The organism is Frigoribacterium sp. RIT-PI-h, from assembly GCF_001297205.1.
In the GTDB taxonomy this organism is placed as follows: domain Bacteria; phylum Actinomycetota; class Actinomycetes; order Actinomycetales; family Microbacteriaceae; genus Frigoribacterium.
This window is the reverse complement of record NZ_LHOZ01000060.1, coordinates 1-49919: the sequence shown is the minus strand read 5'-3', so window position 1 is coordinate 49919 and position 49919 is coordinate 1. Positions and strand designations below refer to the sequence as shown.

Below are 49919 nucleotides of genomic sequence, written 5' to 3'. Positions count from 1 at the left end.
CGTCCCCCTCGCACCACGTCCCCCGCACCACCGTCCCTTGCACCACCGTCTGGAGAACCACCCCGATGACCGAAGCCGCCCTCGTCTCCGCTCAGCCCTGGTCCCACCTCGAGGCCCGCGCCGGCCTGCTCGACCGGGCCACCGCCGTGACGGCCACCGTCGGCGGGGCGCGCGTGCGCGTCGTGCCCGAGCCGCTGAAGACCACCGTCGACGGCGTCCCCACGCAGAGCCTGCGCCTCCTCGTCGACGACGACGCCACGCTGGCGGCACTCGACCGCGTCTCGATCACGGGGGCCGACGGGGTGGAGCTGGTCGTCGGTCGACCGGCGGCTCCCGACGACCTGTCGGCGCGCCTCCTGGTCCGAGAGGGCGACGCCCCGACCGAGGTGCAGGTGCACCTGCCCGGCCTCGGGGCGGACGTCATCGCGGTCACGCTCGAGCCCCCGCGCGACTGGCACGTCCACGTCGTCCACCACTCGCACTTCGACTTCGGCTACACCGACCCCCAGACGAACGTCATCTCGTCGCAGCGGTCGTACCTCGACTCGGTCGTCGAGCTCGCCGCGGCGACCGACGACTGGCCCGGCGCCGCCCGGGGCCGCGGGACCGGCGGGGCGCGGGGGGCCTGCGCCGGCGGGGGGCGCCCCCGCCCCGCCGCGGCCGTCGCGGAGTTCGTGCGCCTCGTCAAGGAGGGGCGGGGCGGCCTGAGCGCGCTGCCCTACAACCTGCACACCGACACCTGCTCGACCGAAGAACGGCACCAGCTGCTGCGCGAGGCGCGGCGCATCCGCGACGAGCACGGCATCGACTTCACGACCGCGATGCAGACCGACGTGCCCGGGCAGGTCGCGGGCCTGCCCGACGCCCTGCAGGGGGTCGGGGGCAAGTACCTCGCGGTGGCGCACAACGGGGCCGGCCGGTCGAGGCCGCACCCGAACGGGGCGCTCGACCTGCCGCGGATGTCCCGGTGGCGCACCCCCGCCGGCGGCTCGGTGATCGTCTGGATGACCGACAGCCCCCACGGCCTCGCCTACATGGAGGGCCCGATGGTGGGCCTCACCGAGGACTACGAGGTCGCCGAGACGTACCTGCCGGCCTACCTCACGGCGCTCGCCACCCGCGGCTACCCGTTCCCGCCCGGGGTCTTCGGTGCCCACGGCGGGGAGGCCGGGGGGCGGCCCGGCTACCCGTGGGACGTCCTGCCCCTGCGCGCCCAGGGGTTCATGGGCGACAACGGGCCGGCCCGCCTGCACCTGGCCGAGACCGTGCGCCGCTGGAACGAGACCTGGACGTCGCCGCAGCTGAGGGTCTCGACGAACGAGGACTTCTTCGCCGAGGCCGAGGCGCGACACGGCGACGAGCTCGTCACGGTCGAGGGCGACTGGGGCGACTGGTGGGTCGAGGGAGTCGGCTCCGGCGCGGTGCCGCTGGCCCTGACCCGGGAGGCGCAGGCGTCGGTCAGCGACGCGCAGTCCTTCTCGCAGGCGGCCGCCTGGCTCGGCGGCTCGGCCGTGCCGACCGAGCGGGCGGACGCCGACCACGTCTACGACGCCGTCTCGATGTTCAACGAGCACACCTGGGGGGCGAGCAACTCGTGGACCCACGGTGACGAGGGGTACGACTCCGGCGAGCGCCAGTGGCAGTGGAAGGTGGGCCAGGGCATCGCCGCGCACCAGCGCAGCCGCGACCTCGAGGAACACGCGCTCGTCTACCTCGCCGAGGCCGTGCGGGCGGCCGACGGCGCCCTCACGAGCATCGTCGTGGCGAACGCCTCGGGCGCGACGAGGACGGGGGCCGTGCGGTTCCTGCTCAAGGAGTCCACGGTGCCGTTCGATGCCTCGATCGGCCTGCGCGACGGTCGCAGCGGCGACGACCTGCCCCACGTCGAGGACGCCCAGTCCAACAGCCTGCACCGCGAGTCGGGTCGGTGGGTCACGGCGCAGGTGCGGGACGTCCCGGCCTGGGGCTTCGTCCGGCTCGACGTCGTGGCGACCGCGTCGGCGCCGGTCGAGCCCGTCGTGCACCCGGCTCTGACGACGTCGGCCGCCGAGCTCTTCACCCTCGAGAACGAGTACCTGCGGGTGCGGGTCGACCCCCGGACGTCGGCGATCAGCTCGCTGGTCGAGCTCGCCACCGGGCGCGAGCTCGTCGACGCGGGTGCCCCGACCGGCTTCAACGCGTACGTCTACGACGAGTACGGGTCGTCGGGTGCGGGGGTGAACCACCTCGCCAACAAGCTGTGGAGCTCGGACCGGCTCGAGCTGCTCGCGTCCCGGTCGACCGGTGGGCCGGCGGTGCTGGTCGAGCGGGTGACGGACGCCGTCGAGGAGCGGCTGGTCTTCTCGTTCTCCGCGCCCGGTGTGGACGAGGTCCGCGTGACGCTCCGTCTGCGCCACGGCGAGCCGCGCCTCCTGATCGCGAACCGGCTGACGAAGCCGGTGACCCGCACGAAGGAGAGCGCGTTCTTCGCGTTCCCGTTCGCGGCCGCCGAGCCGACGGTGCGCTACGAGGTGTCCGGCGGCGTGACGGGTTCGGGGCTCACGCACGTGCCCGGCGCCCCGCAGCACATGAGGGCGATCCGCAACTGGGTGACCGTCGAGGACGGACCGGAGGCGGTGGCGTGGGTCACGAAGGACGCACCGCTCGTCATGCCGGGCACGATCAGCCTGCCCTACGCGCCGTTCCCGGCGAGCACGAACCCGGTGGGCGCGGCGACGGTGTACTCGTGGGTGCACAACAACGTCTGGGACACGAACTTCCCGATCGAGCAGGGCTTCGACGCGACCTTCGAGTACGCGGTCGGCGTCCGTGCCCGACCGGGCCAGGCCGTCGAGGCCGTCGCGCTGGCGACCACCGCGGACCTCGTCCGGCCGCTGACGTCGGTGCCGGCCGGCACGTCGGGGGTCGAGGAGCGCGCCTCGGTCGAGCTGCTCACCCTCGACGACGACCGGGTGCGGCTCGTCGCGGTCGTGTCCGACGGCGAGGCCTCGTCGCTGGTGCAGCTGCAGTCGATCACCGACGAGGCCACGACGGTCACGCTCGGGTTCGGTGTCGACGTCGCGTCGGTCGAGCGCACGACCTTCCTCGGCGACACGATCGGGCCGCTCGAGCTGCAGGGCTCGACGGTCGCAGTGGAGCTGCGGCCGTACGAGTCGGTCGGCGTTCGCGTGCGACGCGAGTGAGCCGAGGAGGCGCGGTGCCCGTCGGACCGGCACCGCGCCTCCTGACCGGGCCGGCCGCTCGCGGCCCGTTCTGGGGCCTCGTGCCGCGACGTCGTGCGACGTAGCGTTCAGGGGTGTCAGCAGGTGTCGTGGATCAGACGTCTGCCCGCACACCTGCCGCGGTCGGTGACGCCACGGAGGCGCCCCGCCCGCCGCACGTCGGTCCGCCGCCCGTCGACCCGCCGCCCGTCGACCCGCCGCCCGTCGACCCGCCTGCCGAGGACGACTCCCTGCGCGTCGGGATGGAACGGAGCATGGCGGCGACGCTGGCCGTCGCCGCGTCCCCGCTGGTGCTGCTCGCCCTGCCGGACTTCACGGCGGACCACCTGCCGGGGATGACACCGCTCGTCGTCGTGTCGCTGTTCCTCGGTGGCTCGATGCTCGCCGCCCTGCCGCTCGCGCTGCTCCGTCGCCCGGGGCCCGTCCGGGCAGGCCTGTGGATCCCCGTCGCGGCCTACGTCGGCCTGCTCGTCCTCGAACCGTTCCAGACCCATCGCGAACCGGTGGACGAAGGGACGATCCCGTGGCTCGTGGGGTTGTCCCTCGTCGCGTTCGCCTGCACAGCGGTGGCCGAGGTCGACCCCGTGCGCGCCGGGATCATCTGCGGGGGCATCGACGCGGCTCTCGCCGCCGCTTACTGGGGACGGTTCCCGTTCATCGACAACCTCCTGGAGTTCATCGGCCTCGGTCTGCTCGCCGCCGCACTCGTCGTCGGCGTGAAGGCCCTGCGGGCCCGGGCCGACCAGGCCGACGCGGCCGAACACCGCGCCCAGCTGCTGTTCGAGGGCCAGCAACGGCAGGAGGCCACCGAGGTCGAACGGGTGCGGACCGACGCGCTGTTGCACGACACCGTCCTGGCCGCGCTCCTCACGGCGGGCGGCGACCACTCCCCCGAGCGGACCGCCGCCGTCGCCCGGTCGGCCCTCGACATCGTCTCCGACGTGGACCACCACGCCACCCTGCAGCCGACGACCGTCCCCTTCGGCGAGGTCGTCTCGGCGGCCGAGTCCGAACTCGCCCCGCTGCGCGCTGCCGCCCGGGTCGACCTGGCCGCGGTCCGCGACGTCCTGCTGCCGCCCGCGACGGCCGAGGCGCTCGTGTCGGCGACGCTGCAGGCCCTGACCAACAGCGTCCGTCATGCAGGAGCCTCGGCCGACCGGGCGGCGACGGCGACGCGCCTCGAGGGCGGCGGCCTGCGCATCACCGTCTCGGACGACGGAACGGGCTTCGACCCGGACCGGGTGTCCGCCGAGCGGCTCGGGGTGCGCGTGTCGATCCTCGAACGCGTCCACCTCGCGGGGGGTTCTGCGAGCATCCGGTCGGCACCGGGTCGCGGGACCGCCGTCGCCCTCGAGTGGCACCCGACCGGCGGCACCCCGACCGTCACCCGCCGCCCGGGCGAGGGCCTGCTGAACCTGATCCCCCGACGTCAACTCTCGCGCGTCCTCGGCGTCGTGATCGTCGTGGCGGTCCTCATCGCCACCGTGGACGCCGTGCTGGTCACCCACGCGTACGGCTCCGTCGTCGCCTCGCTCCTCGGCCTGCTGATCCTGCCCGCACTGGTCCGCGGTGCGAGACGGGGCTGGATGTCGAGCCGGACGGCCTGGGGCACGACGGCGGTCAGCTGCCTGCTCTGTGCCGTCGCCACGATCGGGCTCGACCCGGCGACCTTCGACTACGTGTCCATCGCCCGGTACACGTGCGGGGTGCTGGCCGGCGCCGTGATGGGGTGGATGGCCGGGCGCAAGGGACCGCCCGTCGTCGCCGTCGCGGTGCTCGTCGCGCAGATCACGCTGTGGGCGGGGCCCACCGGCGCCATCCGCCTGGGTCTCGCCGGCGAGATCGTCGTGGTCGTCGCCGCCCTGCTGATGCACCACGCGATCCGACAGGTCACCTCGGCGGCCCGGGTCGCCGCGGGCCAGCACCGCGAGCTCACCATCGCGCAGGCCGAGCTCGACGCCGTCCGCCACGAACGCCACCGGCGGCTGCAGCACGCGCATCGCACGGTCGCCCCGATGCTCCGTCACGTCGTCGAGGCCCGGGGCGACCTCGACGAGGCCACCCGGGCCGAGTGCCGGGTGCTCGAGCAGTCGCTCCGCGACGAGATCCGGGGGCGCGGGCTGCTGAACGACGCCGTCCGCACGAGCGTCGAGGCCCTGCGGCGTCGGGGGTCGCTCGTGCAGGTGCTCGACGACGGCGGGCTCGACGACGTCGATCCCGAGGCCCTGGACGCCCTGCTCGACGAGGTCGCGCGCCGCCTCGAGCCCGTCCGGTCGAGCCGCGTCGTCCTCCGCTCGGGTCACCCCGAGTCCGGCACGGCCGTCACCATCGTCGCGTCGACCCCGGACGAGACCGCCGCGGCCCTCGGTCTCGCCGCCGACGACGAGGTCGACCTCTGGGTCCCGCTCCCCCACCCCGCGGCCGACGTACCGTCCACGCCCGGACCCCAGGAAGTCGCCGAGACCCCCACTCGCGAGCAAGGGTCTGGGCGACTTCCTGGGGTCTGAGGCCCTGGTTCGCGAGGAGGCGCGGTGTCCGTCCGACCGGCACCGCGCCTCCTGCCGTGGGCGCGTCGTCAGCCGGGCAGGGTCGCGCGTCGGCTGCGGGCCCAGGCGGCCGGCGGCCGGGCGGGGCGCCCGGGGAGGCGCTCGCCCTCGTCGGTGCGGACGTCGATGCCGTCGAGCCCGCGGCGGGCGACGCGGCCGAACTGCTGCCGCAGCCCCTCGGCCTGCCAGGCGGGCACGCCGTTCGCCCGGAGCAGGGCGGCGAACGCCCGGCTCGGCAGGTGCACGTAGCGGACGGGGCGGTCGAGGCCGGCCGACAGGGAGCGGGCGACGCCGCGGCCGTCGAGCAGCTCGGGGCCGGGGACGAGGGGCTCGGCGCCGTCGTGGGTGGCGCCCGGCAGCACGGGGGCGGCGACGCGGGCGATGGCGGCGGTGTCGATCCAAGGGGTGACGCCGCGGCCCATGGGCTGCGGCAGCAACCCGCGGCGGGTGACGGGGGCCGACGATTCGAGGTTGGTCATGAAGCCCGAGGGGCGGACGAGCGTGTAGGCCAGGCCGCTCGCGCGGACCTGTTCGTCGATCTGCCAGATGGCGTGGGCCCAGGGCAAGGGCGAGTCCTCGGCGGCGTCGGCTCCGGAGAGGTGGACGAGGGCGCGAACGCCGGCGTCGCGGGCGGACTGGACGCCGATCAGGCCGTGTTCGGCCTGGCGCCGGGTGGCGGCGGTGACGAGGAAGAGCTGGTCGACGCCGTCGAGGGCGCGGGTCAGGGCGGCCCGGTCGCCGAGATCGGCGACGCGGGCATCGACACCGTCGGCGCGCAGGGCCTCGGCCTGGTGGGGTCGTCGGACGATGGCGCGGACGGGCGTCCCGGCCTCGCGGAGCAACTGCAGGGTCTTGCCTCCGACATCGCCGGTCACGCCGGTGAGTGCTGTGACGGTGGTCATGGTGCCTCCTGGTATCAACTAACTGATACTGAACCCTACGCCGCTACGATCGGTGCATGTCCGCGCCGTCGTCCCCGTCCCGTGCCGAGGTCGACGGGATCGCCGCCTGGACGGTCATCCGGGCCGCCCGCGAGCTGGCCCGCCGCCTCGCTGTCGAGCTCGAGCCGCTCGAGATCAGCCCGGTCGAGTTCGGGGTGCTGGCGCAGCTGGCCGCGGCGGAGGGGCTGGACGGGTCTGCGTCGGGCAGGGCGAGCGCAGCGGGCACAGCGAGCGCAACGGGCACGGCGAGCACGGCGAGCGCAGGCATCGCGCCGGGCACGACCGACGCGACGGGCCGGGCCGACGGACTGCGTCAGGCCGACCTGGCGCGGGCCGTCGGGGTGCGCCCGCAGAGCATGACCGCGCTCGTGGCCGGCCTGACCACCCGCGCCCTCCTCGTCCGGAGAGCCGACCCGGGCCGTGGCCGCCACTCCCGCCTCGCCCTGACCGACGCCGGCCGGGCACTGCTCGCCGACGCCTGGCCGCTCGTCACGGCGAGCGACGACTGGTTCGCGGGCGACGCCACGGACACGGAGGCGCTGGTCGCCACCCTGCACCCGTTGCTGGGCACGGCCCGCGGCGGTGTGGGCGAGGTGCCGTGAGGCAGGCAGACCCCGCCGAGACCCCAGGAAGTCGCCGAGACCCCCGCTCGCGAGCAAGGGTCTCGGCGACTTCCTGGGGTCTGAGCCCACGCCACCCCGAGGAGGCGCGGTGTGGTTCGATCTGGCACCGCGCCTCCTCGGGTCGTCGGCTCACTCCGCCGCGCGGGCGAGCCGTTCGAGGCCGGGGGCTCGTAGGGTCGGAGGATGACGACGACGACCTGGACGACCCTGCAGCTCATCCTCTCCGCCGGTGTGGTCGTGTGCGGCGCGCTGTTGACCCGGGGTGACGCCGACGTCCTCGGCGTGCTGATGATCCTCAGCGGGTCCGCCTCGATCGTGGTCGGGCTGCGGGCCATGGCCCTCTCCCGCCGTGTCGAGAGGCAGCACGCCGCCCTCGAGGCCGGCGACGCCCCGACGCACGAGCGCTGACGCCGGCACTGACGCCGACGACGACGACCATCACCTAGAACGAGGACGCCATGACCGACATCCCCTGGGCCACCGGCACCTGGACCACCGAGCCGGCCGCGGTCGACGTCGCCGACGACGGCCTGCGCGTCACCGCACTCGAGGGCAGCGACGCCTGGCGCATCACGTCGTACGGGTTCGTCCACGACACCGAGCACGCCCTGGTCGCGCCCTTCCCGCAGGGCACCGCGATGGAGGTGTCGTTCGTGCTCGACTTCTCGGCCCAGTTCGACCAGGCCGGGATCTTCGTCTCGGTCGACCCCGAGACCTGGGTCAAGGCCGGGGTCGAGCTCAGCGACGGCGAGCAGAGCCTCGGCGCCGTCGTGACGCGAGGCGAGTCCGACTGGTCGCTCTCCCCCGTCGACTGGACCGGCCGCACCGTGACGATCCGGGCCAGCCGGTCGGGAGACGCGCTCACCGTGCGGGCCCGGGTCGACGCCGAGCCCTGGCGCCTGGTCCGCGTCGCCCCGCTCGCCCCCGACGCCGCGGCGAGCGCCGGCCCCTTCTGCTGCGCCCCCTCGCGCGCCGACCTCACCGTGCACTTCACCTCGTGGCGCTCGACACCGGCCGACGCGAGCCTGCACCCCGACCACTGACCCGCGGCCCCGACGCCGCGGGCTGCGCCCGGCAGAGCCGAGGAGGCGCGGTGCCGGTCGGCGGACCGCGACCGGCACCGACGACGGCCTGTTCGTCGTCCCCGGCCCGGGCACCGCGCCTCCTGCGGGCTCGTCTTCTGGCAGGGTCGTCCCATGAGCGATGCACCTGCCACCCGCCCCGTCGCACCACCCGACCGGGATGCGGCCACCGCGATGTGGGCCGCTTATGCGGCGTCGCGCTGGGTCGCCGACGCGGTCGACGACGACTACACCGTGGAGCACTTCGGTGACACGGCGCGACTCGCGGACGAGCTGCTCGAGGTGGTGTTGTCGGGCCGGAAGCGGGCGACCGCCGAGCTGGTGTCGGAGTTCGCGCACCGGGGCGACCCGTTGCCCAGGGTCGGGTCGCACTGGATCGCCTGTGACAGCACGGGGGCTCCGCGGATCGTCATCCGCAGCCTGCAGTTGCGCATCGGTGCGTTCGGGTCGGCCGACGAGGGGTTCGCGTTCGCCGAGGGTGAGGACGACCGGACGTTGGCGAGCTGGCAGCGCGAGCACCGGCGCTACTGGGAGCGCACGTGTCGAGCGCGCGGCGCCGTGTGGTCGGAGGACGAAGAGATCGTCTTCGAGCACTTCGCGGTGGTGTGGCCGCCCGAGCACGCGGACTGAGGCCCCCCAGGCCGAGACCCCAGGAAGTCGCCGAGACCCGCACTCGCGAGCAGGGGTCTCGGCGACTTCCTGGGGTCTGATCACCGAGGAGGCGCGGTGTCAGGGGCGGCGCAGGACCAGGTTCGTCATGACCTGGGTCATCACGGTCACATCGTGCTGGTTGACGAGTTCGATCCGGGTGCGCACGATGCCCCGGTCGGGACGGGACGCCGAACGGCGGGAGTCGACGACGGCGAACCGGGCCCGGAGCACGTCATCGGGCCGGACGGGCACCGGCCAGCGCAACTCGTCGACGCCGGGTGATGCGACGCTGGCAGCCTGGTTGAGGTACGACTCCACCATCAGGCGCATCATCACGGCGGTGGTGTGCCAGCCGCTGGCCACGAGCCCGCCCAGGGGTGTCGACTCGGCCCGCCCCGCGTCGACGTGCATGTCGTGCGGATCGAACCGGCGGCCGAAGTCGACGATCTCCGCCGCCGTGACGCGGTACGAGCCGTGCTCCAGCGTGAGGCCGGGCACGTAGTCGTCGAGGAACCGCTCGGCGAGCCGATGAGCGAAGGGCGACGTGTCGTGGGCCGTGGCTGCGGTCCCGTCCGGTTCGTAGGGCACGCCTTCACCCTAGGTCGGCCGAGACCCCAGCAAGTCGCCGAGGCCCCCACTCGCGAGCAGGGGTCTCGACGACTTCCTGGGGCCTGGACGCCGAGGAGGCGCGGGCGACGGAAGCGCCACCGGTGGTCGTCCGCAGGTCGAGCCAGAACGGGGTGTTGCCCCAGCCCCCGGCAGACAGGTTGAACTGATCTTCCTTTTCAACCCCACTCGGGATGTTGCACCTGCTGCCCTTTCATCCCCTTGCCGTTGAGGAGGTGAGGATCGATGATGCTCAGGGCCGAGCCGGTCAGAGCGTCCCGGGGAACGCGTTGCGCCGCCCGTACACCGTCAGCGCCAACGCCACGACCCCGAACCCGATCATCAGCACCGGCAGCACGAGCCCGTCCGCCACGGTCAGCAGGGCCGCCCCGACGATCCCGGCGAAGAAGATCGCGACGTTGAACGCCACCGGCAAGAACGCGTTCGCGCCGTCGGCGTTGTCGCCTCCGGCGGTGGGGAGCGCCGCCTGCAGCTGGGCCGACGCCCCGCCGAACGTGACACCCCACAGCACCGCCGCGACGACCACGGCCGGCACCGACGCGTGGCCGACGAGCAGGACGACCCCGGCGACGACGAACACGGCGACGCTGCCGTGCAGCAGCGCCCGCGGGAACCGCTCGAGCAGCGCCCCGGTGACGACGATCCCGCCGATCGAGGCGATGCCGTAGATCAGCAGCGTGACGTCGACGCCGAGCCCCGACCCACCGGCCCGCAGGTACGGCGAGACGTACGTGTAGATCGTGTTGTGCGCCAGCACCCACGCGGCGATGACGGCCAGGATCACGGCGATCCCCGGGATGCGGAACACCCGTCCCAGCGACAGCCGCGCCCCCGCCGGCGCCGGTGCCGCGTCCGGGACGATGCTCGCCACGAGCGCGAAGACGACGACCCCGAGCAGGGTCAGCCCGCCGAACGACCACCGCCAGTCGAAGGCCGTCCCGAGCCACGAGCCCAGAGGCGTCCCGAAAGCGAACCCGACGGGCGCACCCGCCGAGACGATCGCGAGCGACAGCCCGGCACGGGCGGGCGGGCTGATCCGCCGACCGTAGGCCGCGAGCATGCCCCAGATGACGCCCGAGAACGCGCCGGCCACGAACCGCGACACCAGGGCGGGCGCGATGACGGGCGAGAGCGCCGTCACCGCGTTCGCCGCGACCAGGCCCGTGATCGCGATGAGGAGGAGCGGCTTGCGACGCATCCCCCGGGTCAGCGTGATGGCCGGCACGGTCGCGACCACGGTGCCGAGTGCGTACGCGCTGATGAGCAGCCCCACGGCACCCTCGCTCGTGTCGAGGCCGTCCGCGATGACGGGCAGCAGGCCCGCCGGCATCGTCTCCATCGCGACGAGGATGAACCCCATCGTCGCCAGGACGACCAGCGAGAACACCGGCAGCCGCTCGACGGGCCCTCCGCCGACGGAGGCGCGGGGCACGCGGGTGGGAACGGGCGCTGTCGACATGGTGAGGTCCTTTCGGGCGCGGAGCCGCGCCTCCTGGGGGTGGGCCCAGGGGTGCGGGAAGAAGCGGGGAGGTGCGGGTCAGGAGACGGGGTCGGCGGACCGGGCCCGCTCGACGACGTTCTCGGTCGCCGCCCACGAGGCGAGGAGGCGCAGCCCCTCGTCGGACGCGGAGCCCGGGGCGGCCGTGTAGACCGTGAGCGAGTGCCCGGGGGTGTCCTGGAGTTCCATCACCTGGAAGTCCAGCTCGAGCAGGCCGACGGCCGGGTGCCGGAACTCCTTCGCTCCGGTGTAGTGGCGGCGGACGCCGGGGGCGGCCCAGCGGGCGCGGACCCGGCTCGGTTGTCCATGTGTTCGACCCTACGAACGGTGGTTCGGCGCAACCAGGCCCTGTGGGGGCCAGGTTCGGTGAGGCCTGGGGGGTCGCGAAGTTGCCGTGGTCGTGACGCCCGCTCAGTACCTCGATAGGGTCGTGGCACGAGCACCACTCGACGACGGGGGACCGAGATGACTGACGGACACGACCAGAACGGCCAGCAGGGGCAGCCGAACCAGCCGTACGGCGGGCAGCAGTACGGGGGTCAGCAGTACGGCGGCGTGCCGCAGGCGCCCGGGGCGGGGCCCGACGGAGGGGCGGTCCAGCGGCCGTCGCGTGGGTTCGAGATCGCCGGCTTCGTGTTGTCGTTCTTCGGCTTCCTGGCGATCGCCGGCCTCATCATGAGCACGATCTCGTTCCGCCGTCTCGGCCGAGCCGGTCAGCCCCGCGGCCTCTCGCTCGCCGGCATCATCATCTCGATCGTGGTGCTGCTGCTCACCATCGCGTTCATCGTGGCGGGCATCGTCGGTGCCTCGGCCCTCCTCGAGACCTGCCAGGACCTCGGCCCGGGCACCCACGACGTCGACGGGGTCACCTACACCTGCAGCTGAGCTGCGACGGCGGCACGTGGCGACGGACCGTCATGCGGAGGATCACGTCGCCGGCGAGCTGCCCGAAGGACTCCAGGGCTGCACGGATCTCCGATGCTTCTCGATCATGCACTCCAGTCCGGACACGGTCGAGCAGCGGCCCGAGAAACGCGAGGTCGAAAGTGTCCGCGCCATCGTGGAGGCAGGCCGGGAGCCGGAGTCGCTGACGCTCGAATACGGCGCGAGCGGCCTCCTGCCCGAGGCGGACGGGGCCTTGTTCGAGCGCCGGGCCGCGCCCTTCGCGGGGCAGGAGGCGTCCCCGGAGCAGCCGGACTGATCAGCCGGTAGCGTCACCGTCATGGGGATCTGGTCTCGGCTCGTCGGCGCGGCGTCGAGCGACGTGCCCGCGGACCTCGTCGTCGTCGTCGACCGGGAGAGCGTGTCGATGGGCGACGACGCCCGGTCGCACCACCATGAGCTGCGGGTCCCGGCCGGGTCGCTCGTCGGTGACGTGGTCGAGCGCAGCAGCCCCGACGTGCGCGCGCAGGGCTGGTCCTGGGTGGCCGTTGTCGACGGCACCGTCGTCGCGGTGTGGTCGGTCGACCACGGCGTCGACCTGCTCGTCCCCGACAAACCCCTCATCGCGTCTGATCCCGCAGCAGGGGTCGTCCAGGTGCACTTCCTCTACCTCGGCCAGCTCGATCCGGCGTGGCTGCACGCGCGCCTCGCCCAGGGTGCGCCGCTCGACCGGGAAGCGCTCAGCGCCGAGCACGCTCCGATCGCCCGGACGGCGCTCGAACGCGAGCGCCGAGAGCGCGAGGCCGCGACGACCGCACGCCTGCTCGGCCCGACGTGCGTGCGGGCGCTGGAGCACCTCGGGGCGGTCGTCGACCTCCACTCCGACGTGCTCTGCCGGTTCGACATCGGCGGCGTCGCCTGGCAGGTCGAGCGCCGCGACAGCATGACGGTCGTCTTCGGCCGGGGGCGACGGTCGCCCCTGGCGTCGCTGCGCCCGGTCGGCCTTGCGGAACGCTGGGTGCTGGCGGCGCTCGCCCTGGACCGGCGTTCCGCCGACGGCCTCGACCCGCTGCCCGACGCGCCTGTGCGCGCCGGGGCCGAGCCGGTGCAGCTCATGGTCGCGGGCAGGGCCCGTGCTGTCCAAGGCTCGTCGGGCGCGGTCGTCGCGCAGTTGAGGGACGTACGCGACGTCGGGCCCCTCGACCTCGTCCTCGGCCGCGATCTCGACGAGGTGGTCGCCCTGTTCGGCCTCGCTGGCCCGAGCGCCTGAGGCACGCGTCGCGGCTCAACCAGTGGCACCGTCGGCCGGGCTTGCGCAAAAGGGTCTCACTGTCTCAGGTACGCAGGTCGTCGAGTGGGGGAACCTGGGCCGGCAAGTCGTCGTTGGTGAACCAAGTTCATCGAGGATGCCGGGCGAACAGCCATTCAGACGGCTTGCACTCCCGAGCTGCCCGGACGCCGCCGACGGTGCCCTGCAGCAGGAGCCGGACGGCGATGGGCGAGCTGAGCGCTGCGGCGAGGGCGTCGCTGTCGTCGAACTTCTCGTGGACGTCGTCGCCGAGCTCGGGGCTGATCGTGAGCAAGTGCTCCGCACAAGGGCCCTGGGCGTCTTCCATGGCTTGCCCCCGGCCGCACACGTGACGGCAAAAAGACAAGAGCCCCGGAATCCCTGCAAAGAAGGGGTTCTCGGGGCTCTTTTCTGGCGGGTTGTTTGCACAACCCCTGAATCGCCGCGGAGTCGGGCCTTGGACACCCGACTGAAGCTGAATTTCCCCCGAGCGTCGCTGCGATTTCCCCTGCGGGCTCCCTCAACCTCGTAAGCGCACTGGACTTGCCGTGGCCGCGCCTGCGATCGGGCAAGCCTCCCCACGGCGCCAGATGGTTGACGAGTTGACCTGGGCGGTGGCGGGCCGCCCCGCGGCCCAGTGGGGGATCCTCGAGCATGAGCACCCCATGCGCGGACGCAGGGGGCGCACCGAGGTCACCGCGCCGTGCGGCCTCTCGGACGCTTTCGCGTTCGAGAGTCGGGCCGTTCCCTTAACCTCGTCCCATGAGCAGCTCGACGATTCGGTCTCAACTCGAGCGGAAGCGCGCACAAAAGGCCGATGCCGAGAAGAAGGCGTCGGCAGCGCGAACGAAGGAGAACGCCAAGCGCGCCGATGCAACGAAGGCTCGGGCTGCGGCATCCAAGACGAGCAACGACTCGACGCGAAAGTCACGATCGCGGGACGCGGACAGGTACGAGCAGGACGCCAATGCCGCTGGCAAGGACGCCGCCGCTTGGCAGACCAAGGCGAGCAAGTACCTGGTTGAGGAAGTGGCTTTACAAAAGCAGCTGTCAACCGCCGAGAGGTCGGAACAGAAGGCGTCGGAGCGGAAGCGTGAGCAGACCGACACAGCCCTAGAACGGCAACGAGCTCAGCAAGTGACGGCAGCCAGAGCTGAGACGGGCCGTCTGCGCGACGAGACGGCGATGCGCTTCGACGTGCACGAGAGAGCGATAGCCGAACTTCGACAGCCGAAGAAAGAGCGCCTCCGCATCCTCGTCCTCACCTCGTCAGGCCGAGATGACCTCCGTGTCGGACGCGAGCAAAAGCAAATCCAGGATGCAGTTCGGTTCGCGTCTGGTCGCGATCAGGTTCGGCTAGACGTCCGGCCGGCTGCGACGGGTGAGGACCTCTTGAACGGTCTCACGCAGGGCACCCCTCACGTCGTCCACTTCTCCGGCCACGGCAACGAGGACGTCATCGTCTTCGAAGAGGATGTCGACGCCCACAATGACGGCCGCGCGATGTCCGGCCGGCTACTTGGCCGTGCTCTACAAGCTGTCGACGAAACTCCCCTTCTCGTCGTCCTGAATGCGTGCAAGACCGCGGAACAGGCTCGTCGCCTCACAGAAGGCATTGCGGCCTTTGCTATCGGTCATTCCGATTCGATCGGAGATTCTGATGCGATCAACTACGCGGCGCGCTTCTATGCGTCCATCGCGGACGGACAGTCCATCGGCGCTTCGCACGATCTCGCCAAAACAGCTCTCGAGATGATGGGGCTGCCTGATCATGATCTCCCGCAGCTGTATGCCGCTGTGGGCTACAACCCCTACGAAGCTCGCCTTGTGCTGTCCGAACTACCTTCGGATTCTTGAGTCCGACAAAGCCAGAAGGAATGGTGAGGTTCAACGCGGACGGGCGGCGCTAAGACGACGCATAGCTCGCTTCCGCTCTTCAGCCTGGTATTCCAGGATCCACGTGCTGGGCGAAACAACCTGGATCAGGCCTGGGAGTGAAGCGTTGAGGAAGCCGGTGTCACGAGTGATGCACACGCGGTCGACGTAGCCATCATCAGGATCGTCGGCATCCCGGGCGGTTGCGTACACCGTCCCATCTTCATGATCGAGCGGCGGGTCCCCGTAGGCGCTCACGATCTCACCCACCGTGTCACCCTCCGAGCGAATGACGACTTCCCAAACGAGGTCCTCGAGCAAGGTCTGGGCATCGGCGTCTAGCCATCCAAGACCTGGGTTCCCGACGCCCGATGTGGGATGGGCAGCCTTAGATGCGACCATGAGGTTGATGTGGTCGCTCGTCCAGACACTCAGGCTGCGCCCGTCTGCGTGCTGGCCGCCCGCGCAGGCGAGGATGGTCAACACGCTGTCAAGTCCCGGATCCCTACGGTGCGGAACTCCATCGGCTCGCGCCCGGACCCCTGCTGCTTCGAGCCGCTCCCAGGTGAACGGCGCGCCGACGACTCGGGCGGCGTCGAGGTAGACGTTCACGTCCAGGATGACTACAAGGCGTGAAGCCCTAGCTGGCGATCCCGTCCCTGCGTCAGTTGGCACGCCTAACGGGCCGCGAAAGGCGGAATCGTGACTTTGCTGCCTCGTAGGCGGGACCAGATGTCGTAGCAAATTGAGCAGTGCCGAGCGACGGATGCTCAATCGCGGCATGTTCGGAGGCCCGCAACCGCCCAGCCTTGCGAAGCTCCGCTACCCGCCGGTACGCGGCCCAGTCGCTTCCGATCTCCGGCTGAGGCAGTTCAATGTTCAGCGAACCCTCGCGGTAATGCTTGTCCCACACTCGGCCCGGCTCATGGGTCAGTGCCCAGAGCGCGCCCCCAGTCATATCTCCAAAAAGCGACCACACGTCTTCGACGTCATCGATGACTTCCTCACGCAACTCCTCAACGCTGATGGCTGAGGTGTCGATGTGAGCTATTGGCTGATCGTGGTACTCCTTGTACAAGCCGTAGAGAGGCTTGACCACGGGGCCGTTTTTCCAGGCCTGAACCGGCTCTCGGAACGTCGGCGCATGTCGCTCTGACAGCCCCTTGCTCTGAACAAGGAAGACGAGCTTTTGCAGTTGCAGGTTGGTGAGACTTCGACCATCGTGGTTCGCGGCGACGAGCAGACGTGACGCAATCGATGCAGCAGCAACGGTTCGCTCCACGGTCAACCCCCCATTCGTCATGATTCCCATCAACGAGATCAACTCACACTACGCGATGTTGATTCCCTCCAGCTGTAAGCCATGCGGCATCTTGAGTGCATGCGCCAGCCAAGAGACGAGGGAAAACGCAGCAGAACTCAGGCCGTTACAAGGAGCTTGCCGAGGGAATCGAGGGCCCCAGGGACGAGCGCGTAGTACGCCCAGATCCCGCGCTTGTCGCGAGTGAGGATGCCGGCGTCGACGAGCACCTTCAGGTGGTGCGACACAGTCGGCTGGCTGAGCCCGAGAGGTTCGGTGAGGTCACACACGCACGCCTCGGCCCCGTCGTGCGCGGCAACCATCGAGATGAGCCGGAGCCGGGCCGGGTCCGCGATGGCTTTGAGGCTGCGGGCCAGCTTCTCGGCGTTCTCCGCGTCCATCGCCTCGCGGGCCAGCGGTGCGCAGCACGCGGTCACGTCCGTGAGGGGCAGGAGTTCGGCAACGGGCATGTGAACACTCTTCCACACAGATTGACAGTCGTCGATGGGTTGGGGCAGGCTCAACACATCGACACTCATCGATCTACGGAGCTGCATGACGACCACCACCACCGCGCCTGCCCGGCTCGGGACCGCTGACCGCTTCCTCCCCGTGTGGATTCTCGCCGCCATGGGCGTGGGGCTGCTGCTGGCGGTGTTCGTGCCGGCTTTCGGTGAGCTGCTGCACTCGTTCCAGGTGGGGCAGGTGAGCGTCCCGATCGCGGTCGGGCTGCTGGTGATGATGTACCCGGTGCTGGCGAAGGTCCGCTACTCCGACACCCGCGCCATAGCCGGCGACCGACGCCTCCTGGTGTCGTCGTTGGTGATGAACTGGGTCGTCGGCCCTGCTCTGATGTTCGCCCTGGCATGGGTGTTCCTGCCGGATCTGCCGGAGTACCGCACGGGGCTGATCATCGTGGGCCTCGCCCGGTGCATCGCCATGGTGCTGATCTGGAACGACCTCGCCTGCGGCGACCGAGAAGCTGCCGCGTTCCTCGTCGCCCTGAACTCGGTGTTCCAGGTCGTCGCGTTCGCCGGCCTCGGCTGGTTCTACCTCCAGATCCCCCCCGCCTGGCTCGGGCTCCCGGTCACGAGCGCGTCGTTCAGCATCTGGTCGATCACCCTCAGCGTCCTGGTTTTCCTCGGCATCCCCCTCCTCGCCGGCTACCTGTCCCGCCGCATCGGGGAAGCGACCAAGGGACGCACCTGGTACGAGACACGCTTCCTGCCGAAGATCGGCCCCTTCGCCCTCTACGGGCTGCTGTTCACGATCGTGATGCTCTTCGCCCTCCAGGGACAGCAGGTCGTCGACCGACCCCTCGACGTCGTCCGCATCGCCGTCCCGCTGCTGGTGTACTTCGCCGTCACGTTCCTCGTCGCGTTCTTCACCGGACGGGCCATCGGCCTGGCCTACGAGCGGACGGCGACGCTGGCGTTCACAGCCGCGGGGAACAACTTCGAGCTGGCGATCGCGGTCGCGGTCGGCACGTTCGGGGCCACCTCCGGCCAAGCCCTCGCCGGCATCGTCGGCCCCCTGATCGAGGTCCCGGCGCTCGTGGCGCTGGTGTCCCTGTCCCTGTGGCTCCGGCCACGCCTGTTCCCCTCCCCCACCCCGGCAGCGCGCATCGCTGAACGGGTCTAACCCCTCACCCGAAGGAACCCGTCATGAGCACCAAGCCCTCCGTCCTGTTCGTCTGCGTCCACAACGCCGGCCGCTCCCAGATGGCCGCCGGCTACATGCAGGCCCTGGCCGGCGACCGCGTCGACGTCCTCTCCGCCGGCAGCGAGCCCAAGGACCAGATCAACCCGATCGCGATCCAGGCCATGGCCGAGGAAGGCATCGATATCGCCGGGAACCAGCCCAAGGTCCTCACCACCGAGGCCGTCCGGGACAGCGACGTCGTGATCACGATGGGCTGCGGCGACGCGTGCCCGATCTTCCCCGGCAAGCGCTACGAGGACTGGGAGCTGACCGACCCCGCTGGCCGCGGCATCGAGGACGTCCGCCCCATCCGCGACGACATCAAGGGCCGCATCCAGGCCCTCCTGGCCGAGATCGCACCCGCGACCGCCTAACCCCCTGAGCTGTGAGGAAACGACGATGACGGACCTGACCACGAGGCGCGGCCTGCCGGGCCTTGCCTTCCCCGAGGACGCACTCAAGCGTGCCGCGGGCGACCTCGCCACCCGGTTCGAGGGCATCTTCGGACCGGAGACGATCGAGCGGTACGTGCTCGAGTCCTACACGGCTCTCCTTCGCACAGCGCAAGTCCGGGCGCACCTGACCACCAATGCGACCCGGTTCGCGATCGACCGGCTGACTGCTCTCGGGCAGGCCACCGGGGCGATCGAGCGGACGGTGCCGGAGGTGCTGTTCGTCTGCGAGCAGAACGCCGGCCGGTCCCAGATGGCAGCCGTGTTCACCAACGTCCTCTCCGGCGGTGCCGTCCACGTCCGCTCCGCCGGGTCTATGCCCGCCCGAGACCTCCACCCCGTCGTCGCGGAAGCGATGCGAGAGCTGGGCCTCGACCTTGACGAGGCGTTCCCGAAGCCGCTGACAGACGACGTCGTGCAGGCAGCCGACGTCGTGATCACGATGGGCTGCGGCGACGCGTGCCCGATCTACCCCAGCAAGACCTACCGCGACTGGCACCTCACCGACCCCGCCGGGCTCCCCCTCGAGCAGGTGCGCCTCATCCGCGACGACGTTCGCAAGCTCGTCGAATCGCTCCTGGCCGAACTCGGCATCGAATCGAAGGGTCTCCCCGCATGAGCCTCACCCTCTCTGTCCCGCCCCGCACCGACGCACCGACCCTCGCCGGGCTCCCCGTCGCCGTCATCGGCGCCGGCCCTGTTGGCCTCGCTGCTGCCGCGCAGCTCCTCGAACGCGGCGTCGACGTCGTGATCTACGAAGCCGGCCCGAGTGCCGCGACGGCGGTCCGCGCGTGGGGTCACACGCGCCTGTTCACCCCGTGGGAGCACCTCGTCGACCCGGCCGCCGCACGCCTCCTCGACACCACCGACTGGGAGGCCCCGGCAGCGAAGAAGCTCCCCTACGGTGCCGACTTCGTCCGCGACTACCTCGAACCCCTCGCCGCGACCCCTGAGCTGTCCGGCCGCATCCGGTACGGGCACCGGGTCGCCGCAGTGTCCCGGCAGGGCATGGACCGCACCCGCTCCACCGGGCGGGCCGAGACGCCGTTTCTGCTGCGCCTCGACCACGACGGCGAGGTGCGCGACGAACTCGCCCGCGCCGTCATCGACACCTCAGGCACCTACACGACCCCCAACACCCTCACCTCCTCCGGGGTCGGCCTTTCCCACGGCGACGACGTCGCCGGCAGCATCAGCCACGCCCTGCCCGACGTCCTCGGCCGCGACCGGGAACGGTTCGCTGGCCGGCACACGGTCGTCGTCGGCGCTGGCCACTCGGCGGCGAACACCCTCCTCAAGCTCGCCACCCTCGCCAAGGACGCCCCCGGGACGACGATCACGTGGGCGATCCGCAGCAGCACCCCCGCCCGGGTCTACGGGTCAGCAGCCGACCAGCTCGAAGGCCGTGGTGACCTCGGCAGCGCCGTCCGCGACCTCGTCCGTGCCGGCGCGATCGCCCTGGTCGACCGGTTCGAGGTCGACGACGTCACCAAGACCGCTGACGGCGTGCAGCTCGTCGGGCGTCGCCGCGGTGAGCCCCTGACGGTCGCCGCGGACGTGGTGGTGAACGCGACCGGGTTCCGCCCTGACCTCGACATGCTCCGTGAGATCCGGGTATCCCTGGACGAGATCGTCGAAGCACCTCGGCAGCTCGCACCGCTGATCGACCCAAACCTGCATTCCTGCGGCACGGTCTACCCGCACGGGGTCGCAGAGCTCGGGCACCCGGAGCCGAACTTCTACATCGCCGGCATGAAGTCGTACGGCCGTGCCCCGACGTTCCTGCTGCTCACCGGCTACGAGCAGGTGCGTTCCATCGCGGACGAACTCGCTGGCAATCACGAAGCCGCCCGCCTCGTGCAGCTCGAACTCCCCGAGACGGGTGTCTGCTCGACGAACCTCCCGGACGCCTCCGGGTGCGCCGTCGACGGGCCGGCAGCAGGTGGGTGCTGCTCGTGAGCGTCACCGTCCGGGCCATGGCCCCGGACGACTGGCCCGCCATCGAGCAGATCTACCAGGAGGGTATCGACACCGGTAACGCCACCTTCGAGACCCGCACCCCGACCTGGGACGCGTTCGATGCAGGCAAGCTCGCCGCGCACCGGTTCGTCGCGGTCGACGACACCGCGGGCGCCGTGCTCGGCTGGGTGGCGGCGTCTGCGACGTCGGCCAGGCCAGCGTATGCAGGTGTCGTCGAGCACTCCGTCTACGTCACCGCCGCGGCGCGAGGACGTGGCATTGGATGGGAGTTGCTGAGTGCGTTCCTCGACTCGGTGGATGCTTCGGACATCTGGACCGTTCAGTCGTCGATCTTCCCCGAGAACGGGGCGAGCCTGGCCCTCCACGACAGGGCGGGGTTCCGCCGGATCGGGACGCGGGAACGGATCGCGCGCTCCGAAGCAGGCCCTTATGCCGGCGTGTGGCGCGACACCGTTCTGATCGAACGACGCTCACCCACCGACCCTTCCTAGGCGCTGGTGCGGAAGACGCACTCGGTCGAGCACCGCTCAGACCGGTCAGGGCATTCGGCCAGGTCGTGCTCGGCGCGCGAGAGACGCGATCGGAGCTGGTCGAGGCGGGCCTGCTTCTCCTCGATCTGACGCACCTGCTCGGCCAGGAGCGGCCGTAAGGCTTCGCGGACATCGGTGCAGGACGTCGACTCCATGGTGCTGAGGTGCACGCCGATCTGATCAAGAGGCAGCCCGAGTTCCTTGCTGGCCTCGATCAGGTCGAGCCGACTGAGAACGTCCGGGCTGTAATCCCGGTACCCGTTCAAGGTCCTGGCAGCAGTCAAGAGCCCGATGGACTCGTAGTAGCGGAGCGCCGTGGCGGGGACGCCGCTGCGCTTGCTGACCTCGGAGATTCGCACACCGCGACCATAGAGCCGCCGGTGCCACTTGACCTTCAAGCGGCTCGAACCTCTACGGTCACTGACGTGCCTTCCTCCTCCACACCAGTCCAGCCGTGAACGCGGTCGTCTCCTGGCTCGAACACCGGCAGATAGGCCTCTACCTGGCGGCGATCCTGGCTGCCGGCGTCGTCGGCCTCACCGTGCCGGGAGCAAACCACCTAGAGGCAGCGATCGAGCCCGTGCTCGCGCTCCTGCTGTTCGCGACGTTCCTCGGGGTCCCGTTCGCCGCGATCGGGAAGTCCCTCCGCGACGGACGGTTCCTCGCCGCGGTCGGGGTGCTGAACTTCGCCGTCGTCCCGGTCGTCGCGTACGGGCTGTCCCGGTTTGTTGCGGACGAGCCGGCGCTGCTGTTCGGGGTGCTGCTGGTGCTGCTGACCCCGTGCATCGACTACGTGATCGTGTTCGCCGGCCTTGCTGGCGGCGCGTCGGAACGGCTCCTCGCCGCTGCACCGCTGCTGATGCTGGCGCAGATCCTCCTCCTGCCGCTGTACCTGCTGGTGTTCATCGGCCCCGAGGGCGTCGCCGTGGTCGAGGTCGGCCCCTTCGCCCGGGCCTTCCTTCTCCTGATCGCTGTCCCGCTCACCGCGGCCGCGCTCGTGCAGGCACTCGCCCGGCGACACCGATCCGGTGTCGTGATCGAGCGGACGATGCTGGGCGTGATGGTGCCGCTGATGATGGCGACCCTGTTCACCGTCGTGGCCTCCCAAGCGGGAGCTGTTGGGGACTCCTTGGGGCAGTTGCTCGTGCTGGTGCCGATCTACGCCGGGTTCCTCGTCGTCATGGCGGCGATCGGAATCGGCATTGCTCGCACCTTCCGACTCGACGTGCCAGCAACCCGGGCCCTGGTGTTCAGCGGCGCGACCAGGAACTCGCTCGTGGTCTTGCCGCTCGCGCTGGCCCTGCCGGCGTCACTGTCGCTTGCCCCGGTCGTTGTCGTGACCCAGACGCTCGTCGAACTCATGGGCATGGTGATCTTCGTCCGACTCATCCCCCGCCTCGTGAGCAGTCAAACCACAAAGGCCCATCCCGTCACGAAAACTGGCAAGTAGTCCGAGATAGGCCACCGGCCCTCGCCAGCGTTTAGCGTCGAGAGATGCAAATCACCTTGCAGTACTTCGACGGGTGCCCGAACTGGGAAACCACAGCCGAGCGTCTGGCCGTCATTAAGGCAGATCGGAATGACTTCACCGTGATCGAGCAGCGCGTTGAAACGCAGGCCGACGCAGAAGCGTTGGACTTCCGAGGCTCGCCAACGCTGCTCATCGACGGCACCCCGCTCTTCCCGGCCCCGGACGCGCCTCCTGGTTTGGCCTGCCGCGTCTACCTCACTCCCGATGGTCTTGCAGGTTCTCCGTCGCTGGCTCAGCTTCAGGAAGCCATCTCGTCGTTTCAGAGCACGGACCATTAGCGCGTCCACCAGTTCGCAGGTGTCCGATAGACGATCCCCTATCGGGCGCTCCAAGCACGCGCTTCTACAGGGCTGAACGTCGGCGCATGCTCGTGGTTGCATCAGGTTCGCGACCGCTTCGTGCAGCCGCATCAGTCGGCGGCCGCCGACTCCCTTTTCCGTTTCGACGAACGAGTGAGCAGGAGAAAGCATCATGAGCAACACCGTCATCCATGACTTGGTTTCCGAGATGCTGAGTCAGCTTCCGTCCGGTGGAGGCATCGTGGCTGTGGATGGCGATGCTGGCGAGCATCTCTCGGACATGGGCAGTCAGTTAGCTCGGGAGATCAGCGCGAGAGGCCTCACGTCGTCGGTCCGATCATTCACGGGCGCAGACTTCGAGTCTTCACCCGCCGGCACGGACGTGCTGTTGGTCGTCGGCGAAGGCGCGTTGCAGCCTGGCGTCCGGACGCGGTGGAACTGGACTCTGTGGGTCGAAGCCTCCGGGGTGCGTGATCCGGCGAGCAACGACCGCAGTGCGGTGGCGTTCGAGAGCTACCGGTCGCGTGACGAGCCCAAGGGCGCCGCCTCGGCCATCGTCGACGTCAGTGACCCCGAGGCCTATCGCCGTGACTGGAACGACGCCTGTTCGATCTGAGCCACTCCCCCACGCACCCTCGTCGTCCGCGGTCAGGGCAGGGGACGGGGAGGCGCGAGGAGCGTTCCGCGTATGACGCTGCCGTGGAAGGTGCGCACGGCGACCGTGACCCAGGCCCCGACGAGCCCGATGTAGAACACGACCGCCAGTACCTGCAGCGCGACGAGTCCCGTGTGCAGGGCCAGACCGTTCAGGCCTGTCACGCAGGTGCCGACGGGGAAGGTGAACGACCACCAGGTGAGTGAGAACGGGAGCCCCTGGCGGATGGTGCGGCGGGTGATGGCCGATGCCAGTGCCGCCCACATCAGGGCGAATCCCAGAGTGGGCACACCGTAGACGAGCCCGAAGACGAACAGGGCGTGCGAGGTTCCCTGGTCGACGGCGAGGTGGGCGTTGCCACCGAGCAGGTTGGCCGCGGTGATCGACTGCCCCAGGGGGCCGAGGACGATCCAGAGGGTCGGGACCATGCCGGCCGGGCCGATCTTGTGCTGGGCCAGGCGTGACCAGATCAGCGTGATGATCACGATCGACGCCAGCAACGACAACCCGAACATCGCGTAGCACCCCCAGAGCATATTCTGCCTGGCCTGCCCCGCGGGCAGGAAGGGCAGCAGCAGCGCACCGGTCGAGGCAGACACCATCGGGGGAACCACGGGCATGAGCCAGCCGCCGAACGCACTGTCGGGGGCCGTGTCGTGCCGGGTGAACGTCAGGTACGGGACCGCGATCGCGCTGACGAGGCCGAGCACCGTACCGATGGTCCACAACACCCAGTCGATGCCGACCGCCAGGGGCGTACCGAGGACGTCTCTGCCCAAGAGCAGGGTGCCCGCGCCGACGGTCAGCAGCGCCATGGGCGGTGCCCCGTAGAAGTGCGCCATCACCGGATTGAGTCGATGCCCCCGCGCGGTGGCTCGGTAACGCACCCAGTGCATGACGGTCGCCGTGCTGAGAGCGACCAACAACACGCTGGCCAGTGCCCAGACGATGGTCGCGGCAGGGCGCAGCCCCGGGAACTGCAACGGCAGGGTCGCCGCGGCGTTGGCGACGATGCCGGTCCCCATGATCGACGCGAACCAGTTCGGGGTCAGGTTCGACACGATCTGCCCGCGGTGCTCGAGCTGGCGGAACAGACCGTGCGTGCGGGGAGGGGCGACAGTCGGTGTGATCGCGGCAGGCATGCCTCGATCTTCGTACGTGCGTCCGGCTGCCGATACGGGCGGATGCTTGTGGTGTCACAATCGATCCTTGTGACCGGACTCCCTGTTGATCTCGAGACGCTCCGACTGCTGGAGGCGATCTCGAGATCGGGCAGTCTGGGCCGGGCCGCGACATCGGTGGGCATCAGCCAGCAGGCGGCGTCGTCTCGCATCACGGGCGCCGAGCGGCGGCTGGGTCGTACGTTGCTCGTCCGCTCTCGGGCGGGCTCGGCGCTGACCGAGCACGGACTCCTGGTGTGCGAGTGGGGCCGACCCCTGCTCGAGGCGGCGACCACCTTCGAACGATCGCTGCACACCCTGATGACCGGCGCCTCCGACGCTCTCCTCGTCGCGGCGAGTCAGACGGTGTCAGAGGCGCTGATGCCACGCTGGATGACAGCGGCAGCGGATCGTGTCCGGGTACGCCTGGAATCGGGCAACAGCGACTGGGTCGTTGACGAGGTCCGTTCGGGGCGCGCGCACCTCGGGTTCACGGAGACCCCTGATGAGGCCGACGGGCTCGCCACGACCGTCCTGGGTGTCGACGAACTGCTCGTCGTCGTCTCGCCGAGGCACGCATGGGCATCGAAGTCCGAACCCGTGACGGCAGCGGATCTCGCATCCACACCGCTCGTGTCTCGGGAGTCGGGCTCGGGCACCCGCCGGACCCTCGAGCTCGCCCTGGGGATCGACCCTGCCCTGATGGCAGAACCCGCTGCGCAGTTGTCGTCGACGGGCGCCATCCGGGCGGCCATCGCCGGCGGTGTGGGTCCGGGAGTCATCAGCTCGTTGCTGGTCGAGGACGACCTCCGTGCCGGGCGCCTCGTCACCGTCCCGGCAGCCGTCGACCTGAGGCGCCCGTTCCGCGCCGTGTGGTCGGCCGGTCTGAGCGCCGGGGCGCAGGATCTCCTGGCCGTGATCGCCGCGTCGCAGCACAGCCCCGACTCCTCGCCGAGATGATCAGAGAAGCGAAGCGTGCCGTAGGGCCGTGACGGCCCGCAGGTGCTTCTCGCCGGCGCGGGTGGCGTTCGCCGGCGACAGATGGGGTGCCGCGAGCACGGGCACGACCCTCGCACGCGGTTCCAGGGTGAAGTACCTCATCACGCCCGTCAGGGCCGGAGTGCCGAAGGTCACGATCGCCCGCAGCTGCGGCAGAGAAACGAGCAGCTGAGCCAGGGCAGGGCGTGCCTCGTCGAGATCGGTGACGGTCGGCGCCCGACCAAGGGCCCACGGGACGATGTTCCATCGCAGGTAGACGTTCCTGCCCAGACCCGACTCGATCCGTGCTCGCCTGAACGCAGACGCCGTCGGCCCCGGGTTGTCCTCACTGCTGATCGCGTCCTCGCCCTGCTTGATCGTGGCAGGACCGGGTGATTCCATCAGCACGAGAACTGTCGCCGCTGCTCCTCCACCTGATGGGTCGAAGCCCGGCACGAAGCGCGCACGTCCTGGTCCGGAGCTCCGCCATTCCGATACGAGCTGATCGAGGCCCCTGGGCTGCTGCATCCCTAGACGCTACGACGTTAGGGACCGTTTCCGCCCACGCTCACCGACGACACGGAACGACCACGACGGCGTCCTCTCCGAGTGCGCTCGCCCCACAGCAAGTGATCCAGTGGGGGATCGTTAGCCGGACGATCGCCAGCCTCGACCACCCCCTTGGGGCTGCGCGGATCTAACCGTCTCAGATAGGTGGTCCGAGACAGGTTCCGGTGACGGGGCACTATGTGACACTGCCGACATGACATCGTCACCCCTCCCTAGGAGCGCCTGTTCGCCGATCGACGCTTCCTACCTCACAGCCCCGCGTGACGCCCAGGCGGATCTTGGAGGGTCGGCCCGGCTGATGCAGAAAAGCGCGGGCGGGGCCTTGAAGAAGCCGAACCACCCGGTCAGGTCCTGGGCGCCTATCGCCAGTCAAGCCGTTGACTGTCAGCCCGTTAGCATCGGGGCTACCTCCCTCGGATCTGATGCATGAGCGAGCGCCCCTCTCCCGAACACCGAGCCCGAGTACGCGCCACCGGCCTTGATCGAGAGCACCTAGTCGCGATGGGCGAGGTCGCGTACTGGTCTGCTCGACTGGAGCGCACGCTAGCGTTCGCCGTCATGGCCCTCGTCAGCGACGATGACCGCGAGACAAATGACATAGGAATTGTGGTGACCCGTGGCGTCTCCTTCAGCGGCCTGCTCGAATTGGGCGCGAAGCTCGTGAAGCTGCACCGCTTCCAGGGGCAGGTACGCGACATGTTCACGCGACTGTCCGCCGACTCGAAAGTTGCGATGGAGAGCCGGAATCACCTGCTGCACGGCGCGTGGACAACACCGGGAAAAGGACCAGCTTCGGCGAGCCGGGTCAAGGCCAAGGGGACCGTGGATCGCACATTCACCGTGGCACAGGTGGAAGACGTCGCTTACGACCTGGCAGTGCTCGCAGATCAGCTATTCATGCTGTTTCTCGTCATCGAAGGCGCGGTCGACTACGAGGAGTGACCACCTTGGGCCGATGCTCTTCGAAAGGTTCTGGGCTAACCGCGCCACCCCGAGTGGCAATCAACCGGGATGCCTCGGACCAATCGGCACGAGGTTCGAAGCGGCCCTCAATGAGCCTTCTGCGACAGCTCCAGCGGTGATTGCAAGCCCGATCTGCGCGTACGCGGCCATCAGCGTGCCGACACGGTGCCGAGCATCTCGCTCGAGGCGCTCCCCCTCCGCCGCAAAGCTCCGATCCGTGACGAAGCACTGCAACTGGTCGTACACGTGGTCCCACCGGACAGCGACCCGAGCGCGGCGCGATCCGTTGACCTCCTCGAAGTGGAGAGACCCGAAAGGCCTCCCATCCCTCATTCCCAGATCGACTCCGGCAAGTCGCCAATCTTGAGCCACGCGCGAGACATCCGCTCTCCAGACGACCACGCTCGGCGGGCTCGCGCCTAATCCGACAATCGTGTATTGCCCTGCAGTCTGCTCGCCCTCGGCCACTCCGCCACCTTCTAACTTCTTGTGATCCTGGACCCTCCGCATGGATGGTGGTAATAGTAATGACCATGGATGCAAGCAAACAAGCGAAGCCGACCTCGGGGCAGCGCAAGGCCTTCGGCATCATCACGATTCAAGGGCTTTTCCTGGACCTGAGCGACTCGCTCATAGCCCAACCAAGCAGCAGCGTCACATGGAGAGCTCACCCTGCCGGCCCACTCTCGGGCCTCACAGCAGCCATAGATGAGCACGAGGCGTCGATCAGCTGGGCGCCGACGTCAGATGTGCTCCGCGAGACGAGTACCGAAGATGCCCCCGACGAGCTCTTGGCCCATGTGCGACAGACCTATCTGACCTATCTCGAGCTATGCCTCAGGCTCGGTGAGTTCCAACTCGAGGCAACTCCGGTCACTGACGCCGCAGAGAACATCACCGGAACGTCACTTCGAGCCCGGCTGGTAGAGCGAGGAGCAGTCTGGCTCGACGAACTTCCCACTGCCAACCAGCAACGGTTCGCACCAATCCCCAGGGCCGACGAGGTGACCATGGTGGACATTCCCGACAGACCCTCGCCGCAGACAGACCCCGGGGGCGGGCAAAGGCCTGATGAATCGACATGACCAAGACCGTCACGTTGGAACGATCAGCTGTGGCGCGGCCAAAGGGAAACGCCGAGCCCCCGCTCGAGCTTCGCGATCGTTTCGAGGTCCGGCCACACCTGGCCCGCCAGGACGCTGAGCAGAGTCGTATGGGTGACACCTGAAGCTTCGGCTACCGACCGGATGCTGCGACTGCCGACGGCCTGACGAAGGTTCTGCGCGAATCTGCGAGCCACTTCCCCGATCGGGTCGTCCGAGCGAACGTCTGGCCACGGGGACGGGGCCAGCGCGGCTGGTTTCGCACGCGCTGTTCTACCCATGCCGCAAGGCTAGGCGCGCCAGCTCGCGCGCACGGCCGCCCCGTCGAACGTATCACAAATTGGTCATTGTAATGACCACTTTCGAGCTTGGAGATGAGCGCCGGTGAGCGATGAAGCTGACGAACGCCGCGAACGGCAGCTCGAGGTAATGAAGCGCATGGCCGAGAGGGAGCCCGAGGTGCTGGCTGCGGCTCATTACGACTACACGCCGAAGATGCCTGCTGATCAGTGGGCCGCCATCCGCCCTTACGTGCGGCGCGTCGTCCGCGACACGGCCCCCAGAACGCCGTACTCCGAGAAGGAGCTCTACCCGGCCGTTTCCCGTCTCGCCCTGTTCGCCTGGGCGGTAGCTAACGTTCCCCTCGAAGATGACAACGTCTTCGACCCGAGGTTCATCAACCGCTTCGTGCAGCATCACCTCGGGCAGTACAGCAGGGCAGGAAAGAACACCCTGCGCGCTCGGTTGAGACGCACGTCGGAGGCGCTCCTGGGCGACGAAGCTGCGGGTACATTCCGGGCCCTGGGCAAGGCTGAGGCGTCACGTCCGTACACCCCGAGCGAGGTGGCGTCGTTGTTGTCGTGGGCCAGTAGCCAGCACGACGAGGAACGGACGACCAGCGCCGGCGCGCTCCTCGCGCTCGGACTCGGGGCAGGACTGACGGGGCGGGAGATCATCGATCTAGAACTCGTGAACATCACGTCAGATAGTCGGGGCGTCGCGGTGCGCGTGTCGGGTGACGAGGCGAGAAACGTCCCGGTTCTTGCTCAGTGGGCCCCCTTCCTGCAGCGCCGAACGGCGTCCAAGGCAGCCTCCCGGTGGGCATTCCGGAGCGGGCAGCGAGGCGGGAACATCAATCTCGTCACGGACTTCGTCAGCCGGAATCCACGCCCTGCGGTCGAGCTGCAGTCCCGACGCATGCGAGCGACCTGGATCGTGGAACACCTCCGGCGGGGGACGCCCCTCGACCTGTTGTTGGAGGTCGCCGGCTTGCAGTCAGCCGAAGCGCTCGACCGGCTCTTGCCTTACGTCGCCAGAGCGGACGACGACCCCCGGCGGTACTCACTTCGCTGATGGTTACCACCCCGGCGCGAGCCGAGGCTGCGGCCATGACGCCCGTATAGGGACAAGACGATCACTTCCCGCGTCGGCCAGGTTCCCTCAGACGCCCAAATGGCGACGGGCATTTGCCACGTCTTCCAGACGCATCACGACCTCACCCCTAAGCAGACGCCCCAGCCGCTCAGGACTCTGCCCAGAGGCAGCCGCGTACGTCCCGACAGAGCGGAATTGTCTCGCTATCTCGACTCGGATGCTGCACGCCAGGCGATGCTGAATGCGAGCAGCGCCCCACTGGTCGAGCTGGCCTGACGAGAACGACACCGCCGAGACCCACTGAGCTTCGGGGTCGCGACCGAAGCGGCCTGGCTCACGCAGGTAGGACCGCGGCTCGAAACGTGGATCAGGCACCTCCGCAGTCTAGATGTGCGCTGAAAGCGCACCAGACCGCTTGATGGCCTTGTCTTGTCTCATGTCCATCTCTCGTGACCACCCCTGACGAGACACAGCCTCCGACTTCCCCCTCTTCCCAACTCGAGCGTGCCGTAGCACACTTTGGTCAATCTAATGACCACGCCACGCTGGAGCTACAGGAGGCGATCTTGCGCTATCAGCCGCGACGTATCGCCCCGACCAAGTGGCTGCCCGTTCGGGACTTCACGCTCGCGTGCGTCCTCGACGCCAAACCCCACGACATGCTCTACACGAGGATCCTCCTGACCTTCGCGAGCCGGTACGTCGTGTGGGCGTTCCACGAAGCCGGTGCGGAGCTGCGCCGCGATGACCTCTTCTACCCGTCCATGATCTACCGCTTCGCCCGCACCTACCCCAGCGCCAAGACGCAGCAGCTTGCCGAGACCAGACTCCTGAACCTCGCTGAAGCGCTTGGTTACGAGCCGTCTCCTCACCGCCTCAACAAGCAGAGCCGGGAGATACGACCCTTCTCGCATTCCGAGCTTCCCGCCTTCGAGAGCTGGGCCGCGTCGAGGTCCACCGACCGAGCCCGCCGGGATTCTTATGGGCTTCTCGCGCTTGCCGGTGGCGCAGGCCTCGGTGCGACCGAGATCGCCGCGGTCCGTGGCCGGGACTTGACGCGCACTCCGGCTGGCTGGGTCGTCCGTGTGACCGGAAAGGCGCCGCGAAGCATCCCCATCCGAATCGGGTGGAATTCGTACGCAGACATCGCTTTCGAGGGACTCGGCGACGATGACTACGCGGTCATCCCCCACCGCAAGGAGTCCTCGCGGGAGATCGCGCTGATGCACTACGGCGCCCGATACGACGGTCCTGCTATTCGGCGCCTCCGCATCACCTGGATCGTGGACCAGATCAACGTTCTGCCCCTGGCGAGCATCGTCTACGCGGCCGGCTTCAAGAACGTCTCGTCCCTCCTTCGCTACGCGCCCTTGGCCAAGGTCATGCCCGAGGTTGAGCTTCACGCGCTTCTCCGCTCAACGGGAGCGACTCAGTGACCGGCAAGCCCTCTTTCCATGACGAGGAGTTCTTCAACGGCATCTACACGGCCGACCGGATCGTCAGCGGATCGACCAAGACGACCAAGTTCCGCGGCGCCGACGCCCGTGAGTGGATGACTTTCCTCCGTTCATCGGGTGTCATCGAGCTCCTCGCGACATGGCGCGCGGAGGACCGCGAGAAGAAAGCCCCGGGCGGTGCCAAACCGAAGATCGATGACCTGGCCATCCTGACCGTGGTGATGATGCTCCTGTCGGAGCAGTCCATGATCTTCGTGCGCGAGATGGGCCGCGTCTTCGAACACCGTCTCGACGATGAAGCCCGTCGCGAGCTCGGCATCGCTCACCTGTACGACAACGACAAGCCCAACGACTGGTACTTCCTGGCATGGCGGGCCATGCACCGCATCATCGACCTCTGGGACGCCTGGCCGGCGCCCCGCCGCCTGCTCACCCGGGACGAGCGGAGCAGCCTGGACGCGCTCCGGGACAAGAACATCGAACGCCGCGCACACGAGCGCAGCATGACCTTCACGAACACGCTGCTGGAGGCCACCGCCCAGAACCTGCCTCGAGCCGTGCGACGTCAGCGTCTCGCGCTCTCCGTCGACCAGACAGTGCTGCGTGCACCGAGCCAGAAGAACCGTTGGCCGCGGGAGAACGGCGTCGAGCAGCCCATGTTCATCGCGGGCACGGACAAGGAACAGCCGAAGTACGCGATGGAACTCGAAGCTGACCTGTACCCGATCGACAAGGGAGAGAAGGAACGCGTCTTCAGCAAGCACACCAAGGAGAACGGCAAGGCGAGCGTCAAGCAGGCACGGAGCCGGTGGCTGCTCGCCTACACCGCGAACCTCATCATCGACGTCAACGAGGACCCTTCAGGGGACCCCACCGAAGCACCACAGCTGATCCGTGGGGCGAGCCTGACGACGCCCAACAAAGGCATCGGGTTCCACACCGTCGAGCTCGTGAAGAACATCCAGGAACGCGGGTACGACATCGCGCGCCTCTCGTCCGACCTCGGGTACTCCGCGGGTCTCACGATGGAGGACTTCCACCGTCCGATGAGAGAGCTCGGCGTCGGCCTCGTCTTCGACTACAACCGCGCGAACCAGACCGGTGTGCGGGGCCAGGTCGGCGGAGCCAAGCTCGTTGAAGGCGGTCAGTTCTGCCCCGGCACACCGAAGCGACTCCTCGATGCAACGGTGCGGCGCAACAACAAGGAGATCGACAACGTCGAGTGGTCCCAGCAGATCGACGAGCGTGACGCATACCGACTCCACAAGAAGGAGGGTCCCGACGCCAACGGCAACGTGAAGATGCGCTGCCCAGCCCTCGGCCCGAGTGCGACGGTCGAGTGCCCCCTCCGCAAGCTCGACAAGCGTGCATCGCCGGACAAGGAACGCCGGCAGGTGCTGCGCGCCAACGTCCCCAAGCAGACAGATAAGGTCTGCTGCCAGACCTCGATCACGGTGCGCCCGGAGGACGGCGAGAAGATGAACCAGATGCTGCCTTATGGCAGCAAGGAGTGGTCCAAGACCTACCGCCGCGACCGCAACAGCATCGAGAGCTTCAACGCCTTCATCAAGACCGGTCCCGAGCGCATCGCCGACTCCAGTGCACGGCGCCTGCGCGGTCTCGCCGCTCAGCAGTTCCTTCTCGCCATGCTCGCGACGGCCGCCAACATCCGCAAGATCGTCACCTTCCTCGCCGCCAAGCACCGAGCGCCGAAGGACCGCGACCGCCGCGTCGCGAAGGGCCTGACGCCGGTGCCTGCACGGCGCACCCGCCGTCGTGATGCCGAGGGCATGAGCAACTACCGCGCCGACTACGTCCGACCCGAACTGTCCCCGTTCCCGACGAGTGGACCCACCGTCGATCCGCCTCCGCGAACGTAGGCCCAGGCCCGTTCCAAGGCACCACACCCGAGCCTTCCGCTATCCCCCACCGCTCACGAGTCAATCCGGCGCGCCCAGAAGGGCGCGTCGCTTCGTCGTTTAAGCCGCCCGCACGCCTGGTGGCCGAGAGGGAGAGGCCAAGAGGTCCCGAACCCCTCGCCGGGAAGCGCTTCTTGGCCCAGAAACGGAAGAAAGCCCCCGAGCTACTCGGGGGCTTTCTTCTCGGGCTGAGTTCCGCAAACGAATTTCGGATGATGCGCAAACAACCCTTCTGGCGGTACCGGTGGGATTTGAACCCACGGTGGAGTTAACCCCCACACATGTTTTCGAGACATGATCCTTCGGCCGCTCGGACACGGTACCGAGGACGAGTTTAGTACATCCGGCGGCAGGGACGAAACCGGGGGATTGCTCGTCCACCGGACCGCGCCTCCTCGGGGTCGTGCACAGGGTGCACAGACGACCGGCACGGGCATCGGAGCCCGGCGTAGCCTCGGCCCATGCCCTCCCGCCACACCGTCACCGCCTTCCTCTCGGGCGTCGGCGTCACCCTCGCCACCACGGCCGCCGCCGGCGCCGGCGTCAGCCGCTTCATGCAGCGCCGCAACGCGGCCGCGTCCGAGCTGAACGCCCTGCTGCCCGTCCACTCCGCCTGGTGGCGCGACCGCTTCGACCGCAAGGGCAAGCTGCTCTACGTCGCGATGGGCGACTCCGCCGCCCAGGGCATCGGCGCCTCGAGCCCGGCCCGCAGCTACGTCGGCCGCCTCTCGGCATACATGCGCCGCCAGAGCCACACCTCGCTGCGCGTCGTCAACCTCAGCGTCAGCGGCTCGACCACCTGGCTCTGCCGCAAAGACCAGCTGCCCAAGTTCGAGAAGTACGAACCCGACGTCGTCACCGTGGCCATCGGCGCCAACGACATCATCCAGTTCAACCCCGAGTCGTTCGAGAAGAACCTCCGCGTCATCTACGGCGCCCTGCCCTCACACGCCATCGTCGGCGACCTGCCCGCCATGTGGATTCCCGACCGCGAGAAGAAGCTCGTCGAGGCCAACGCCATCGTCCACCGCATCGCCGGCGAGTTCGGCCTCACCGTCGCCCCGCTCTACGAGACCACCCGCCGCCAGGGCTTCTTCCGCACCTACCGCAACTCGGCCGGAGACCTCTTCCACCCCAACGACCGCGGCTACCGCGTCTGGGCCTCGGCCTTCGAACCCGCCATCACCGCCCGCCTCGCCCGCATCGCCGCCGACGAGGCCGCCACCACCCACGAAGCCCGCGAGGCCGAAGCCGTCGCGGCGCACACCGCCGCGGCAGCCGCGGATTCCGCACCAGCCGCCCGGCCCCAACCCAGTGCCGGGCCCGCCGAGCCAGGGGGTGTCGGCGTCACCAGCTAGCGTCAGAATGTGAGTGCATCGAGCCAGCCAGCAGCCCAAGACACCGGGCGGTCCACCGATGCAGCCATCCGCTGGCTCGAACGCGCTGAGTGGCGACTGGGCATCGCTTGGTCGACGAGGTTCGTCCTCCAGGGCACGCTCGTGCTCTCATCGCGGGGTCTGCACGATCTGGCCGTCGAAGAACTCGTGAAGGCGGGCTGGCAGGTCGTCAGCCATGAGACACGTCACCACGTGTCGCTCCTCGAGCCCGAGACGATGCATCCCCGCACGATCTCCACCATCGTCGTCACGCGCGTGGTCGAGCGGCACTTCACCTTGACGACCCTGCAGCCACTCCAGGACGACGTCACGTTCATGATGGGGACCCTGGGCATCGCCGTGGAGTCCTTCGAGCTGCACCGCGTCCAGCCCGAACGGGATCGACCGCCCCGATGGGGCCTCGTCCGACGCTCGGGAGCACGCCGCAGCAAAGACCTGCTCGAGTTGCAGGCAGAACACGTCACGGTCGGCGATCGACTGCGAGCGGAAGAAGCCTGGTCTGCTCTCGACGTGGACTCGGACGATGTGGAGGCCGACTTCGGCCCCAACGACCTGCACGCACGCCTCCTTGACGAGCGCGACGGCATCCCGCCGAGCCACCCGCCGGGTCGGCACGAGGCGCAGACCCTGGTCGCATTCATCGTCCTGATCGCGTCGGCCGTCCTGGCCCTCGTTCTGCCTCAACCACCGTTCCAGTCGTTCGACCTAGAGACCTCTTCCCTCATCGCGTTCGCCGTCGCTCTCATCGTCGTCGGGGCGGGCGGGGGGATCTACTGGTCCGCGGGTCGATTCCTCGACGGCCAGAAACGGCTAGCCCTCCGGTCGTGGACGACACTCGTGACGTTCGTGAGCGCCATGGCCCCCATCATCTTCGTGGCCATCACGACCATCCGGGTCTTCCTGGCCGCGCCTTCTCCACTCGTGGGGATCGGCATCGCTGTCTCGATCGCAGCATGCATCTTCGGGACCGTCGTGGTCCAGGCCGTCAGGCGGGCGCGCAGACTCCGCGTGCGACGCGTGCCCTGGCTCGTGCTGGTCACGAGTTTCGGCGTCGTCGGGCTGTTGATCATGCTGAACGTCCCCACGACGCTGTTCCTGTGGGGTGCCGGCGACCTCATCCTCGTCGGGTCGATTCCCGTGGGCGTCGTGATCGTCTCGGGACTGCCGCTGGTCGTGTGCCTCTTCGTACTCGCAGCCCTACCAGCGGCGGTGAAGTGGATCTATGCGCGGGCTTCCGTCTTGCTCGCCCTCCCCCTGCTCGTCGGCGCCCTGGCACTGGGCGCGGCTGTGACCTTCGGAACCGTGGCGTGGGAAGGCGGCCGGGCACTTGCACGCGGCGAAAGCGGCAACGGCCTGCTGCTGGCTGTCGAGGCGCCGGTCTGCGCGACGGTGGTCGACGAACCCGCTGCGCCGTACTGGCTCCTCGGCACACAGGGGGCTGCCGTCCACTTGCTGCCCCGCGCGACAGCTGACGATCCGACACCCCGGGGCGGCCTCGTCATGGCATCCGCCGACACCTGGTTCGTGAGTGTGGGAGCGGATGACGACTGCCAGTAGGTCTCGAGTCGCGAGCGCCTCCTTCGATGTCGGTGGCGCCTCCTAGGCTGACCGCATGGCTCGCCCCACCACTCCCCCGTTCCGCTGCACCGAGTGCGGGTGGACGTCGCTCAAGTGGGCCGGCCGCTGCGGTGAGTGCCAGAAATGGGGCACCGTCGTCGACGTCACCTCGGCCCTCGTCAGCGCCCGCGGCACCGCCTCGGTCCGCGTCGAAGGTGACCGCGTCGCCCGACCCATCACCCAGGTCGAGGCCAACAGCGTCGCCTACTGGCCCAGCGGCATCGCCGAGTTCGACCGTGTCCTCGGCGGCGGCATCGTCCCCGGCGCCGCCATCCTGCTCAGCGGCGAACCGGGCGTCGGCAAGTCCACCCTGCTGCTCGAAGTCGCCTCCCGTGCCGCCGCCACCGGCGCCCGCGTCCTCTACGTCACCGCCGAAGAGAGCGCCTCACAGGTCCGCCTCCGCGCCCAACGCACCGGCGCCATGCACGACAACCTCTTCCTCGCCGCCGAGGTCGACCTCTCGGTCATCCTCGGCCAGATCGACCAGGTGGACCCCCAACTCGTCATCGTCGACTCGGTGCAGACCGTCTCGTCCTCGACCATCGACGGCATCGCCGGCGGCACCTCCCAGGTGCGCGAAGTCGCCTCGACCCTCATCCGCGTCAGCAAAGACCGCAACCTGCCCGTCCTGCTCGTCGGCCACGTCACCAAAGACGGCACCATCGCCGGCCCCCGCCTCCTCGAACACCTCGTCGACGTCGTCTGCCAGTTCGAAGGCGACCGGCAGACAGCCCTCCGCTTCATCCGCGCCCACAAGAACCGCTTCGGCCCCACCGACGAGGTCGGCTGCTTCGAGATGACCGGCGACGGCATCGCCGAGGTCGCCGACCCCAGCGGCCTCTTCATGTCCCGCAACGGCACCCCCGTCAGCGGCACCTGCATCACCGTCGCCATGGAAGGCCGCCGCGCCCTGCCCGTCGAGGTCCAGGCGCTCATCGTCGCCAGCTCGACACCCCAACCCCGCCGCGTCGTCAACGGCGTCGACTCCTCCCGCGTCGCCATGCTGCTCGCCGTACTCGAACGCCGCGCCGGCATCCGCCTCGGCGACGCCGACGTCTACGTCAGCACAGTCGGCGGCATCAAGATCACCGAACCCGGCGCCGACCTCGCCATCGCCCTCGCCCTCGCCAGCGCCAGCCGCGAGAGACCCTTCCCCCAGACCATGGCCGCCGTCGGCGAGATCAGCCTCGCCGGCGAGATCCGCCCCGTCTCCTCCCCCAAACAACGCGCCTCCGAAGCTCGACGCCTCGGCTTCACCCAGCTCGTCGACGCCGAAGCGGGCAACCTGCGCGAAGCGCTCCGGCGGGCGTTCAGCGCCGCGGGCTCCGAACGCGACCGCGAGCTCGACCGGGCCTTCTAAACCGACCCGACCCGCGCCTCCTGAGCCGGGGTCGAGGCTGGGGCCGAGCGCACGGTTCCGCACGTCCGACACCGGGCGCGAGTGGGCAGAAGATGCGGCTCCCTCGCACGCGACGAGCACCTTCTGCCCACTCGACGGTCGCACCCGCACACCCGCCCCCACTCACGAGCACCAACGCCCACCCGTCGAGTGGTCCCGAACCGTCCTTCCGACCCACCCGGAGGACGATCTGCGACCACTCGACCCGCGCCTCCGGAACCAGACCCGCACACACCGGCCCGGCCCGCGCGAGACCAGGGCCCGAGGGGGCAGAAGATGCTCCTCCCCCGCGCGCGACGAGCATCTTCTGCCCACTCGGCCTCCACCTCGCGACCACCCGAGCCCCCCTCTCCGCGCGACATCACCCGCACCGGGGTACGTCCCGCCACCGCCGGCACCAGGCGCATGCACCCCGCTCCACGCGGATTCTCAGCCCACACGCCGCGCTGGTCCCCGCCAACCCCCTGACCGGCCCTTAACCTGTGCCCATGTCGACGTTCAAGAACCCGGTCGGGCCGCAACCGCCCTCGGTCTACTGGCGTCGTCGTGCGGTGCTCGCGCTCGGTCTGATCGCGGTCGTGGTCATCATCGTGTTGATCGTCGTCCGCCCCGGGTCCGGCTCGGCAGAACCCGGTGCCGCCGCGACGACCTCCGCACCCCCGGCCGATGCCGCCCCCACCGAGCCGGCCGCCACCGAGACCGCCCCCGCGGCCGACGCCACCGCCGACCCGGCCGACACCTCGACCGAGGGCGCCTCCGACGCCCCCGCCTGCTCGACCCGCGACATCGAGCTCAAACCCGTCACCGACAAGACGAGCTACGCCGCGACCGAACTGCCGCAGATCTCGATGTCGATCACCAACTCGGGTCGCGCCGACTGCTCGATCGACCTCGGCTCCGCGCAGCAGACGCTCGTCATCACGAGCGGCGAAGAGCAGTACTGGTCGTCGAAGGACTGCCAGGTCAACGGCACCAACCAGGTCGTCACGCTCACCGCCGGCCAGACCCTCAGCACTCCCCCCATCGCCTGGGACCGCACGCGCTCGTCCGCCGACACCTGCGAGTCGACCTCGCGCGAACCCGTCACCGCCGGCGGCGCGACCTACCGCCTCGCCGTCTCGGTCGGCGACATCACCTCCGCCGACACCGCCCAGATGATCCTGAACTGACAGTGACTCACCCTGTGAACGCCACCCCTGCTGCCCCCACGCCCTCCGAGCCCGTCGACCCGGCCGACCGCAACGGCACCTTCCGCTCCGAGTCGCTCGAGCTGGCCCTCGCTGCCCAGGACGCCGCCGCCGTCGCCTTCGCCCTGCGTCACGACGTGGTCGTGGTCCCGAAGCTCGTGCTGCCGAGCGACACCGCCGCCGCCGGCACCGCACCCTCCACCGGCGGCCCCGACGACGGAGCCCTCCCCGACGAAGGCGACCAGGTCCGCGTCTTCGGCCGCGAGAACACCGACAAGCGCATCCTGTTGCTCTTCTCGTCGGACGACACCTACGCCGCGATGGTCCCCGACGACCCGAACCGCCAGGTCATGCTCTACGACGCGCTCTCGCTGCGTGCCTTCCTCGAGGCCCACCTCGACGTCATCGAGCAGGTCTTCTTCGACATCGCCGGCCCGCACACCATGGCCGCCAACCCCGAGGACCTCCTCAAGGCCCTCGGCTAGCACCAGACCCCCAGACCCCAGGAGGCGCAGGTCGAGTGGTCCCGAATCGTCCTTCCCAGCGGGGCGAGGGACGATTCGCGACCACTCGAGCGACGCAGCGAACGTGAGTTCGTGCGCGAAGGACTACAGCGCGGGCAGCGCCTTGAGCATCCGCGAGTTGCCCAACGTGTTCGGCTTCACCCGAGCCAGGTCGAGGAACTCCGCCACACCCTCGTCGGTCGAGCGCACGAGCTCGCCGTAGACGTCCGGCGGCACGAGCCCTTCGTCGCCCACGTTGAGGTACCCGTGCTTCTCGAAGAAGTCGACCTCGAACGTCAGGCAGAACAGCCGACCGATCTCGAGCTTCCGGGCCGCCCCTTCGAGCGACTCGAGGAGGCGGTGGCCGACCCCCTTGCGTATCCACGCGGCGTCGAGCGCGAGCGTGCGCACCTCGGCCAGGTCGTCCCACATGACGTGCAGCGCGCCGCAGCCGATCGGCACCCCGTTGGGCCCGACCGCGATCTGGAACTCCTGGACGTCGCCGTACAGCGTCACGAGGTCCTTGCCGAGCAGGATGCGCTTCTGCACGAACGGCTCGCACAACCGCTGAATGTGCGGCACGTCGCTGACGACCGCGTTCCGCACCGTGATGCCGTGCCGGTCGGCCCCGCCGAGCCGGTCGGCGTCGCCGACCCGTTCGGCACCGGTGGGCGCGTCTGCCGCGTCTGACATGGAGCTCCTTCGAAGACCACGACCCGAGGAGGCGCGGGCCGCCGCCCAGCCTAGCGACGCGTTCGCGACCCGGCCCCGGGTACGCCGAAGGGCGGCCTCCGTCGTGGAAGACCGCCCCGGGCGTCGAAGGCGACCCGCGCCTCCTTCGGTGTTGCTGTCGTGCTGGTGTCGTGCCTAGCTCTCGATCTCGGGGGCGTCGCCCACGAGGACCTCTTCGCGACCCGGCTGACGCGAGGTGGCGAAGGTGAACTCTCCGTCGACGAAGTCGACCTGGACGTGGTCGCCCGCGTTGAGCTCACCCTGCAGGATGCGCTCGGAGAGGCGGTCTTCGACCTCGTGCTGGATCGCACGACGCAGCGGCCGCGCACCGAGCGACGGGTCGAACCCGATCTCGATGAGCCTCTCTTTCGCGGACTGCGAGAGGACGGCCGTCATGTCGCGGTCGAGCAGACGGTCGGACAGGCGCTTGATGAACAGGTCGACGATCTGCAGCAGCTCTTCTTGGTTGAGCTGCGGGAAGACGATGGTCTCGTCGACGCGGTTCAGGAACTCGGGCTTGAAGTGCTTCTTGAGCTCTTCGGTGACCTTCGACCGCATGCGCTCGTAGGAGGTCGCCGTGTCGCCCTCGATCTGGAAGCCGACGGGGCCGCCCGTGATGTCTTTCGTGCCGAGGTTGGTCGTCATGATGATGACCGTGTTCTTGAAGTCGACGACACGACCCTGACCGTCGGTGAGACGACCCTCTTCGAGCACCTGCAACAGCGAGTTGAAGATGTCGGGGTGGGCCTTCTCGATCTCGTCGAACAGCACCACGGAGAACGGCTTGCGGCGGACCTTCTCGGTCAGCTGCCCGCCCTCTTCGAAGCCGACGAACCCGGGAGGGGCACCGAACAGGCGCGAGACGGTGTGCTTCTCACCGTACTCGGACATGTCGAGCGAGATCAGCGCGCCCTCGTCGTCGAACAGGAACTCGGCGAGCGCCTTGGCCAGCTCGGTCTTGCCGACACCGGTGGGCCCGGCGAAGATGAACGAACCGGAGGGACGCTTGGGGTCCTTCAGGCCGGCACGCGTGCGGCGGATGGTCTTCGAGAGGGCCGCGATGGCCTGCTCCTGACCGATGACGCGCTGGTGCAGCGCCTTCTCCATGAAGACGAGACGCGAGGTCTCTTCTTCGGTGAGCTTGAAGACCGGGATGCCCGTGGCCTGGGCCAGCACCTCGGCGATGATGCCCTCGTCGACGGTTCCGCCGGCTCCGGCCTCGCCCGAACGCCACGTCTTCTCGAGACGGAGGCGCTCACCGAGCAGCTTCTTCTCTTCGTCGCGCAGCGAGGCGGCCTTCTCGAAGTCCTGGTCTTCGATCGCGCCCTCTTTCTGGCCGCGGACGCCGGCGATGCGTTCGTCGAACTCGCGCAGCTCGGGCGGCGCGGACAGGATCGACAGACGCAGGCGGGCGCCGGCCTCGTCGATCAGGTCGATGGCCTTGTCGGGCAGGAAGCGGTCGCTGACGTAACGGTCGGCGAGGTTCGCCGCCGCGACGATGGCGCCGTCGGTGATGGACACCTTGTGGAAGGCCTCGTACTTGTCGCGCAGCCCCTTGAGGATGTTGATCGCGTGCGGCAGCGAGGGCTCGTTGACCTGGACGGGCTGGAAGCGGCGCTCGAGGGCGGCGTCCTTCTCGAAGTGCTTGCGGTACTCGTCGAGCGTGGTCGCACCGATCGTCTGCAGCTCACCACGGGCGAGCAGCGGCTTGAGGATCGACGCGGCGTCGATGGCACCCTCGGCGGCACCCGCACCCACCAGGGTGTGGATCTCGTCGATGAAGACGATGATGTCGCCGCGCGTGCGGATCTCTTTGGTGACCTTCTTCAAGCGCTCTTCGAAGTCACCGCGGTAGCGGCTGCCGGCGATGAGCGAGCCGAGGTCGAGCGAGTAGAGCTGCTTGTCCTTCAGCGTCTCGGGGACCTCGCCCTTGACGATCGCCTGGGCCAGGCCCTCGACGACGGCGGTCTTGCCGACGCCGGGCTCACCGATCAGCACGGGGTTGTTCTTCGAGCGTCGGGAGAGGATCTGCATGACCCGCTCCATCTCTTTCTCGCGCCCGATGACCGGGTCGAGCTTGTTGTCGCGCGCGGCCTGCGTCAGGTTGCGACCGAACTGGTCGAGCACCTGGCTGCCGCCCTGCGCGCCCTGGGTCTGTTCGCCGCCCACGGCCACCGCCTCTTTCCCCTGGTAGCCGGAGAGGAGCTGGATGACCTGCTGGCGGACCCGGTTGAGGTCGGCGCCGAGCTTCACGAGCACCTGGGCGGCGACTCCTTCACCCTCGCGGATGAGGCCGAGCAGGATGTGCTCGGTGCCGATGTAGTTGTGGCCGAGCTGCAGGGCCTCGCGCAGGCTCAGCTCGAGGACCTTCTTCGCCCGGGGCGTGAAGGGGATGTGGCCGGTCGGCTGCTGCTGGCCCTGGCCGATGATGTCTTGCACCTGCTCGCGCACGGCGTCGAGCGAGATGCCCAGCGACTCGAGGGCCTTGGCGGCGACGCCTTCGCCCTCGTGGATCAGACCGAGCAGGATGTGCTCGGTGCCGATGTAGTTGTGGTTCAGCATCTTCGCCTCTTCTTGGGCGAGGACGACGACGCGACGGGCACGGTCGGTGAATCTCTCGAACATCTTCTTTGCTCCCTAGGTGGCGGGGTGGTTGTCGCCACCGAATGTGCATCTGGCGCCCGCAGGGTTCGGCACCGGTTTACAGAGAGAGTAACCAGGCCTCGGGGCTTAATCTGCCCCTGTTCGCTGGGGGCATAGAGCAGTGCGCAGGCGGGCTGACAGGGGTACCGGTTAGCCTCGCGTCCATGGGCAAGTTCACGGTCGGCCTCGTTCCGCACCCCACGAAGTCGGTGCTCGACAGCGTCGAGATCATCCGCGGCTGGACGACCCGCTCACAGGCGCACCTCGTCGCCATGACCTCCGACGCGGCCCGGGTCGGCGACGGCGTCGAGCTGGTCGACGAGCGCACCTTCCGCGAGCGCGTCACCGTCGTGGTGGCCCTCGGCGGCGACGGCACGATGCTCGGCGCCATGCGGCTCGTCGCCGAACGGCCCGTGCCCGTGCTCGGCGTCAACTACGGCAACGTGGGCTTCCTCGTCGAGGTCGAGCCGCACGAACTGCCCGAGGCGCTCGACCGCGTCGGCCAGAAGCAGTTCTCGCTCGAACCGCACCACGCCCTCGAGGTCACGCACTCGACGACCGGCTTCGAGAACACCTACCTGGCCTTCAACGACGCCTCGGTGGCCCGCCGCCCGGGCGAGGGCGTCGTCTCGGCCGACCTCGTGCTCGACGAGACGCCCTACGGCTACTACAAGGCCGACGCCATCGTCGCGGCGACGCCGGCCGGCTCGACCGCCTACAACTACGCCGCGGGCGGGCCGATCCTGTCGCCCGCGATCGCCGCCGTCGTGGTCACCCCGGTGGCGCCGATGTCGGGCATCGACCGCTCGGTCGTCCTCGGCCCGCGCGAGCAACTGCGGTTCGAGATCGGCGACGGCACGCACTCGGCGGCGCTCGAGGTCGACGGCCGCGTGGTCGCCGACGTCAGCGAGGGCTGCGTCATCAGACTCGTGCTCCGGCGTGACGCAGGCCAGGTGATCCGCCTCGACGCCGACCGGCACGGCCGCAAGGGCCGCCTCAAGCTCAGCCTGCTCGACCTGCCGCTGCGCGAAGACCAACTGCTCGAGCTCGTCCCGACCGACGTCCGGGCCCGCTTCCGCGAGCGCGCCGAACGCGCCGGCGGCATCGCCGGTGTCGCCCACGACGACGACACCGCCGTCACCGGCATCAGCCCCGTGCACTGACGACACGACGGGTCCCGGTCTCCGGTCGAGTGGTCCCGAATCGTCGTTCGCCCGGCGGTGAAGGACGATTCGGGACCACTCGACCGCGGCCGCCGTGCGTGACGCCCGGTGCGACGCCCGGTGCGACGCCCGGTGCTCGGACGCGACCGCCCGCAGGAGGCGCGGGGCGCGGTGGTCGCGCCCCGCGCCCCCGGCAGTCCGCCGCCGTCCCGCAGCCCGGGCCCGGCCCCGGCCCCGGGCCGCCTCCGGCTAGTACACCTCTCCGAGTGCCTCGGCGAAGACCTGCTCGGGGTCGCGCACGAACCCGCGCCGGGCGAACCAGGCGCAGACGTTGCGGCAGTCGCGTTCGAGCAGGTCGACTCCGGTCGGGTTGCTCGCGCCGTCCACCAGCTGCGGCACGTCGATGGCGACCACGCGCCCGTCGTGGACGAGCAGGTTGTACGGCGAGAGGGCGCCGTGCGCGAAGCCGGCCCGAGCGAAGCCGATGACGATCTCGCGCACCTGCTCGAACAACGGCCACAGCGCGGCACCGTCGTCCTTGACCTGGGCGAGGCGTGGGGCGGCCTCGGCCCCGTGGCCGATGAACTCCATCAGGATCTCGGTGCCGCTGATCTGCACCGGGTAGGGCACCGCGACGCCGAGCGAGTGCATGCGGCAGAGCGCGTCGAACTCGGCCGCGGCCCAGAGCCCGGCCTGCACGCGGCGTCCGTGCGCCGAGCCGCGCGCCATGGCCCGGCCGTCGCGGGTGTTGCGCACGCGACGGCCCTCGCGGTACTCGGACGAGCGGTGGAAGTCGCTCTGCTCGGGCCTGCGATACCGCTTCGCGGCCAACGAGGAGGCGCGGGCTCCGTCACCGGCGCCCAGCACGACGTCCACCGGCACGGCTCGGTCGATCAGGTGGACGTCGGCCTCCTTGCCGCTCTTGACGACGCCGAGCTCGGTGTCGATCGCGGCGGCGGAGGTGACGACCCAGGCGGGCCAGGGCCGGGGCCCGCGTTCGGTGGGGGTGGCGGCCGGCCAGGTGGACCAGCGCTGGTCGGCGTCGGGGTCCGGGTCGACGGTGGAGAAGGTGGGTACGACGGGATCGTCGGAGGAGGTCAAGCTGTGCTCCAGGGGAGGCGTGAGACCGGCCCGGCGGGCGCGACGGGCGTCGCGCGGCTGTCGCTACGGGGGGAGGGTCTCGGGGTGAGTGGGGTACGCGTAGTGTGCGTTGACGGCAGTCATGCTCATCACCCCTCTCGTGGAGCGTCTCGTGGCGACGTGTCTCTCTCGCCCACGAACGTCTCGTGGCCCGGCCACCTCGTGGCCCTGGTCCGCCCACGGTACCGCCCCGCGCCTCCTCTGTCGATGGTCGTTCTCCCGTCGGCCGCCGGTCGAGTGGTCCCGAATCGTTGCTCGTCCGCGCATGAAGGACGATTCGAGACCACTCGATCGTCACCGTGCGGGACGCGCGGGCGCTGGGCGCGACGCGCCTCACGACAGCAAGCGTCGGACGCGGGCGACGACTTCGTCCGCCCGGCGCCCGTGCAGGTCGTCGTCCGTGCACCGGACCGTGCGCCAACCGGCATCGGCGAACCTCTCACGACGCCGGATGTCCCGCCGGAAGCGTCCTGGGTCACGACGGTGCTCGTCGCCCTCGTACTCGACGGCGAGCTTGCACCACGCGTACCGGAGGTCGGGCTTGCCGAGGTATCGCCCGTCCTGGTCGTACGTGCGGACGTTGATCTCGGGTTCGGGGAGTCCCGCCCGGGTCAGGAGCAGGCGGAGTTCGGTCTCCTTCGGCGACTCGACCCCTGGCCGCACCAGTGCTCGAGCTTCTCGCACGCTCGCGATGCCCCGAGCTCGTCCGACCTCGAGGATCGCCCGGTCCAGCTCGTCGAGTCGCCGGCGCCGCGCCTCGGGCAGGGTCGACCACGATCCGGCGAGAGCGTCACCGATCCGGACGAGTTCGTCGAGTGACAGCAGCTGCCCTGAGCGCACCCACGCCGAGATCGGCTCGGCAACCGGGAGCCCGTCCACGAGTCCCGACGGCTCGGGAGCGGCGCGATGTCCCACGACGCCGTTGCGGCGGACGCTGCGTCCCGTCGAACTGCTCACGTGCAGCGGTTCCTGTCCGCGTTCCACCCTGGCGGGGACGGGCAACCCCCAGAGCGCCAGGGCCGTGACGTGGGAGAAGTACCACCCGTCCATCATGACCGGCACCAAGTGGCGGGCCCTGTCGGCGACGGTCTCGATCCGGTCTCCCGCGGCGACCCTCACCCCGTGGTGTGGTCGCGCGAGGTCCGGCCCCCGCATCCTTTCGGCACCGAGACCCGCGGCCTTGCCCTGCGCGACGGAGAAGGGCTGCTCGAGTTCTCGGGGGATGGCGATGCGGGGCATGACGCGACCCTGTCCGCCGAACCCGACCCGCGCCACCTCTCGCGACGTCACCTGTGCACGACCGCGCCCCGTCGCGCGATGGGGACGAGTCGTCCGCGTCCCATCGAGCGGTCGAGTGGTCCCGAATCGTCCTTCGTGACGCGGGGAAGGACGATTCGGGACCACTCGACCCCGCGGCGCGAGACACGACGGACCCGGGCCCGGGCACGACGAAGGGCCGCCGCCCGGGATGACCCGGGGCGACGGCCCTCGCGTGGTGCGACGTGCGACCTACTGCAGGTAGAGCTGCAGGTCCTGGCTGACGGCCTTCGCGAACATGCGGAGGCGGGCACGGCTCTCGACCCGCGAGACCGCCTGGCGCGACGAGTGGACGCGCTTCGAGATCTCGTCGAGGGTCATCGGCTGGTCGTCGTCGAGGCCGAAGCGCATGCGGATGACGCGCGCCTCGTCCTCGGGCAACGTCGCCACGAGGGCGTGCATGTCGCGGTTGAGCAACGAGCTCTCGGTGGCCTGCGTGGGCGACGGGGTCTCTTCGTCCTCGATGAAGTCGCCCAGCTCGCTGTCTTCGGCGTCGCCGACGACGGTGTGGATGGACACCGGCTCGTGCGACCGCGACTTGAGCTCGATGAGGTCGGCGACCTCCATGGCGACCTCTTCGGCGACCTCGTCGACGGTGGGCGCACGGCCCAGGTCGACGGTCAGGTCGCGCTCGGCCCGCGAGATGCGGTTGATGCGCTCGACCGTGTGCACCGGGATGCGGATGGCACGGGCCTTGTCGGCCAGGCCGCGGGCGATGGCCTGACGGATCCACCAGGTGGCGTAGGTCGAGAACTTGTAGCCCTGCGTGTAGTCGAACTTCTCGACGGCACGGACGAGGCCGAGGTTGCCCTCCTGGATGACGTCCATGAAGGGCAGGCCGCGCTGCGTGTAGCGCTTGGCGATGCTGACGACGAGGCGGAGGTTCGCGGTGATCATGCGGTCCTTCGCACGCTCGCCGTCGTGCTGCAGCCAGCGGAGGTCGCGGAGCATCTCGGCGTGGGCCTTGGTGCGGTTCTTCTTGACCGCGTCGGCCGCCTGCAGCTCTTTGAGCTTCTCGCCGGCGAACAGGCCGACCTCGATGCGGCGGGCGATCTCGGTCTCTTCGGCTGCGTCCAGCAGCGGCATGCGACCGATGTGGCGGAGGTAGTCGCCGACCTGGTCGGTGGAGGCCCCTCGGACCTGCGACAGGACCTCGACCTCGGTGTCGTCGGTCGCTGTGGTGGTGTTGCGCGTGGTGACGGAAGTGGTCGTCATCGTTCTCTCCCTGCTCGAGTACTGACCTGGTGTCGCGTCGATTAGTTCGTGAAGCTCTTCGGCGTACTCAAAGTCTGGCGTGCGGCACCGGGCCGCCCAAAGCCGGCGGAGGCCCTCGCGACGGTTCTCGGAGCGCACGTCCAGAGTTTCGACGCCCACGGGGTACGAAGACGAACGACGTTTGACAGCAGCCCGGAACGGGTATAGGTGGGTGCTAGCACGGCGGGGGTACACATTCCCAGGTTGCTCACCGGAAACTCGGCCGCAGATCTGTCGGGGTACGACGAACGGCACCGCGAGCCCAGGAGGCGCGGTGCCGTGACCCGAGGACACCCCCGTCGACGACGGGCCCCGGTCGTGGAACGGAGCGGGGTCAGACCGCGCTGCGACCGGTGCGGTCGGCTCGGTCGGCCCGAGCGGCGACGCCGGCGCGGTCGGCCAGGTCGCGCGACTCCGCGCGCTCCTCGGCTTCGGCCCTGGCACGCTCTTCGGCTTCGACCTTGGCGTAGGCGGCCCGCTCGGTGCGGTCGGAGCGCAGCAGTGCCCTGACGATGAACCAGAAGATGAGGCCCACGAGGATGGTGGGCGTCAGGGAGAAGACGATGGCTCCGGCAAGGGACTCAGGCACCCGACCAGGGTACGTCGCCCTCCCGGGGAAAACCACGTGCACCTCTCGACGACGAGACGAGCGCGCGGACGACGGAGGCGCGGTGCCCGACCGGCACCGCGCCTCCTGCGCTCGTGCGGGCCGTGAACCACGGTCCGTGCGATGAACCACGAAGAAAAGGTGTTCATCGCACGGAACGTGGTTCACGGGCGGACGAGCAGGCCCACCGCCTGCCGCCTACTTGACGAGCGGGAAGAGGATCGTCTCGCGGATGCCGAGGCCCGTGATCGCCATCAGCAGACGGTCGATGCCCATGCCCATGCCGCCGCTCGGCGGCATGCCGTGCTCGAGCGCGGTGAGGAAGTCGTCGTCGAGGCGCATGGCCTCGGCGTCGCCGCGGGCCGAGAGGGCGGCCTGCTCGACGAAGCGCTCGCGCTGGATGACCGGGTCGACCAGTTCGGAGTACGCGGTGGCGAGCTCGAAGCCGCGGACGTAGAGGTCCCACTTCTCGACGACGCCGGGCTTCGAGCGGTGCTGACGGACCAGCGGGCTCGTGTCGACGGGGAAGTCGACCACGAAGGTCGGGCGGTCGAGCGACGGCTTGACGAAGTGCTCCCAGAGCTCTTCGACGAGCTTGCCGTGGGTCTCGTGCGGTACGACCAGGTCGACGGTCGCGGCGAGCGCCTGCAGGTCGGCCACCGTGGTCACCGGCGTGATCTCGACGCCCGAGGCCTCGCTGAGCGACTCGTACATCGGCACGCGGGCCCACTCGCCGCCGAGGTCGTACTCGGTGCCGTCGGCGAGGGTGACGAGGTGCGAACCGGAGACGGCCATGGCGGCGTTCTGCACGAGCTCTTGCGTCAGACGGGCCATCTGGTCGTAGTCGCCGTAGGCCTGGTACGCCTCGACCATCGCGAACTCGGGCGAGTGCGTCGAGTCGGCGCCCTCGTTGCGGAAGTTGCGGTTGATCTCGAAGACGCGGTCGATGCCGCCGACGACGGCCCGCTTGAGGAACAGCTCGGGCGCGATGCGCAGGTAGAGCTCGGTGTCGAACGCGTTGCTGTGCGTCTGGAACGGTCGGGCCGCGGCGCCGCCGTGCATCGTCTGCAGCATGGGCGTCTCGACCTCGAGGTACTCGTACGAGTCGAAGGTGCGGCGCAGCGACGAGACCGCGGCGGCCCGGGCGCGGACGGTGGCGCGGGCCTGGTCGCGCACGATCAGGTCGAGGTAGCGCTGGCGCACGCGCGTCTCTTCGCTGAGCTCGGAGTGCAGGTTCGGCAGCGGCAGGATCGCCTTGGCCGCGATGGACCACTCGGTGACCATGATCGACAGCTCGCCGCGACGCGACGAGATGACCTCGCCCTTCACGAAGACGTGGTCGCCCAGGTCGACCAGTTCTTTCCAGTCGGCGAGGCGCTGCTCGCCCACCTCGGCGAGCGAGACCATGGCCTGGATGCGGCTGCCGTCGCCCGCCTGCAGCGCGGCGAAGCAGAGCTTGCCCGTGTTGCGGGCGTGCACGGCGCGGCCGGCGAGCCCGACGACGTCACCCGAGCGGCTGTCGGTCTCGAGCTCGGCGTACCGGGCGCGGACCGCACCGATCGTGTCGGTGATTGGCACGCCCACCGGGTACGCCTCGACGCCGGCCTCGAGCAGGCGGGCGCGCTTGTCGAGCCGCACCTGCTTCTGCTCCGACGCCTCGCGCGCGGCGGTGGCCGCCTCGTCGTCGGGGGTGGTGGTCGGGTCGGGCGCGGCGGTCATGTGTCAGGTGCTCCTGGGGTGGTGGAGGGGGCGGG

48 protein-coding genes, 1 tRNA gene and 1 pseudogene are annotated in these 49919 nt (G+C 69.5%); 30 read left to right on the top strand and 20 right to left on the bottom strand.

Annotation, left to right across the window (positions count from 1 at the left end; genetic code table 11):
- Positions 1–65 precede the first annotated feature (65 nt).
- Positions 66–3182, top strand: a complete 3117-nt coding sequence (locus tag AEQ27_RS06050; RefSeq protein ID WP_054145834.1) for a glycoside hydrolase family 38 C-terminal domain-containing protein — start codon at positions 66–68, stop codon at positions 3180–3182.
- 128 nt (positions 3183–3310) lie between these two features.
- The gene (locus AEQ27_RS06045) at positions 3311–5728 is read left to right on the top strand and encodes a sensor histidine kinase (protein WP_054145833.1); all 2418 of its coding nucleotides are present in this window, start codon (positions 3311–3313) and stop codon (positions 5726–5728) included.
- 68 nt (positions 5729–5796) lie between these two features.
- Here the strand turns inward: AEQ27_RS06045 and AEQ27_RS06040 are convergent, their stop codons facing one another.
- Positions 5797–6669 carry an NAD(P)H-binding protein gene (locus AEQ27_RS06040; protein ID WP_054145832.1) on the bottom strand — a complete coding sequence of 291 codons (873 nt, stop codon included), beginning with the start codon at positions 6667–6669 and terminating at the stop codon, positions 5797–5799.
- 56 nt (positions 6670–6725) lie between these two features.
- Between AEQ27_RS06040 and AEQ27_RS06035 the strand changes: the two genes are divergently transcribed.
- The 4 genes from AEQ27_RS06035 to AEQ27_RS06020 all read left to right on the top strand — a co-directional run bounded on the left by AEQ27_RS06035 (position 6726) and on the right by AEQ27_RS06020 (position 9043).
- Positions 6726–7310, top strand: coding sequence for a MarR family winged helix-turn-helix transcriptional regulator (locus AEQ27_RS06035; RefSeq protein ID WP_054145831.1), 585 nt, complete (start codon positions 6726–6728; stop codon positions 7308–7310).
- Positions 7311–7514: 204 nt separating this feature from the next.
- Positions 7515–7739, top strand: a complete 225-nt coding sequence (locus AEQ27_RS06030; protein WP_054145830.1) for a hypothetical protein — start codon at positions 7515–7517, stop codon at positions 7737–7739.
- A gap of 50 nt (positions 7740–7789) precedes the next feature.
- Entirely contained in the window at positions 7790–8374 is a 585-nt protein-coding gene (locus AEQ27_RS06025; RefSeq protein ID WP_054145829.1) for a DUF1349 domain-containing protein, read from the top strand.
- 153 nt (positions 8375–8527) lie between these two features.
- Positions 8528–9043: an ASCH domain-containing protein gene (locus tag AEQ27_RS06020; protein WP_054145828.1), complete on the top strand. Its 516-nt coding sequence runs from the start codon at positions 8528–8530 to the stop codon at positions 9041–9043.
- 99 nt (positions 9044–9142) lie between these two features.
- On the opposite strand, the gene AEQ27_RS06015 is transcribed toward AEQ27_RS06020, so the two are convergent.
- The 3 genes and pseudogenes from AEQ27_RS06015 to AEQ27_RS16485 form a co-directional block, all read right to left on the bottom strand.
- Positions 9143–9652 carry a MaoC family dehydratase gene (locus tag AEQ27_RS06015; protein ID WP_054145827.1) on the bottom strand — a complete coding sequence of 170 codons (510 nt, stop codon included), beginning with the start codon at positions 9650–9652 and terminating at the stop codon, positions 9143–9145.
- Between the two features lie 286 nt (positions 9653–9938).
- Positions 9939–11150, bottom strand: coding sequence for an MFS transporter (locus AEQ27_RS06010; protein ID WP_054145826.1), 1212 nt, complete (start codon positions 11148–11150; stop codon positions 9939–9941).
- A gap of 78 nt (positions 11151–11228) precedes the next feature.
- Positions 11229–11471 (bottom strand): annotated as a pseudogene (locus AEQ27_RS16485) (transcriptional regulator); the annotation flags it as partial.
- A gap of 183 nt (positions 11472–11654) precedes the next feature.
- Here AEQ27_RS16485 and AEQ27_RS06005 point away from each other — a divergent pair.
- From AEQ27_RS06005 to AEQ27_RS05995, 3 genes are read left to right on the top strand one after another with little or no spacing between them, the layout of a single operon-like run.
- The gene (locus tag AEQ27_RS06005) at positions 11655–12074 is read left to right on the top strand and encodes a hypothetical protein (RefSeq protein WP_054145825.1); all 420 of its coding nucleotides are present in this window, start codon (positions 11655–11657) and stop codon (positions 12072–12074) included.
- Between the two features lie 16 nt (positions 12075–12090).
- Complete coding sequence (locus AEQ27_RS06000) at positions 12091–12390, top strand: hypothetical protein (protein WP_054145824.1); 300 nt, start codon at positions 12091–12093, stop codon at positions 12388–12390.
- 21 nt (positions 12391–12411) lie between these two features.
- Entirely contained in the window at positions 12412–13341 is a 930-nt protein-coding gene (locus AEQ27_RS05995; protein ID WP_054145823.1) for a hypothetical protein, read from the top strand.
- 127 nt (positions 13342–13468) lie between these two features.
- Here AEQ27_RS05995 and AEQ27_RS05990 read toward each other — a convergent pair whose 3' ends face one another.
- Positions 13469–13687, bottom strand: coding sequence for a hypothetical protein (locus AEQ27_RS05990; protein ID WP_054145822.1), 219 nt, complete (start codon positions 13685–13687; stop codon positions 13469–13471).
- A 434-nt stretch (positions 13688–14121) separates the two neighbouring features.
- Between AEQ27_RS05990 and AEQ27_RS16480 the strand changes: the two genes are divergently transcribed.
- Positions 14122–15216: a CHAT domain-containing protein gene (locus AEQ27_RS16480; RefSeq protein WP_055811506.1), complete on the top strand. Its 1095-nt coding sequence runs from the start codon at positions 14122–14124 to the stop codon at positions 15214–15216.
- Between the two features lie 30 nt (positions 15217–15246).
- Here the strand turns inward: AEQ27_RS16480 and AEQ27_RS05980 are convergent, their stop codons facing one another.
- From AEQ27_RS05980 to AEQ27_RS05975, 3 genes are all read right to left on the bottom strand, one after another.
- Positions 15247–15846: a hypothetical protein gene (locus AEQ27_RS05980; protein WP_152970200.1), complete on the bottom strand. Its 600-nt coding sequence runs from the start codon at positions 15844–15846 to the stop codon at positions 15247–15249.
- 52 nt (positions 15847–15898) lie between these two features.
- Entirely contained in the window at positions 15899–16546 is a 648-nt protein-coding gene (locus AEQ27_RS16475; protein ID WP_082059913.1) for a Panacea domain-containing protein, read from the bottom strand.
- A 107-nt stretch (positions 16547–16653) separates the two neighbouring features.
- Positions 16654–17004: a metalloregulator ArsR/SmtB family transcription factor gene (locus AEQ27_RS05975; protein WP_043594596.1), complete on the bottom strand. Its 351-nt coding sequence runs from the start codon at positions 17002–17004 to the stop codon at positions 16654–16656.
- Between the two features lie 85 nt (positions 17005–17089).
- Between AEQ27_RS05975 and arsB the strand changes: the two genes are divergently transcribed.
- Genes arsB through AEQ27_RS05950 form a run of 5 tightly spaced genes read left to right on the top strand, consistent with a single transcriptional unit; the run spans position 17090 to position 21158 of the window.
- Positions 17090–18175: an ACR3 family arsenite efflux transporter gene (gene arsB, locus AEQ27_RS05970; RefSeq protein ID WP_054145820.1), complete on the top strand. Its 1086-nt coding sequence runs from the start codon at positions 17090–17092 to the stop codon at positions 18173–18175.
- 23 nt (positions 18176–18198) lie between these two features.
- Positions 18199–18609 carry an arsenate reductase ArsC gene (locus tag AEQ27_RS05965; protein ID WP_054145819.1) on the top strand — a complete coding sequence of 137 codons (411 nt, stop codon included), beginning with the start codon at positions 18199–18201 and terminating at the stop codon, positions 18607–18609.
- 25 nt (positions 18610–18634) lie between these two features.
- Positions 18635–19306: an arsenate reductase ArsC gene (locus AEQ27_RS05960; protein WP_043594591.1), complete on the top strand. Its 672-nt coding sequence runs from the start codon at positions 18635–18637 to the stop codon at positions 19304–19306.
- Entirely contained in the window at positions 19303–20646 is a 1344-nt protein-coding gene (locus AEQ27_RS05955) for an NAD(P)-binding domain-containing protein (protein ID WP_043594589.1), read from the top strand. Before AEQ27_RS05960 ends, AEQ27_RS05955 begins: the two co-directional genes overlap by 4 nt.
- 17 nt (positions 20647–20663) lie before the next feature.
- Positions 20664–21158: a GNAT family N-acetyltransferase gene (locus AEQ27_RS05950; protein WP_043594688.1), complete on the top strand. Its 495-nt coding sequence runs from the start codon at positions 20664–20666 to the stop codon at positions 21156–21158.
- On the opposite strand, the gene AEQ27_RS05945 is transcribed toward AEQ27_RS05950, so the two are convergent.
- Entirely contained in the window at positions 21155–21595 is a 441-nt protein-coding gene (locus AEQ27_RS05945) for a MerR family DNA-binding transcriptional regulator (protein ID WP_197073513.1), read from the bottom strand. The two genes, AEQ27_RS05950 and AEQ27_RS05945, sit on opposite strands and share 4 nt — an antisense overlap.
- 56 nt (positions 21596–21651) lie before the next feature.
- Between AEQ27_RS05945 and AEQ27_RS05940 the strand changes: the two genes are divergently transcribed.
- From AEQ27_RS05940 to AEQ27_RS05930, 3 genes are all read left to right on the top strand, one after another.
- On the top strand, positions 21652–22647 hold the full coding sequence (locus AEQ27_RS05940; protein WP_043594585.1) for an arsenic resistance protein: 996 nt from the start codon (positions 21652–21654) through the stop codon (positions 22645–22647).
- 44 nt (positions 22648–22691) lie between these two features.
- Positions 22692–23006 carry a hypothetical protein gene (locus AEQ27_RS05935; RefSeq protein WP_043594583.1) on the top strand — a complete coding sequence of 105 codons (315 nt, stop codon included), beginning with the start codon at positions 22692–22694 and terminating at the stop codon, positions 23004–23006.
- A gap of 193 nt (positions 23007–23199) precedes the next feature.
- Positions 23200–23643 (top strand): hypothetical protein, encoded by a 444-nt coding sequence (locus tag AEQ27_RS05930; RefSeq protein WP_054145818.1) that lies wholly within the window; start codon positions 23200–23202, stop codon positions 23641–23643.
- Between the two features lie 32 nt (positions 23644–23675).
- Here AEQ27_RS05930 and AEQ27_RS05925 read toward each other — a convergent pair whose 3' ends face one another.
- The gene (locus tag AEQ27_RS05925) at positions 23676–24824 is read right to left on the bottom strand and encodes a TDT family transporter (protein ID WP_043594582.1); all 1149 of its coding nucleotides are present in this window, start codon (positions 24822–24824) and stop codon (positions 23676–23678) included.
- Positions 24825–24893: 69 nt separating this feature from the next.
- Here AEQ27_RS05925 and AEQ27_RS05920 point away from each other — a divergent pair, with 69 nt between their 5' ends.
- The gene (locus AEQ27_RS05920) at positions 24894–25802 is read left to right on the top strand and encodes a LysR family transcriptional regulator (protein ID WP_159825012.1); all 909 of its coding nucleotides are present in this window, start codon (positions 24894–24896) and stop codon (positions 25800–25802) included.
- Here the strand turns inward: AEQ27_RS05920 and AEQ27_RS05915 are convergent, their stop codons facing one another.
- Positions 25803–26348, bottom strand: a complete 546-nt coding sequence (locus AEQ27_RS05915) for a uracil-DNA glycosylase (protein ID WP_043594580.1) — start codon at positions 26346–26348, stop codon at positions 25803–25805. It lies immediately after the preceding gene.
- A gap of 468 nt (positions 26349–26816) precedes the next feature.
- On the opposite strand from AEQ27_RS05915, the gene AEQ27_RS05910 reads away from it, so the two are divergent.
- Complete coding sequence (locus tag AEQ27_RS05910; RefSeq protein ID WP_152970199.1) at positions 26817–27332, top strand: hypothetical protein; 516 nt, start codon at positions 26817–26819, stop codon at positions 27330–27332.
- 554 nt (positions 27333–27886) lie between these two features.
- Positions 27887–28438: a hypothetical protein gene (locus AEQ27_RS17135; RefSeq protein ID WP_152970198.1), complete on the top strand. Its 552-nt coding sequence runs from the start codon at positions 27887–27889 to the stop codon at positions 28436–28438.
- Positions 28439–28461: 23 nt separating this feature from the next.
- Here the strand turns inward: AEQ27_RS17135 and AEQ27_RS18715 are convergent, their stop codons facing one another.
- Positions 28462–28737 carry a helix-turn-helix transcriptional regulator gene (locus AEQ27_RS18715; RefSeq protein WP_082059912.1) on the bottom strand — a complete coding sequence of 92 codons (276 nt, stop codon included), beginning with the start codon at positions 28735–28737 and terminating at the stop codon, positions 28462–28464.
- A gap of 103 nt (positions 28738–28840) precedes the next feature.
- Between AEQ27_RS18715 and AEQ27_RS05900 the strand changes: the two genes are divergently transcribed.
- The 3 genes from AEQ27_RS05900 (at position 28841) to AEQ27_RS05890 (ending at position 33167) form a co-directional block, all read left to right on the top strand.
- On the top strand, positions 28841–29809 hold the full coding sequence (locus tag AEQ27_RS05900; RefSeq protein ID WP_152970197.1) for a hypothetical protein: 969 nt from the start codon (positions 28841–28843) through the stop codon (positions 29807–29809).
- 587 nt (positions 29810–30396) lie between these two features.
- A complete protein-coding gene (locus AEQ27_RS05895; RefSeq protein ID WP_152970196.1) occupies positions 30397–31266 on the top strand; it encodes a hypothetical protein in 870 nt (289 codons plus the stop codon).
- Positions 31263–33167 carry a hypothetical protein gene (locus AEQ27_RS05890; RefSeq protein WP_054145817.1) on the top strand — a complete coding sequence of 635 codons (1905 nt, stop codon included), beginning with the start codon at positions 31263–31265 and terminating at the stop codon, positions 33165–33167. Before AEQ27_RS05895 ends, AEQ27_RS05890 begins: the two co-directional genes overlap by 4 nt.
- 272 nt (positions 33168–33439) lie before the next feature.
- On the opposite strand, the gene AEQ27_RS05885 is transcribed toward AEQ27_RS05890, so the two are convergent.
- Positions 33440–33530 (bottom strand) — tRNA-Ser (locus AEQ27_RS05885).
- A 137-nt stretch (positions 33531–33667) separates the two neighbouring features.
- Between AEQ27_RS05885 and AEQ27_RS05880 the strand changes: the two genes are divergently transcribed.
- The 5 genes from AEQ27_RS05880 to AEQ27_RS05860 all read left to right on the top strand — a co-directional run bounded on the left by AEQ27_RS05880 (position 33668) and on the right by AEQ27_RS05860 (position 39291).
- Positions 33668–34564 (top strand): SGNH/GDSL hydrolase family protein, encoded by an 897-nt coding sequence (locus AEQ27_RS05880; protein WP_152970195.1) that lies wholly within the window; start codon positions 33668–33670, stop codon positions 34562–34564.
- Positions 34565–34573: 9 nt separating this feature from the next.
- Positions 34574–36160 carry a hypothetical protein gene (locus AEQ27_RS05875; protein WP_152970194.1) on the top strand — a complete coding sequence of 529 codons (1587 nt, stop codon included), beginning with the start codon at positions 34574–34576 and terminating at the stop codon, positions 36158–36160.
- A 55-nt stretch (positions 36161–36215) separates the two neighbouring features.
- Positions 36216–37580 (top strand): DNA repair protein RadA, encoded by a 1365-nt coding sequence (gene radA, locus AEQ27_RS05870; protein WP_054145815.1) that lies wholly within the window; start codon positions 36216–36218, stop codon positions 37578–37580.
- A 527-nt stretch (positions 37581–38107) separates the two neighbouring features.
- Positions 38108–38788: a hypothetical protein gene (locus AEQ27_RS05865; RefSeq protein WP_054145814.1), complete on the top strand. Its 681-nt coding sequence runs from the start codon at positions 38108–38110 to the stop codon at positions 38786–38788.
- Positions 38789–38802: 14 nt separating this feature from the next.
- Positions 38803–39291, top strand: a complete 489-nt coding sequence (locus AEQ27_RS05860) for a hypothetical protein (RefSeq protein ID WP_054145813.1) — start codon at positions 38803–38805, stop codon at positions 39289–39291.
- Positions 39292–39414: 123 nt separating this feature from the next.
- On the opposite strand, the gene AEQ27_RS05855 is transcribed toward AEQ27_RS05860, so the two are convergent.
- Complete coding sequence (locus tag AEQ27_RS05855) at positions 39415–40002, bottom strand: amino-acid N-acetyltransferase (protein ID WP_082383285.1); 588 nt, start codon at positions 40000–40002, stop codon at positions 39415–39417.
- A 174-nt stretch (positions 40003–40176) separates the two neighbouring features.
- Positions 40177–42666 carry an ATP-dependent Clp protease ATP-binding subunit gene (locus AEQ27_RS05850; protein ID WP_043594568.1) on the bottom strand — a complete coding sequence of 830 codons (2490 nt, stop codon included), beginning with the start codon at positions 42664–42666 and terminating at the stop codon, positions 40177–40179.
- Positions 42667–42848: 182 nt separating this feature from the next.
- On the opposite strand from AEQ27_RS05850, the gene AEQ27_RS05845 reads away from it, so the two are divergent.
- Positions 42849–43847, top strand: a complete 999-nt coding sequence (locus AEQ27_RS05845; protein WP_071256031.1) for an NAD(+)/NADH kinase — start codon at positions 42849–42851, stop codon at positions 43845–43847.
- A gap of 249 nt (positions 43848–44096) precedes the next feature.
- On the opposite strand, the gene AEQ27_RS05840 is transcribed toward AEQ27_RS05845, so the two are convergent.
- The 5 genes from AEQ27_RS05840 to lysS all read right to left on the bottom strand — a co-directional run bounded on the left by AEQ27_RS05840 (position 44097) and on the right by lysS (position 49884).
- On the bottom strand, positions 44097–44948 hold the full coding sequence (locus AEQ27_RS05840; protein ID WP_082383284.1) for a serine protein kinase RIO: 852 nt from the start codon (positions 44946–44948) through the stop codon (positions 44097–44099).
- 372 nt (positions 44949–45320) lie between these two features.
- A complete protein-coding gene (locus AEQ27_RS05835; RefSeq protein WP_152970193.1) occupies positions 45321–46226 on the bottom strand; it encodes a hypothetical protein in 906 nt (301 codons plus the stop codon).
- A 270-nt stretch (positions 46227–46496) separates the two neighbouring features.
- Positions 46497–47519 (bottom strand): sigma-70 family RNA polymerase sigma factor, encoded by a 1023-nt coding sequence (locus tag AEQ27_RS05830; RefSeq protein WP_054145811.1) that lies wholly within the window; start codon positions 47517–47519, stop codon positions 46497–46499.
- Positions 47520–47892: 373 nt separating this feature from the next.
- On the bottom strand, positions 47893–48147 hold the full coding sequence (locus AEQ27_RS18045) for a hypothetical protein (protein ID WP_082383283.1): 255 nt from the start codon (positions 48145–48147) through the stop codon (positions 47893–47895).
- A 216-nt stretch (positions 48148–48363) separates the two neighbouring features.
- Positions 48364–49884 carry a lysine--tRNA ligase gene (lysS, locus tag AEQ27_RS05820; RefSeq protein WP_054145810.1) on the bottom strand — a complete coding sequence of 507 codons (1521 nt, stop codon included), beginning with the start codon at positions 49882–49884 and terminating at the stop codon, positions 48364–48366.
- Between the last annotated feature and the right edge of the window lie 35 nt (positions 49885–49919).

Coding starts and splice junctions, on each gene's coding strand:
- AEQ27_RS06050 (WP_054145834.1), top strand. CDS start 66: ATGACCGAAGCCGCCCTCGTCTCCGCTCAGCCCTGGTCCCACCTCGAG.
- AEQ27_RS06040 (WP_054145832.1), bottom strand. CDS start 6,669: ATGACCACCGTCACAGCACTCACCGGCGTGACCGGCGATGTCGGAGGC.
- AEQ27_RS06035 (WP_054145831.1), top strand. CDS start 6,726: ATGTCCGCGCCGTCGTCCCCGTCCCGTGCCGAGGTCGACGGGATCGCC.
- AEQ27_RS06030 (WP_054145830.1), top strand. CDS start 7,515: ATGACGACGACGACCTGGACGACCCTGCAGCTCATCCTCTCCGCCGGT.
- AEQ27_RS06025 (WP_054145829.1), top strand. CDS start 7,790: ATGACCGACATCCCCTGGGCCACCGGCACCTGGACCACCGAGCCGGCC.
- AEQ27_RS06020 (WP_054145828.1), top strand. CDS start 8,528: ATGAGCGATGCACCTGCCACCCGCCCCGTCGCACCACCCGACCGGGAT.
- AEQ27_RS06010 (WP_054145826.1), bottom strand. CDS start 11,150: ATGTCGACAGCGCCCGTTCCCACCCGCGTGCCCCGCGCCTCCGTCGGC.
- AEQ27_RS06005 (WP_054145825.1), top strand. CDS start 11,655: ATGACTGACGGACACGACCAGAACGGCCAGCAGGGGCAGCCGAACCAG.
- AEQ27_RS05995 (WP_054145823.1), top strand. CDS start 12,412: ATGGGGATCTGGTCTCGGCTCGTCGGCGCGGCGTCGAGCGACGTGCCC.
- AEQ27_RS05990 (WP_054145822.1), bottom strand. CDS start 13,687: ATGGAAGACGCCCAGGGCCCTTGTGCGGAGCACTTGCTCACGATCAGC.
- AEQ27_RS16480 (WP_055811506.1), top strand. CDS start 14,122: ATGAGCAGCTCGACGATTCGGTCTCAACTCGAGCGGAAGCGCGCACAA.
- AEQ27_RS16475 (WP_082059913.1), bottom strand. CDS start 16,546: ATGGGAATCATGACGAATGGGGGGTTGACCGTGGAGCGAACCGTTGCT.
- AEQ27_RS05975 (WP_043594596.1), bottom strand. CDS start 17,004: ATGCCCGTTGCCGAACTCCTGCCCCTCACGGACGTGACCGCGTGCTGC.
- arsB (WP_054145820.1), top strand. CDS start 17,090: ATGACGACCACCACCACCGCGCCTGCCCGGCTCGGGACCGCTGACCGC.
- AEQ27_RS05965 (WP_054145819.1), top strand. CDS start 18,199: ATGAGCACCAAGCCCTCCGTCCTGTTCGTCTGCGTCCACAACGCCGGC.
- AEQ27_RS05960 (WP_043594591.1), top strand. CDS start 18,635: ATGACGGACCTGACCACGAGGCGCGGCCTGCCGGGCCTTGCCTTCCCC.
- AEQ27_RS05955 (WP_043594589.1), top strand. CDS start 19,303: ATGAGCCTCACCCTCTCTGTCCCGCCCCGCACCGACGCACCGACCCTC.
- AEQ27_RS05950 (WP_043594688.1), top strand. CDS start 20,664: ATGGCCCCGGACGACTGGCCCGCCATCGAGCAGATCTACCAGGAGGGT.
- AEQ27_RS05935 (WP_043594583.1), top strand. CDS start 22,692: ATGCAAATCACCTTGCAGTACTTCGACGGGTGCCCGAACTGGGAAACC.
- AEQ27_RS05930 (WP_054145818.1), top strand. CDS start 23,200: ATGAGCAACACCGTCATCCATGACTTGGTTTCCGAGATGCTGAGTCAG.
- AEQ27_RS05925 (WP_043594582.1), bottom strand. CDS start 24,824: ATGCCTGCCGCGATCACACCGACTGTCGCCCCTCCCCGCACGCACGGT.
- AEQ27_RS05915 (WP_043594580.1), bottom strand. CDS start 26,348: ATGCAGCAGCCCAGGGGCCTCGATCAGCTCGTATCGGAATGGCGGAGC.
- AEQ27_RS05910 (WP_152970199.1), top strand. CDS start 26,817: ATGAGCGAGCGCCCCTCTCCCGAACACCGAGCCCGAGTACGCGCCACC.
- AEQ27_RS17135 (WP_152970198.1), top strand. CDS start 27,887: ATGGATGCAAGCAAACAAGCGAAGCCGACCTCGGGGCAGCGCAAGGCC.
- AEQ27_RS18715 (WP_082059912.1), bottom strand. CDS start 28,737: ATGGGTAGAACAGCGCGTGCGAAACCAGCCGCGCTGGCCCCGTCCCCG.
- AEQ27_RS05880 (WP_152970195.1), top strand. CDS start 33,668: ATGCCCTCCCGCCACACCGTCACCGCCTTCCTCTCGGGCGTCGGCGTC.
- radA (WP_054145815.1), top strand. CDS start 36,216: ATGGCTCGCCCCACCACTCCCCCGTTCCGCTGCACCGAGTGCGGGTGG.
- AEQ27_RS05865 (WP_054145814.1), top strand. CDS start 38,108: ATGTCGACGTTCAAGAACCCGGTCGGGCCGCAACCGCCCTCGGTCTAC.
- AEQ27_RS05855 (WP_082383285.1), bottom strand. CDS start 40,002: ATGTCAGACGCGGCAGACGCGCCCACCGGTGCCGAACGGGTCGGCGAC.
- AEQ27_RS05850 (WP_043594568.1), bottom strand. CDS start 42,666: ATGTTCGAGAGATTCACCGACCGTGCCCGTCGCGTCGTCGTCCTCGCC.
- AEQ27_RS05845 (WP_071256031.1), top strand. CDS start 42,849: ATGGGCAAGTTCACGGTCGGCCTCGTTCCGCACCCCACGAAGTCGGTG.
- AEQ27_RS05835 (WP_152970193.1), bottom strand. CDS start 46,226: ATGCCCCGCATCGCCATCCCCCGAGAACTCGAGCAGCCCTTCTCCGTC.
- AEQ27_RS05830 (WP_054145811.1), bottom strand. CDS start 47,519: ATGACGACCACTTCCGTCACCACGCGCAACACCACCACAGCGACCGAC.
- lysS (WP_054145810.1), bottom strand. CDS start 49,884: ATGACCGCCGCGCCCGACCCGACCACCACCCCCGACGACGAGGCGGCC.